The sequence below is a fragment of the Xenorhabdus sp. SGI246 genome (genome assembly GCF_040838225.1).
Classification (GTDB): Bacteria; Pseudomonadota; Gammaproteobacteria; order Enterobacterales; family Enterobacteriaceae; genus Xenorhabdus; species Xenorhabdus indica.
On the sequence record NZ_JBFPEZ010000084.1, the window covers coordinates 1 to 41540 of the forward strand.

Consider the following 41540-nt stretch of genomic DNA (forward strand, 5'->3'; position numbering starts at 1 on the left):
CAAACGGGATGCGTTCATATAAATACCTCATGACATCAAAAATATTTGAAATATAGTTTTCTCATTTAATCACCATTCCTTACTCACTTTATTTCATAAAATAATTATAAATTTAACGATAGTTTAATTTATACACATTTATTGGTGTATGGATTGATGTTTTTTATAATTCACAATAAATTTCATTTAGATATACAATCACCTATAAAATAAAGAATTTATTAAAATTCAATTATAATAATCACTAATAATGAGGACAAATCATGTCAGAACAAATAATTCAAATCGCACTGCAAAGTACAACTGGAAAATATTTAAGTAGAATAACTCGCGGTAATACAAACCCAATAGAAGCGACAAAAGATGCTATAGATCTTCCTTCAAGATTCACTATCAAGTCATCAGGTTCTAACCAAGTTGTACTTATAGCCGATAATGAAATGTATCTTAGCAGAATGAATCGTGGAGAATTAAACCCCATTGAAGCAGCTAAAGTAAAAATAGATGAAGCTTCAATATTTACCGTGGGTTATGTCTCTGAAAACAAAATAACGTTGCGGGCTGACAACGGATATTATTTGAGTCGTATTTGTCGCGATGGAATTAGTACTATAGAAGCCGCAAAAGAACAGATTGATGATGAATGTTATTTTTGGATAACAACCATTATGAGTTATCAATAAAAAATCGCTGATATAATAGACAAAGGAATTTCAAATTATGAAAAAAGAAACAGCTCCAGATTTCACTGGAGTGACATACAGAGAGGAGAGCATAGGTATCCCTCTTCATGTGGTACATTTACCTCATAACACGATTAAATCTTTCTCAGGCATTGTATCGGCACCAGCTACTGCAAACAGTCTTAATGTATTTTTAGTAAATCAGTTTCCCGCTTGGGTGAAATTAGCCGCACCCTATTCTACAGCACTTATTGCATATCTTGCAGCTGAACTTGCCATAATTATAGCTATGGATGCACGTAGCAAATGCGGGGTTGATTTATACTCTCCAGTACTTCCTATAGTGAGTGCAGTGCCACTTTGGGGCCCTGTTCCCGCTTGTTGATGAGGAATAACATATTTAGTTTATCAATCCACACTATTACAATACAAAGGTGCTAAAATATTCAGCACCTTTTATCAGTGCTGATTTCTGGCGATCCCTCAGCGCACTAAGCAAGGTTTGAAAATTAAGTTCCAGCCTCATCTCTGAAACCACCAGCACGCTTTCAATAACCTCCTTGGGGCCTGTAACCGTTTTGCCACTTCATTGTAGGACGGGAGTCAGAAATCACTACGAATCATTCATGTGAATGATCTTGCCGCATACATTGATAAGCAAAGAGAGCAGATCGCCAAAAAATATAAGTGACTGATTTATAATACTAAAAAGTCGGTTACTGCAAAATTGCAAGTAGCTATAAACGAGTGGGATACGAAAAAGTGTTTACCAGGCAATCAAATTGTTTTTTATTTGTCTAATCAGTCAAAAAGCCTGAAAAAATCGTGACAAGTTTGTTGACGCCTGCACTGCTTTTCCCTATAGTAGCGCCCCGTTGCAGCGACGAATACAGAAAGCATCCCTGTAACAACAAAATATGGTGAGGTGTCCGAGTGGTTGAAGGAGCACGCCTGGAAAGTGTGTATACGTGAAAACGTATCGAGGGTTCGAATCCCTCCCTCACCGCCATATTTTGAAAAATTAAAAACACGGTGAGGTGTCCGAGTGGCTGAAGGAGCACGCCTGGAAAGTGTGTATACGCGAAAGTGTATCGAGGGTTCGAATCCCTCCCTCACCGCCACTTCTTTAAGAAAGCCCCATTATCCTCACCAAACCAACTTATCTGTTTTCTTTCAAACCAATCTGTTGTCTTTGATTGTTCATCGCGACAATAGATCACTTCTCACGAATAATTTCCTAATAAACAATTTATTAAAAATATGAGTGACCATTCTATTTTTTCATCATCTATTACCTTCGACATTCGGCCAACCTCTTTTATCATTACCTTTATTTCCTAACGTTAAGGAGCTATATATGTCCACTGTCGTGTTACCTCGTATTATGGAAATAGGTGGTGGGACTCTCATCAATCTTCCGAAAATTCTGCAAAGTATCCGCAGCAAAAAACCGCTGATTGTGACAGACAAGATGATGATTCAGTTAGGTTATCTCGATAAACTACAATCTATCCTACAAAAAACGGGTATTGAAAGTGATGTCTATGCTGACACAATACCTGAACCTACTGCTGCTTCTATTCAGGCCGGGATTGAAAAGGTAAAAAGTGGTTTGTTTGACGTTGTTATTGCACTGGGCGGAGGCAGCCCGATTGACAGTGCAAAGGCTATCGCCGTGATTGGAAAATTTGGCGGAACAATCAACGAATATCGTTTTCCCCGCCAATTCAATGAACAAGGGTTACCTGTGATTGCCATTCCGACAACGGCAGGAACAGGTTCAGAATGTACTCGCTTCACAATTATTACTGATGAAAAAACTGATGAAAAATTGCTTTGCATAGGTACGGGATTCATGCCTGTCGCCGCTATTATCGACTATGAGTTGACTATCAGCGTTCCAGCAAGAACGACGGCAGATACCGGCATTGATGCAATGACTCATGCCATTGAAGCCTATGTTAGCCGGAAAGCTAATCCCTATTCAGATAGCCAGGCTATTGCTGCTATGAAACTCATCGGCCCCAACCTGCGCAAGGTATATCATGACGGCAATAATAAAGCTGCCCGTGAAGCAATGATACTGGGTTCCACTCTGGCAGGCATTGCATTTTCTAACTCCTCTGTTGCACTTGTACACGGTATGAGCCGCCCTATCGGAGCTTTCTTCCATGTTCCACATGGCTTATCCAATGCCATGTTACTTCCTGCCGTTACCCGTTTTTCCTTAGACGCAGCCAAAGAGCGTTATGCCGAATGCGCACGCGCACTAACTTTTGCAAAACCAGCAGACAATGACGATGTAGCTGGTGAAAAACTTCTGGCAACCTTAGCCGATTTAAATAAAGAGTTTTCTGTGCCAACACCAAAGCAATTTGGTATTGATAAAACGCGTTTCTTTGAGGTTATGGAAATAATGGCAAAACAAGCTGAAGCCTCTGGTTCACCAGGTAATAATCCGCGTATTCCAACCATTGCGGAAATGGTAGCTATTTATAAGCAATTGTGGAATTAATAGCCTGTTTATTGCGGAAAAATTAATACCCTGCTAATCCAGGGTATTGCTCAGAACCTGCACACATAACTTTCTTATATAGTCAACATAATCTTGCCGATATGTTCGCCACATATTCTCCGGCGATCAGATCGACAATCACATCCGCCCCTCGCCCATTGGTCACAGAATGCGTCTGTGCAACAAAATCTTCAGTTCGTAATTGATAGCAACATCCGCGCCTAATGAGAGACTGGCCTGACGTTTCTCTTCAGGACCCACAGTGCCCGCCGCGACCACTTTGATCAAAATATCCCTGTTTCCCAATTGTGGAATGGGTTTATTCACCAGAGTCAAAACTTCTGGTTCACCAAGATGCCTGTTTTCGATTACAGCCCTATTTTCAGGCAATAAAGCTATTGTCATATCATTTTCGCTCTTCACAAGCCGACTTCATTAGTTAAGAGATGGGTACATCCTTTTCAAACACTTTTTTGCTTATCTTTATAATAAGGAATAAATAGATTCAGCGTTCCTCCCCAAAAAATACCATCTGACAAACCACTGGCAAAGCCAAACAGCAAATTAAAGCTCAAAGAATGTATTAAAGGAGGATGGATAGCTATCGTAGCGGAAAGAATGAATTTGATGCAGAAAATGATAAGGATAAAAATCAAAGTTAAAGGTGTACCTTGACGAATAATCAAATCACTTTCAGGTTTTTGTCTTAATCGTGGCTGAGAGCGCCATAATTTCCAGCCTATCGCAATACCTGCCAGTATACCCACAATAAGCGCCAGCAATGCAAAAACCTGAAAAACCGTTTCATGCAATACGCTGTAAACTGCCCAGATAAAAAACAATATAGGCAATAAAAACAAACGACTGGGATGCATTTCTCTATCGTCTAACGCCTTAATTCCGCGGAAAACCAAAAAGACCAATAAAGCCCAAACCCATGCAGGGGTATTTTTTATAACCATCAATATCGACATGTCTTTTACCTTTCTCTATTCTCTTCAATTTCCAAGTTATAACTTTGCTGACTGTATCTTGAAATTTATTGATATAAAAAATTAAGAGCCTAATACTATAATAGGCTCTTATTATAATTATTCCTAAATGGATCCTCTATTTTTGCGTATTTTTAACCGTTATACTTAAACTATCTATACTCCCTAATCCAAAGGACATACCCGGATAATATGACCATCAGGATCTTCAACAAGAAACGTTCGGCCAAACACTTCGGTATGAGGTTCTTGTAAGACTTTAATTGCAGGTTCCTGTTTCCATTTTTCAAACAATTTATCGATATCTTCACTGTTTGGTAACATAATACCGATTTCAGAAAATCGTGGAATTGTAAGATCTGGTTTTGTTTCTCCTGACCAAATAGCAAACAGCGCTTCTCCATCAGCAGGGAATGCCACATAGCGTGAGCTTACAAATATTGGTTCAATATTAAAGATCATTTTATAAAACGCGGTTGAACGCTCAATATCACTAACATAAACAAGCTGAAGATTAGGTTTAACAGATATAGCCACCATATTACCCCCGACATTCATTTCATTAAATACATTTTTTATCAATATTCAGATGAAACACCGACATCTTTTTTTAATTTTTCCCTGGTGCATATTTCTTATTTATTCAACAACTGCTTTCAATCTTAATACTGTTTCAACTATATAAAATATCTCCGACAACTGTATGTATTACTTAAAACAGTTGTAAGATATCAACACCAAGTGACAGTTTTTGTCAGTAGTCTTTCTGATTAGCCAGTTATTTTTTCAAATTCACGCCACTCCTTCAGTAAAGATTGCCTTGAACGGGGGTAACACTGCCTTTCCACTTTCAGGCTCATTATCCTGTCTGACCTGAAATGACGAAACGCCTCTCGTAATTCACACCAACCAATCACGATACTGATATTTTCAAAATACCCCAACGCGAATGGCCAAATCGTTCTTTCAGACTCATTACCTTTTAGATCTAAATAAACGAAGGTAATTTTATGTCTGGTGCGTATCGCCTGTCTTACAGACTGAATATCGATTACGGGTTGAATCGCTGTTGCCACCGGCCCAATTAATAAGGAATTGCTCTCCAAAAGTTGCTTCAATTCTGTTGGGATAACAGCTGCAATTTTACTGACAACGCTGTTTGCCGATTCTCTTAATTGTGGATCTGCACGCTTGGCCACCCAATTGGCACCTAATGCCAGTGCTTCTATTTCATTTTGAGTAAACATGAGTGGTGGCAAAACAAAACCCGGTCTTAAAACATACCCTATTCCCGGCTCACCTTCGATAATCGCGCCCTGATCCTGTAAAGTCGCAATATCCCGATAAAGTGTTCTTAAACTAATGTTCATTTTTTGTGCCAATACTTTTCCTTGCACAGGAAAATGATAACTGCGTAACATTTCCATTAGAGATAACAAACGCTGTGCTCTGGACAATTCTCCATTCCTATTTAATTTGTTAAAAATAATCCAATAAATCATAAGCCAATTACTGAAATTGACTCAACTGAAACTCTGGAAACATAATAACCCTGCTTAAATAAACAGGGCTATTTATGTTTAAATATACCTCGTGTATCTATCTGGCCTGATCATACTATCACTGATGGACGACGCCCTTTCCAAGGCATTGCTTGCTCCAGTTGCGCAGAAACCTGAAGCACTGTGGCTTCATCACCATAGCGGCCGACGAGTTGTATACCGATCGGAATACCATCATCACTCCAACCAAGTGGCAATGAAATAGCGGGTTGACCAGTAATATTGAAAGGATACGCGAACATCGAATCTGTCAATTTGGCATTGTAACGATCGATATCAGGTTCTGACATATCATAATACCCCATAGGACGCGGTAATTGTGCCAATGTCGGTGTAATAAAAATATCGTAAGATACCAAGTCAGATGTGAGTTCCCGCCCAAGTAAGCGGATCTTTTCTATATCGTTGGAATGGGCCATACCACTTATCGAACGCCCACGTTCTAAAATCGCCCAGGTCACAGGTTCAACATCATTGGGTGTTACCGGGCGTCCGACAATATTAGATAAATCATCAAAAATTGCCGCTGTCTGCACACAAGTCATGTTGGTGTAAGTTCTCCAGGCGACCTCGGTGTCAAACTCCATATTGTGTTCTTCCACAATGTGTCCGAGTCTTTCCAACTCATGAACGGTGGCCAATACTGCCTTTTTAACCTGTGCATCAATTTGAGTGTTATTGGGTGATGTGACAGTAAACCCGATACGCAACTTTTTCGGCTCGCGTACCATCAGCTCTAGCCACGGTAAATCTGGTATTGGTGGTGTATAAGGATCGCCCGGAAGTCCACCTGCCAACACATCCAGATAAGCGGCTGTATCTCTTACAGTGCGTGAACAACAGAGGAAATAAACACCGCCGTACCAATAATCGCCAAAAGGTGCCAAGGGCACACGTCCGCGGGATGGTTTCAGCCCCACAATGCCGCAACAGGAAGCAGGGATCCGGATAGAGCCTGCTCCGTCACTGGCTTCTCCGAGAGGAACAAGGCGGGCAGCAACGGCCGCTGCCGTACCACCACTCGATCCTCCGGCGGTAATACCTTCTTTCCAGGGGTTTTTTGTGACACCATAAAGTTTTGGTTCAGTACTGATTGACCAACCATTCTCTGGCGAATTCGATTTCCCTACCAATATCAAACCCGCACGTTTAATACGCCGTGCCATTTCTGAGTCAACAGGGGCAATGATATCTTTCATGTAGCGAGAACTGTTGGTCAGTGATGTACCCTTCCATTGAGTAAACAGTTCCTTAAGTAAAAATGGTACACCGGCAAAGAGGGCATTATGATCGACAGAAGTTGCAGCTTCTTTACCAAGATCATACAGCTTGTGGACTACAGCATTAAGCTCAGGATTAAATCGTTCAATGCATGTCACAGCCGCTTCCACAAGCTCCACAGGTGTTACTTCTCCCTGCTTGACCAGCCTGGCTAAATCAAGCGCATCCGACTCCGTGTAGGTGTTAATAAGACTTTCAGTTACAGTCATTACGCTCTCCTATCGAATAGAGGCAAGTCTACTTGTAATATTTATCGCTTTATCTGTTTCATATTATATTGGTCTATATTCTTTATTTCCCACTTTGTAACTTTATGAATTATATCTTGTAATTTATAGTTATATTCAACAAAATTTATATATGAATTATAAATAAAGACCTTTTCAGTCGATTCAGGCTAAAACTATCTTGTTTATTATCAATGGCGGGCTTAGCAGGTATAAGATGACTTATTTTTATCATTATATTTTCCCGCACATAAATATTTGACATTACACCTTATATTAATAAGACTAACGGTTTTACCTCTAAAGGATTTAGGGAATAATGACTATATATGATTTAAAACCCCGTTTTCAGAACCTGTTGCGCCCTATCGTCATTCAACTTTATCAGCGAGGATGCACAGCCAATCAGGTCACATTAGCTGCACTGTTTTTGTCAATTTTTGTCGGTTTATTATTAAGTTTATTCCCCTCTTCTCATCTCTATTGGCTCCTGCCTATTTTTCTTTTTATTCGTATGGCACTGAATGCCATTGATGGCATGTTGGCGCGGGAACACAACCAAAAATCTCATTTGGGAGCTATTTATAATGAATTGGGAGATGTGATTTCTGATGTGGCTCTTTATCTCCCTTTTTGTTTTTTACCTTATGTCAGCAATATCAGTTTACTGCTTATTCTGTTTCTTACCATTCTGACTGAATTTATTGGCATATTGGCACAAACAATCGGCGCATCACGGCGTTATGACGGCCCGATGGGGAAAAGTGACCGAGCTTTTGTCTTTGGGGTTTATGGATTGGTTATTGCAATTTTTCCTTCAGCTTTAAATTGGAGTAGTTATTTGTTTCCTATTGTAGCCATTTTACTTTTGATAACGTGCTATAACCGGGTTGTCAGAGCACTAAATGAAATCGAGCTCAATAAATGAATAGATATAAAAATGCTGAACACATTATTTTCACTGTGAAATTATCAAAAAACACCATGCATTTGATTTTTATTGATTAAACGCTAACCTATAAGGTAACTTTTTGACATATAACACCTTTATTGGACAATAAAAGCAGTATCCTTGTACTATTTACTTATTTTAGTCCGTTATGTGGGAAGCTTATTTTTAGGTCTTATATTAAAATGAATACTCGTAAAATTAATGGGATACGGCTATTTAGTGCGTTTATTGACTCCTGTTGGAAGGAATCTTACTCCTTTTCCCGTTTTATCAAAGATGCTATTGCCGGGATCACTGTTGGTGTTATTGCCATTCCTCTGGCAATGGCTTTGGCAATAGGGAGTGGAGTTGCGCCTCAATATGGGCTGTATACAGCCGCCATCGCAGGTATGATTATTGCCATTACAGGCGGTTCACGTTATAGCGTTTCCGGGCCAACGGCTGCTTTTGTGGTCATTCTTTATCCGGTATCACAGCAATTTGGTTTGAGTGGCTTGCTGATAGCAACACTTATGTCTGGTATTATCCTGATTGTGATGGGGTTAGCACGTTTGGGTCGGCTTATTGAATACATCCCACTGTCCGTTACACTTGGGTTTACTTCTGGTATTGCTATCACCATCGCCACAATGCAGATACAAAATTTCTTTGGCCTGCAACTCACACATGTCCCCGAAAATTATATTGATAAAATTATTGCTCTCTCTCAGTCTCTCCCCTCATTTCAGTTGAGTGATACGCTTATTGGCCTGACCACTCTTCTGATACTGATTTTCTGGCCTAAATTGGGACTTAAGTTACCAGGCCACCTGCCTGCTTTGGTTGCCGGCACAGCTATAATGGGAGTGATGCACCTATTGGGGCATAATGTCGCTACTATTGGTTCCGCGTTTAGTTACACATTAGAGGATGGAGTACAAGGTCAGGGCATTCCGCCAATCCTTCCTCAATTTGTGTTGCCATGGAATTTACCTGGTTCAAGTTCTTCCGATATTAGCTGGAATACCGTCTCTGCATTACTACCCGCCGCCTTTTCAATGGCCATGCTAGGTGCTATTGAATCATTATTATGTGCAGTCATTCTTGATGGCATGACAGGGAAAAAACATCACTCCAACAGCGAGCTACTTGGACAAGGATTAGGTAATATTGTTGCACCTTTTTTTGGAGGCATTACTGCAACTGCGGCTATTGCCCGCTCAGCCGCCAATGTGCGTGCAGGAGCAACCTCCCCTATTGCCACAGTCATTCACTCCTTGCTGGTATTATTAGCGCTGTTATTTTTGGCCCCAATGCTCTCATACTTACCTTTAGCGGCAATGTCTGCGATTTTACTGATAGTAGCCTGGAATATGAGCGAAGCTCATAAGGTTGTGGATTTAGTTCGTCATGCCCCCAGAGATGACATCATTGTGATGCTACTGTGCCTATCATTAACTGTGTTATTTGATATGGTGATAGCTATTACTATCGGTATTGTTCTGGCATCACTTTTGTTTATGCGCAAAATTGCCAACATGACCCGGATTAGTACCTCAGCAATGACGGATACTGAACAAGGGCTATTAGCTGTCCGAATTAACGGCCCTCTTTTCTTCGCTGCTGCTGAGCGTATTTTTACTGAATTGAAAGAAAAAAGTGAGGAATATCAGATCATTATTATGCAGTGGGATGCAGTTCCTGTTCTGGATGCCGGCGGGCTACATGCTTTTCAGGGTTTTGTGCGCGAAATGGCGAAAGGACAGAAGCATGTTGTCGTTTGTGATATTCCTTTCCAACCATTGAAAACACTGGCAAGAGCAAAAATCGTACCCATTGAGGGACAACTTAGTTTTTATGCTACCTTACCCAAGGCGTTAAAAGAGATGAAGTTTGATTATTCCCCTGAAATTTGTATTTCAGCAGAAAAAGCCAGCCATTGTTAAGATTTTCTTGGCTTATCCAAATAGGCACCAAACTGATCCCGTGGAATCATTTTTTACGGGGTCATCCATGATAGATTTACTGGTATTCGTTACTTTAGCGGCTTAAGTTATCTAGAGTAACAACAATCTTGACAATTACCGTTTATGACCTATCTTTAATAAGATACTTTCCTTCCGCGTTTCATTCATAATTAATTCTTTTCATTAAGAATTAATGTGTATGCAATATACATACGAACACTTAGAGATCAAAATATTACAGATACGGCTGCGGAAAATCGGATGTAAAGTTTCGATTTTTCATTATTAAGGGGAGCATCATGATAATAGAAAAAACATTTTATAACAATACAAAAGTACCTATTTTAGTAATTCTTGGGGCAGAGTATGAAGAGGATAAAATTAACCCTTCAGTCTACAAGAGCACAATCAACCCTCGAGAAACAAAAACTTTAGCTGTTAATGGAGACTATATATCGCGACTTGAATTTATTATACAGAATGACCGAATTGACTTTGGTATGAGTTTAAAAGCTATGGAGAAAGATCCGGAAATAACCAATTTTTTAAAATATGAAAAATTCGTTCTTAATTATAATGAAATAAATGAAGTTATTCCACCTGAATATTTTCAGGTTTCTATAATTCCAATGATTTAATCACAATATAATATCATTGAACATAACTAACAGGAGGTTATGAAATGGATAGTGCTATTTCTTATTATCATGATAAATACATAGCTAACTACACTGAATTCGATTTTTATGTATCTATATACACTTACTTCAATAAAAAGAAGGAATTCGCATCAAAATATATAAAATCTAATTCGTGGGAGCTATTTAAGATTCCAAGAATTCCAATATTAACTGGCATAGTATTTCAAAGTGTTACAACTGCATTACAACTGCGATATTTTGCACAATCTGACGTATCAAGAGAAATTATGTCTCATTTTCAAAAACCAAGCATTCACCTTCATCAAGGAAGAGACGTTAAATTTTATTTTTATTTAACAAGTACAATACAAGAGTAATTAATTAATATTTTTTACATTTTTTTAATCATCAAACATTAACTAGTGCCAATCTATCTAAGATAAAAACTAGCATATTGATATCATAACCAAGAACAAAATTTCTCATCCATATTTTAGTGGTGTGATGAATCATTCATCGCTCCATTAAAATAAAAAGTCACCGGATATACAAAAGCGGTTACAATAATAATTATCTGTAACCGCATATTACTTAATATTTCAATCGATCAAATTATTATTTACTGGTATCCAATGCCGGGAAACCTTTGACTACATCATCAATCGCTTTCATCTGCAACAAGAATGGTTCCAGTTTTGCCAGTGGTAATGCAGATGGGCCATCACATTTTGCATTTTCTGGGTCTGGATGCGCTTCAAGGAATAAACCAGCAATGCCCACTGCCATTCCCGCACGAGCCAATTCAGCAACCTGCCCGCGGCGACCACCGGAAGCTGCACCAAAAGGATCTCGACACTGCAATGAATGTGTTACATCAAAAATCACAGGTGAACCCTTGGTTGCTTGTTTCATCACACCAAAACCCAACATATCAACAACCAGATTGTCATAACCGAAGTTACTACCACGGTCACACAGGATCACCTGTTCATTGCCACCTTCTTTGAATTTTTCTACGATATTACCCATTTGCCCCGGACTCACAAATTGTGGTTTTTTAATATTAATCACAGCTCCCGTTTTCGCCATCGCTTCAACCAGATCAGTTTGACGGGCGAGGAAAGCCGGAAGCTGGATAACATCAACCACTTCAGCCACAGGTTGAGCTTGTGCAGGTTCATGCACATCAGTGATGATTTTTACGCCGAAAGTCTGTTTCAGTTCCTGAAAGATTTTCATTCCCTCTTCCAGACCAGGGCCACGATAAGAGTGGATAGAAGAACGGTTAGCCTTATCAAAAGATGCTTTGAAAACATAAGGAATGCCCAGTTTTTGTGTTACTGTGACATAGTGCTCACAAATCTGCATGGCCAAATCCCGTGACTCAAGAACGTTCATGCCACCAAACAATACAAATGGCAGATCATTTGCGACCTTAATATCACCAATATTAACCACTTTCTGTTGCATGCTTATACCTTCTGTTGTTAAGCGCAAATAAATTTGCTGTATTAATAAAACATAAAATCAGGCGCAGACATTTCGTCATCGCACGATAATGCTATTTATTTAAATACGGTTAATGCAGTACTATTGGCGGTTGCTCTATAGAGTTAATCTGCATTTTTATCATCTCTGAGATTGGATCTTCAGGGCAATGCTCTACAAAATAACTCAAATCGGAAACAGCGATATGATTACAATCGAGCTGAGCATAAATAAGCCCACGATCACGGATTTCATACGGATCATCAGGGTCGAACATCAATACGACTTCACTGGCTTTGAGTGCCAGTTCCATCTTTTTCTCTTCCATTAAAGAAACTTTGATCGTGTCTGTCATCTTGCGCACGATGCTGCTGTTATCCGCTTCCTGCAAGTCTTTCTTTTCCAACCGAACAGTTGGGCCAATGTTACCTTTCAACCAGACATCAAGGGTATGCTCATTGAGAGTCTCCCCATTCATGGGATTAATGAACCACGTAGGTTGATCAGGCAAATCGATGCGTAATATCAACTGTGTTGGAAATATCACTGGCTGTACAGGCATTGCCAATGCCTGAGCTATATGTGCAAACAGCGTACCTAACGCAACCGGAGCACCTTGACGTGAATGAAGTACACTATCCAACCATAAAGTATCCGATAGACAGTACACCCCATTTGCCTCACCAAACTTCCATTCCCGATAAAAAAGTGTCAGCAATGATTGCAATTTTGTCTTGGTATCATTGACTAAGGAAAGTACCTGCCGTGCTTCTTCAACCAACACAGTTAACTGTTCTGCCACTGAGGTTTGTGGAAAATCAGGACGAATAGCCTTTGTAACCAAAATAATACCATCAATCAGAGGAGCATTATTGAATTCATAATTAGCTATGGGGTTCATTTTTATTCCATCGACCTACCGTGATACGTTCATTACCACCATAATCTTGAAAAGTCGCTATCTGATGATAACCCTTCTCTAAAAACAGGCTCCTCACAACAGCTCCCTGTCTCCAACCATGTTCCAATAACAGCCATCCATTCGGTAATAAAAAATGGCGGGCTTGTTCCACAATTGCCTTTAAATCTGCCAGACCATTATGGGCCGCAATCAATGCAGTAGCTGGTTCAAACCTGACATCACCCTCTTGCAGATGAGGGTCATTCTCGTCTATATACGGAGGATTACTGACAATCATATCAAATTGTCTGTCACCCACTGCAGAAAACCACTCACTTTGTAAAAAATTCACATTGTGAATTACGAGTTGTGAGACAATTTCCCCTGTATTAATTTTTTCCACATTATATTTCGCCAATGCGACTGCCTCAGGGTTGATATCAACCCCTGTCACATGGCAATCACGTCTCTCACTTGCCAGTGCCAGAGCAATTGCGCCTGTTCCTGTGCCAAGATCCAGAATTTTCGCGGCTGTTTCCGGCAGTAACTCCAGCGCTTTTTCAACCAGGCACTCGGTATCAGGACGCGGGATCAACGTTGCCGGTGATACGGTAAGCGGCAATGACCAGAACTCTTTTTCACCCACAATATAAGCAATCGGCTCACCTCGCATACGGCGAGCCAATAAATTATCAAGCCTATGAGACTCTTCCTCTGAAATGGAAGTTTCACTGAAAGCAATCAGATAAGTGCGGGAACGTCCTGTCACGTATCCCAACAGGATTTCCGCATCACGTTTAGGGCTGTCAGAACCAGGCAAGTTATCAGACAACTGAGCCGTTGCGTATTGTAGCCAATGTTGATAATTCATTAATCCAGCTCTGGCTGTTATTCCTGTTCTGATAGGGCAGATAATTGATCAGCCTGATATTCGGTAATGATTGGCTGGATCAACATATCCAGTTTACCTTCCATGACTTCATCAAGACGGTATAACGTCAAGTTGATGCGATGATCAGTAACTCGTCCCTGCGGGAAATTATAGGTGCGGTTGCGATCTGAACGGTCACCTGAACCAAGAAGATTACGACGTTCTGAAGCCTCTGCTTCTTGACGTTTCTGCGCCTCAGCGGCACGAATGCGAGCAGCCAGTACAGACAAAGCCTTAGCCTTGTTTTTGTGCTGCGAGCGCTCATCCTGACATTCCACCACAATCCCAGTCGGGATATGGGTAATTCGAATAGCTGAATCAGTAGTATTTACGTGCTGCCCTCCAGCGCCGGAAGAGCGGTAAGTATCAATTTTTAAATCACTGGGGCTGATTTCCGGCAATTCGGCTTCCGGAATTTCCGGCAGAACCGCTACAGTACAGGCAGAAGTATGAATACGGCCCTGAGACTCCGTTTCCGGTACTCGCTGAACACGGTGACCACCGGATTCAAATTTCAAATGACCATAGACCTGGTCTCCTGAAACTTTCGCTATGATCTCTTTGTAACCACCATGCTCACCTTCGTTGGCGCTCATAATTTCTACTTTCCAACGACGGGCTTCAGCATAGCGACTATACATACGGAACAGATCTCCTGCAAAGATTGCAGCTTCATCACCCCCCGTTCCTGCACGGACTTCAAGAAAACAGTTTCGTTCATCATCCGGATCTTTGGGTAACAGCAATAACTGTAGCTGCTGCTCCAGCTCTTCATTACGAACTTTTGCGTCCTTGAGTTCTTCCTGCGCCATTTCCCGCATTTCGGGATCATCAAGCATCATCTCAGCAGTCTGTATATCATCCTGAATCGTTTTCCAGGTTTTAAAACAGCTTGTGACATCAGTAAGTTGTGCATATTCCTTTGATAATGCGCGAAAACGCTCTTGATCAGCGATCACATCGGCGTCACCGAGATGAGCTAAAACTTCTTCATGGCGTTCTTGCAATGCTTCCAGTTTAGAGACAATAGAAGGCTTCATTCGTAATATCAGACCTTATTTAAAATAGGGTTAGTTGTGATCCAGCCCAAGGCTGTCCCGCAAGAGATTCAGGCGCTCAAAATCACCATCGCTGGCAGCCTGTTGGAGTGATTTAGTCGGTATATGGATCAGACGATTTGTCAATTGGTGAGTCAACTGGTTGATGACCTGCTCTGCATCAGCACCTTGCCGTATGGATATCAATGCCTTTGCAGTCATTTCAGCCCTGATTTTTTCTGCCTGTTCCCGATATTCGCGAATTGTATTGACTGCTCCCTGGGAACGCAACCAATCCATAAAATGAGTGCTCTCTTGTTGCACAATTCCTTCAGCAATCACAGCAGCAGCTTTGCGCTGAGCAAGATTTTGCTGAATGATAGCCTGTAAGTCATCAACACTGTACAGGTAAACGTCACTCAATTTCTCAACATCCGGTTCAATATCACGGGGAACAGCAATATCAACCAGTAGCATAGGTTGATTACGGCGTAATTTTAATGCCCGTTCAACCATACCTTTGCCGATAATCGGCAAAGGGCTGGCAGTAGAACTGATCACGATATCAGCTTCTGCCAGACGGGTATCAATTTCTGGCAGAGAAATAATTTCAGCATTAACCTCATTAGCCAGCGCGTGCGCCCGTTCCTTCGTGCGGTTGGCAATTATTATACGATTTACCTGATGTTCCTTAAGATGGCGTGCCACAAGCTCAATCGTTTCTCCTGCTCCCACAAGCAGAATATTTAATTGAGAGAGGGATTCGAAAATCTGTCGTGCAAGTGTACAAGCTGCGAAGGCGACAGAAACTGCATTGGCTCCAATCTCTGTTTCGGTTCTCACTCGTTTGGCAACAGAAAACGATTTTTGGAACAGACGTTCCAACTCTCCTGACAAGGACTGGTAGTTTTGTGACTCGGCAAAAGCTTTTTTCACCTGCCCTAAAATCTGTGGCTCCCCAAGCACCAATGAATCCAGACCGCTAGCAACTCTCATTAAATGGCTGACTGCTTCACTGTCAAGATGCCAGTAAAGGCTTGTGCTAATCTCTTCAGGATTAAGTTGATGGTATTCACATAACCAATCAATCAATTGCTCTTTTAGATTATCTTGCTGCTCAACACTGAGATAGAGTTCCGTGCGATTACAGGTTGACAACACAACACCACCCCGCACCAACGGTTGCTGGAGCAGGTTATCAAGCGCAAGCCCTATCGTATCTGGAGAAAAGGCTACCCGCTCACGTAAGGAAACAGGCGCTGTTTTATGATTAATACCGAGTGCTAATAAAGTCATCTTAACTGCGTTGAGTTATCATGGGCATGAGTCCATGACAATATTAATAATCATTCTCATAAACCTATACCCTTCATAAGGACTCTCATTGGTCGAGCATTCTACTTGATGCGACAATCCAATAAAAGTCAATAGAACAGTTCCGCTGTAATTATTCGAGAAATTTTGGCAAAACTTCGCTAAATTATTCCCTTGATTGTAGACTTTGATGGCCCATTATTCGCCACCAGACTATTTTGTCTGTCTGCCAAAGGTTACTGTATGAAAATAGCATTATTTTTTCGTTTACTTCCCCTCTCCGCTGTTTTACTGACGGCCTGTACCGTTACGCAAGCACCGGTCGGAACAGGATCAGCAAATTCTCCGCAATGGCATGATCGCAAACAACAACTGCAAAATTTAAAGCATTATCAGACACGAGGTTCTTTTGCTTACCTGGCAAATGAAAAAAAAGTGTATGCGCGTTTTTTCTGGCAACAATATACCGTTAATAATTACAAACTGCTGCTGCTTAATCCATTAGGAACAACTGAGTTAGAATTATTTGTCCAGCCAAATATGATCCAGCTTACTGATCATGAAGGAAAGAAATATATCAGCGATAATCCTGAAGACTTAATTTATCAACTCACCCATATGAACATCCCTTTGGATAATCTGAAAAATTGGATTATCGGCCTGCCTGGAAACGCCAAAAATTTCCAGCTAGATAAAAACTATCTGCTCAAATCCGTAAGCGATGGCGCAGGTGATGAAGTCTGGCAAGTCAATTATCAGGGATATGACACTTCAATCACTCCCGCATTACCAAACCGGCTGGAGCTCATTCAGGGCAATAACCGTATCAAATTAAAAATGGATAACTGGACGACCCAATAATGACTTTGACCTGGCCTTCCCCGGCAAAATTAAATTTATTCTTATATATCACCGGACGACGCCCTGATGGTTACCACGAACTGCAAACGCTGTTTCAGTTTCTGGACTACGGTGATGAAATGACTATTACTCCCCGTCAGGATAACCAAATTCGCCTGTTGACTCCTGTTAAAGACGTAGCACATGATGATAACCTAATTGTACGTGCTGCCCGTTTATTACAGGATCATTTATTACAAAGCTATTTATTACAAGACAATAATCCCTCCTCAGTTATCACCCCATATCTGGGAGCCGATATTCATATTAACAAACGTCTGCCTATGGGCGGGGGGCTAGGTGGAGGTTCTTCCAATGCAGCAACCGTGCTTATCGCCCTGAATTACCACTGGCAAGCCAATTTATCTGATGATGAGCTGGCACAACTTGGGATCAAATTGGGGGCTGACGTTCCGGTATTCGTCAAAGGCCATGCTGCTTTTGCAGAAGGTATTGGGGAAAAACTTCAACCAGCCTCTCCAAAAGAAAAATGGTTTCTGGTTGCCCATCCCGGAATTGAGATCTCAACCCCGACAATCTTCACAGATCCTGAATTAAAAAGAAATTCTCCGATCCGCACTTTACCCGCATTATTACAGGCACCATTCAAAAATGATTGTGAACCAATCGCAAGAAAACGTTTTCGTGAGGTTGAACAGCTTCTTTCATGGCTGTTAGAATACACCCCGTCACGCCTGACCGGAACTGGTGCATGTGTTTTCGGCGAGTTCGAATCAGAAGCATCAGCCCGTAAGGTGTTTAATCAAGCCCCAGAGTGGATGCAGGGCTTTGTTGCGCGTGGCGTTAACATTTCACCGTTGCATACATTCCGCTCTGGGATAAACATGTTATTGAACCGATGAATAATTATACCCAATAGATTTCGAGTTGCATCTCGGCGGAAAGAGAACGAATTCCCAGGAACATAGATAACTATGTGACCAGGGTGAGTGAACGCAGCCAACAAAGAGGCAACTTGAAAGATGAAGGTAATGTTCAATTGGTCAACAATATCTCTCTGGACGCAAGCCTGAGGTTTTTCTCGTGCCCGATATGAAGCTTTTTGCTGGTAATGCCACCCCTGAACTAGCACAACGTGTTGCCAACCGTCTGTACACAAGCCTGGGAGACGCTGCTGTCGGTCGTTTTAGCGACGGTGAAGTCAGTGTTCAAATCAATGAAAATGTACGCGGTGGCGATGTATTCATCATCCAGTCCACTTGTGCACCAACCAATGATAACCTAATGGAATTGGTCGTTATGGTCGACGCACTGCGTCGCGCTTCTGCCGGACGTATTACTGCTGTAATTCCTTACTTCGGTTATGCCCGTCAGGATCGCCGTGTTCGTTCAGCGCGTGTGCCTATCACTGCCAAAGTCGTTGCGGACTTTTTGTCCAGCGTTGGTGTAGACCGTGTTCTCACGGTTGACCTGCACGCCGAGCAGATCCAAGGCTTCTTTGATGTTCCGGTTGATAATGTATTTGGTAGCCCAATTCTTTTGGAAGATATGCTCCAGAAAGATTTGGAAAACCCGATTGTTGTCTCCCCAGATATTGGTGGTGTCGTCCGCGCCCGTGCTATTGCTAAGCTGTTGAACGATACTGATATGGCTATTATTGATAAACGCCGTCCACGTGCGAACGTTTCTCAAGTTATGCACATCATTGGTGATGTTGCTGGCCGTGACTGTATTCTGGTTGATGATATGATCGACACAGGTGGCACGCTATGTAAGGCCGCTGAGGCATTGAAAGAGCGCGGAGCGAAGCGGGTATTTGCTTATGCAACCCACCCTATTTTCTCTGGTAATGCTGTAGAAAACATCAAGAACTCAATGATAGATGAATTCATTGTCTGTGACACAATTCCTCTGTCTGCTGAGGTCAAGGCGTTGAACAAAGTTCGTACTCTGACACTGTCTGGCATGCTCGCTGAAGCAATCCGCCGTATCAGCAATGAAGAGTCAATCTCTGCAATGTTTGAACACTAAAGTATGTGCAGTGCAGATGTTGAGCACAAACTTATACAAGTGATTAAATAAGTCATCGCTGAAAAAACCCGTTGATACAGATGTATCAACGGGTTTTTCTGTTTTACCTAATCCATGAATTTAATAATTTCAATAGTTTTAATTAAAAGTCGAAATATTTATATCGTTAAAATAATTAATTATATCAATTAGTTAATTAATTTAACAAACTCCATATTAAATAAAACAACAACTTGCATATAAGTACAGAAAAAAACCGACCTCATGATAGCTTAATAAATCATCTGGTATGTCCAGTAATTAACATGAGTAACAATACTGGTATGGTGTCATGGATACTGCTAATCTGTCGGCCGTTTTCTGCTATGCCTTGTGAGGTATTGATGGTGAAGAATTAATACCCATCTCCGAAGTACCTTCAAGGAAAAGCATGAATGACAAAAAGTAGATAAGTTACACAACAATTATTTTGTTAAATAATTTTCATCAGAAAAATCAAAATTCTCTAATGAAATCAATTTTGGGTTAAATAATGCCAACATTGATTGTCACTTTAGTTCAGTTAATAAAAGGTATAAATACTAAACACCAAACATTTTTTAGAACACATTATATACAAATAAATCAAAGCAATATGGAATATTGTTAACAGGGAATCAGTACTTAATCCAAAGAGTTGTTATCAATAGGTTAACAGCCTGACTAAGAGTATATCAATTTAAAATATTCAACCCATCAGCACCTCAAAATCTGACGAAGAGGCGTCAATCAGGCTTTGCTATTAGACGTCAATACGCTGGTAAATGATAAATAAGAAAAACTACTTTAAGGAGAATGCTAATGAAAAAGGCATTTTTATTCACACCTGCACTGTTAGCGCTTTCAATCAGCACCGTTTCTAATGCTTATGCTTATGATAAAATTTACGTTTTTGGTGATAGCTTAAGTGACACCGGAAATAGTAAGACGGATAAACTAGATATAGAACGCTTTACAACAAATGGAAAAAGTGAGCAACTTTATGCTGAATATATTTCTTGGAAACTTACTGGCAGCAAATTAATACCTTCAAATGAAGGTGGAACTAATTATGCCAAAGGTGGGGCGACTTCTATTTGGGAATTAAATCCTAAAACCCCTGATAATACAACGAACAAACAAGTCAGCAGCTATCTGAAAAGTAATAAGCGAGCAGATTCTAATGGCATCTATATCCATTGGGTTGGTGGTAATGATCTTGCTGCGGCTTTGATAGCCAGCCAGAAGAATCCTTCTATTGCACACGATATTATGCAAAAAAGTGCAAGCGCAACCGCAGGACAAATTACACAGTTGGTAGACGCTGGAGCCGGATTGGTTATTGCACCCACCGTGCCTGATGTAGGTACGACGCCTAAATTGTTAGAAATAGTTTTAGAAACTGGACTAACAACAAAGCTAACACCAGTGTTAACAGAAAATATGAGAAAGGAAGGAAAATCACCGGATGAAATCAAAGCCACTATAGAAGCTACTATCAAAAGTATTTTGCATGGAGTTCATACAAAAGTTAATGAAGCCACTATCCCCAGTGATGACGGCCGCAATCTAACGCTCCAAAAAGTATTTCATGACCTAAGTCAAATGGCTAAAGCATATGGGCTAGATCCTGAAAGTGTTGAAAAAGAACTTACAGAAAAATATAAAGAAGCCAGTGCTGGTGCTACTAAGTTTACTAATGATTATAACAATCAGGTAGAAAATATAATCAACCAAATTAATGGCAATATTTTGCGTGCTGATGTCAATGGTCTGTTACGTGAAGTCATAGCTAATCCAATGATCTATGGTTTCAGCAATAACCTTGGCTATGCTTGTGGTGTAGGCAAAAGTGCTAATGAATGCGAGTCTGGACAAGCAGACTTTGATAGCAGTAAGGAGTTTATATTCTCTGATAATTTCCACCCATCACCACTTGCACACAAAATTCTGGGACAATATATTGAATCCATTTATATCGCCCCATCACAAGTAATGACCCTGAATCAAGTCAACCGTGCCCCGGTTAAAGGCGCTCGTGCTTCCCTTGATGGTCACCTGCAACAACTGCGCAGCGGGGGCAATGAAGCGGGGAAATTAGGCGTATTCGGAGGCTATAGCGGCAGCCGCAATAACACGTTCACCTTAGGTGGCGATTATCAACTGACAGAAGGCTTGTTACTGGGCGCACTGTATTCTAACGACAAAACTGAACACTCCCCTACCTCCAATTTCACCTATAATGGGAATGCCCATGTAGCAACCGCTTATGGATTGTGGAACGTGTTTAACAACGCATGGTTGAGTGGTGATCTCCATTATGCCCGTATTAATTACGATAGCCTTACCCGTAGTATCCAACTTGGTGAAGCTACCCATAGAGAATCAGGCTCAACCACAGGTAAACAATGGGGTGCCCGTTTTGCCGCAGGTTGGGATATCCCTGTCGCTGACGTCGTCACCACCAGCCCAATCATCCAGTTCGCCTGGGATAAAGGTAATGTTAAAGGCTACCGTGAATCCGGCAATAATAGGACTTCCATGCACTTTAGTGACCAGAATTACACGTCTAAGGTCGGTACATTAGGTTGGCGTGCAGATACCCAATTGGGCCGTTTCAACCCTTATGCCTCTGTTCAGTTTAATCACCAGTTCGGCGATACCCATTTCAAACTGCGCAGCGCCATTAATTCCACCAATACATTGTTTGTTATGGATAGTGGTAAACAAAGCAAAAACTGGCGTCAATATACAGTAGGGGCGAATGTTAATCTGTTTGGTAACGTACGTGGTTTCGCTTCCGTAACCCGTAATGAGGGCAGCTCGCAAGATCCTAACTACAACTTCAATCTGGGTATCAATGCCAGCTTCTAATGTTGTGCACGTAGTAAAGTGATGTATCTGATAAAACCATCGCAATAACATGCGTAACGCGGCAAAAGCGCAAGGAAAATGAAACCTCCTTGCGCTTTTGCATTCCTGTCATGCTTTTTTCTCATCGTTCAACCTACATATACATATGCCTGCATGGTGTTGACTTTTCGTATATATAGCCAGAAGTAATATCACATAGAAATTATCAAAGGGATCAGCCCTCAGCCAAAGAATAAGTAAGACGGACAGGAATAAGTAAGACGGACAGATTTGAGAAAAAATAAATACCTCCTTAATTCGAGCGAGGTTTTTTATTCGAGGTTTTGTGCTGACTGAAAAGTAATGGCTACATTGACCGGGGAGTTCGAATGAAAAAGGTACTTTTTGGAATATCAACAACAACAATATTTTTGGTTAATTTCATTACAAACGCCTATGCTTATGACAATGTCTATGTTTTTGGTGATAGCCTGAGTGACGGAGGAAATTATAATCGTTTTACAACGGACGGCGCCAATAGTGAATTGTACGATGAGTATATTTCTCATCAAGTTACAGGTAAGAAATTAATCCCTTCTAATAAAAAAGGAACTAATTACGCTCTGGGAGGTTCAACAGCTCTACCGATGACACGGCAAGATCCTGGATTAGATATTCTTCAGCCAAATACTAAAGAACAACTTGATGATTACCTCAAGCAACATAACGGAAAAGCCGATCCAAATGGTATCTATATTCACTGGGTAGGCGGTAATGATCTTGCTGAAGCTTTAATCGCTGGTCAGGTTGACTTTTCTAAATCACGTAACATTGTCAATACCAGTGCCAATGCTACCATAGAGCAAATCAATCAACTCGTTAAAGCTGGTGCCGGACTCATCATTGTACCTACTGCTCCCGATGTGGGAATAACACCTAAGTTGCTAGAAATATTGATTAAAAATAGCTTAGAAAAAATAGGTTCTTCTAAAGAGAAGATTCAAGAAGTTCTGGATAAAGTCCATAAGAAAATTGACCAGTATGATATTCCCAGTGATAAAGCCCGTAAACTCGCCCTTAAAAAAATATTTGAAGAATTAGCTAAAAAAGCCCAGGAGGAATTTGGAATACCCGCTGAAATAACTGAAAAAAAACTGACCGAGGCCTACGAAAAAACCAATAAAAATGCCTCAGAGCTTACCGATACTTATAATAAGCTCATAGATGATAAAATCAGCCAGAATAATGGCAATATCCTGCGTGCAGATGTCAATGCTCTGATGCGTGAAGTGATAGCAAATCCCTATATTTATGGTATTCAAAATACATTAGGTTATGCCTGCCCTCAGGGAAAATTAGCCAGTTCTTGTTCTTCTAAAGATAAAGAATTTAATAAAGACAGAGAATTTTTATTCTCCGATAGTTTCCATCCAACACCATTAGGGCATCAGATTATTGGTCAATACATTACTTCTATTTATATAGCTCCATCACTTGTGATGTCATTGACCCAAGTTAACCGACTCGCGGTTAAAGGTGTTCGGGCTTCTCTTGATGGCCACCTGCAACAACTTCGTAACGGAGGTAATCCACAGGGAAAAATCAGTGTTTTTGGTGGTTACACAAACAGTGGTAACCATGTCCTTACATTGGGTAGCGACTACCAACTAACAGATGGTCTGTTATTGGGCGCAGTATACTCTAATTACCAAGATGAACGTACTCTTGCCTCCAGTTTCACCTATGAGGGGCGTGGTCATGTTGTGACTACTTATGGCTTATGGAATCTCTATAACAATGCGTGGTTAAGTGGCGAGATCCACTATGCCCGTATTAATTACGATAGCCTGACCCGTAGTATCCAACTTGGCAAAGCAACCCGTAGAGAAGTTGGATCAACAACGGGTAAACAGTGGGGTACTCGTCTTACAGCGGGGTGGGATATTCCTGTCACTAAGGTCATCACCACCAGCCCTATTATCCAGTACACTTGGGATAAAGGTAATATAAAAGGTTACCGTGAATACGATCACAACAGCACCTCTATGCACTTTTCTGATCAAAAATACACTTCCAAAGTAGGCTCTCTCGGCTGGCGTGTAGATACTCAGTTAGGTCGTTTCAACCCTTATGCCTCTGTTCAGTTTAATCACCAGTTCGGTGATACCCATTACAAACTGCGCAGCGCCATTAATTCCACCAAAACATCGTTTGTTATGGATAGCGGCAAACAGAGTAAGGACTGGCGTCAATATACAGTGGGTATCAATGCTGAATTTTTAAAAAATTTACATGGAATTGTTTCCGTAACACGTAACGAAGGAAGTGCCCAGGAACCGGATTACAATTTCAGCCTGGGTATCAATGCAAGTTTTTAACGTTAATTATATGTATCCTCTTGCCTTTCAAGTTGCAGCCAATCAGACTGCAACTTGAAAACTATTGGGTGTATGATAAAAATCTACAGTGCAGAGAGCTGATTCGATTTACCATATAGATGATCAATCGAATCAGTTAAAAAGTGAGGTATTCGTTTCATATTATGTGTTTGTTATATCGTGTGTTATGTCAAAATCAACAGCATCTAAAAAAATAACGTAATAAAAATTATGAATGTTTATGTTGTTTTTTACGGCGATAACGTTCATCATAATTCTTCAACCACCAATACTTATCGGTAACCTGCTCTCGCCCTCCGAGACTGGCTCCCCCCAGCCAAATCAATGCACCAACAAATAACCCCATTAGTGCGATTCCTGCTAAAAATTCAGATTCACTAAAACTGAATATGTGGCTGAGCAAGACATAGGCTAAACTGATAAGCATTGCCATCATGCCTAATCCCATAAAAATATTACCCATAATAAAGGCTTTTTTACGTCTCATAACCAACCTCCAATACTTTTTGTGAACGTAGTTTGTGAACGCAATTTGTCAACAAACAAATTCAAAAGCACGAAAGCAGATACCTCCTTTTAGACATTATAGCCATAACATATGAAAGGTTATTGCGCTAGCGATCACAAGCTGTACGATTTTTAACTTATTCTTCCCTTATTATCTAATATCATAATGAGTTTTGTACTCAAGCCTTCAGGCAGGTACACTAAGCCTCTTTTTTTAATACCTTAATGCCAATAAGCGAAATCAAACACTGTGAGTAACATAAAATTAATCGTTGGTCTGGCAAACCCCGGTGCTGAATATGCACAGACCCGACATAATGCAGGAGCATGGTTTGTCGATTTATTAGCACAACGCCATAACCAGCCCTTAAAAGAAGAGAGTAAATTTTTTGGTTATACCGCTCGTATCTATATGAATGAGCAAGATGTCCGTCTGCTTGTGCCAACGACATTCATGAACCTCAGTGGCAAGTCTGTTCTTGCTCTAGCCGGGTTCTACCGCATCCAGCCAGATGAAATTCTGGTGGCTCACGATGAGCTTGATCTTCCCCCTGGTGTCGCAAAAATGAAACTAGGTGGCAGCAATGGTGGGCATAACGGCCTGAAAGATATTCAGAACAAATTTGGCAATAATCCTAATTTTCATCGTCTGCGTATTGGCATCGGTCATCCGGGTGATAAAAACAAAGTTGTGGGATTTGTTCTCGGCAAGCCCCCTGCCAATGAACAGAAACTGATTGATGATGCTATTGCTGAAGCTCTCATCTGTACTGACATCCTTATGAATGAAGGTATGAATAAAGCCATTAACCGCCTGCACGCTTTTAAAGCCAGCGCTTAACAGGTCCGCCCGGAGTAGAGCGTGGCGCATCAGAGTATTGCGTGTATAATAACACCAATTTTTTATAACTCACCGACAGACTATTTTCTGTCGGTTTATAAGTGATCAAAGGTGATAAATCTATGGGATTCAAATGCGGTATCGTTGGCCTGCCTAACGTTGGGAAATCTACATTATTTAATGCGCTGACCAAAGCAGGTATCGAAGCAGCAAACTTCCCTTTCTGCACTATCGAGCCAAACACGGGTGTTGTACCAATGCCAGATCCACGTCTCGACCAGCTAGCTGAAATTGTAAAACCACAGCGCATCCTCCCAACCACAATGGAATTCGTCGATATTGCGGGTCTGGTAAAAGGTGCTTCAAAAGGCGAAGGTCTGGGTAACCAGTTCCTGACTAATATTCGCGAGACGGAAGCAATTGGTCATGTTGTACGCTGTTTCGACAACGATAATATCGTTCACGTTTCTGGTCAGGTTGATCCGGCTGCCGATATTGAAGTTATCAACACCGAGCTGGCATTGTCAGATCTGGATACCTGTGAACGTGCTATCCAGCGTGTTCAGAAGAAAGCTAAAGGTGGTGATAAAGATGCTAAAGCTGAATTAGAAGTGCTCGAAAAGTGTCTTCCTCATCTTGAGCAAGCGGGTATGTTGCGTTCTTTAAACCTGAGCGTGGAAGAAAAAGCGGTAATTCGCTATCTGAGTTTCCTGACGTTGAAACCAACTATGTACATTGCCAACGTCAATGAAGATGGTTTTGAAAACAACCCGCATCTTGATACCGTTCGCACTATTGCAGAACAGGAAGGTTCTGTAGTTGTTCCGGTTTGCGCAGCTATTGAAGCGGATATCGCAGAACTGGAAGATGCAGACCGTGAAGAATTCATGGCAGAGCTTGGGTTGGAAGAACCTGGTTTAAACCGTGTTATTCGTGCCGGATATCAGTTGCTGAACCTGCAAACCTATTTCACCGCAGGGGTAAAAGAAGTGCGAGCCTGGACAATCCCGGTCGGGGCAACGGCACCACAGGCTGCGGGTAAAATCCATACTGACTTTGAAAAAGGCTTTATCCGTGCCCAAACGATTTCATTTGAAGATTTTATCACTTACAAAGGTGAACAAGGCGCAAAAGAAGCAGGCAAAATGCGTGCTGAAGGGAAAGATTATATTGTTAAAGATGGCGATGTAATGAATTTCTTGTTCAACGTCTGATCTACGAACAAATTTACTTATCTTGCCGATACTAATCGATGAGATTTATGCTAAAAATCCGCGTTATCACGCGGATTTTTCTTTTATAAGCCCGCCTATTCTTAATATTCCAAGACGGAATTTTGAAACCCCATATTAAGAAATTTTATTAATGGTTGAAGTGGCATTCAGGTTAACTATATTACAGTAGTATTGCATCAAGCAGGCCAAATCTACCGACATCACATTGATAAATTAATATTTTCAGCCATTCCTCAAACCATAATCACGAAACAAAGCATGAAGATTAATTATATATGACTGCTATGAATAAGTTATTTAGGCAAGAGGCCTTAGATAACCAAAAATCCAAATGGACGGGAAAAGCACTATTGATAGCAAAAATACCGGCATGGATTATTTGTATTGCTTCATTAACTTTTTTAACTGTTTTATTTATATTTATTACTTTTGGAAGTTATACAAGAAGAATTAGTGTTTATGGTGAAGTTATCACTAACCCTCATCCAATAAATATTTTATCTTCCCAACAAGGATTTATTTCAAAAACTTTCGTCAAAGTAGGTGACATAGTAAAAAAAGGCCAGAAAATTTATCAGGTAGATTTCAGTCAAATTACGGAGTCTGGCAAAATCAGTACTAATACAAAAAACTCCCTCAAAAACCAATTAATACAAGTCAATAATATTATTCAAAACCTGCAATATAATAAACGTATCACTTTAGAAAGCCTCGAAGAGCAAAAAAAACAGTATGAATTATCTCATGAGAAGGACAGAATTGTCGTTGAAAATGCACGCCAGGGTATTGAATTTGCAAAAGAAAACATGAAAAATTACAAGAGTTATCAGAAACGAGGTCTTATCACGAAAGATCAATTTAATAATTATGGCTACTCTTATTACCAGCAGCAAAACACATACCAAAATCTCTACAGTCAATATATCAGCGATTCATTAAAGATCACAAGCCTGAATAGTGATATCATGCTCAAGCAAGCGGATTTCGATAAACAAATTTCACAATACAAAATTCAACGAGATGATCTACAGCGGCAACTAACCGAAATGGCTGCCAGTGGCTCCCTATTCATCACTTCCCCTATTGATGGACGTATTGAATCACTTGGATTTACCGTCGGGCAAATGGTTATTGCAAATGACAACTTAGCACAGGTGATCCCAAATGGTGTAAAACCAATTTATTATTTAATCCTATGGGTTCCTAATAACAGTCTACCTTACATTGCAAAAGGTGATGCAATTAATATACGTTATGATGCTTTCCCATTTGAAAAATTCGGCCAGTTTTCAGGACATATCAATAACATTTCATATATCCCGGCATCCTCTCAAGAAATGTCTCATTATAAAAGTTCACCAATAAACAAGATTGGGGAAAAAGCCGAATCTTATTATAAGGTGTTAATCAGTCTGGATAAGAATAAGTTTAGTTACAACGGAAAAAATTTATATTTATCTAATGGCATGAAAGCCCAGTCCACTTTCTTCCTTGAAAAAAGACCTCTTTATCAATGGATGTTCTCACCATTCTATGATATGAAAAAAACATTAACAGGCCCTAGCAATGAATAAAGCATCTTTTGACGTCATTACCGAAAAATTGAATTTAGGATTCAGAAGAAGAATCCCCAAAATTTTACAAACTGAAGCAGCCGAATGTGGCTTAGCAAGTTTAGCAATGGTATTTCATTATCATGGGTTACAAATCGATCTATCCAGTTTACGCAGTCAGTTTGGAATTTCTACACGAGGGGCGACACTCCCTGTATTGATTAATATCGCTACTGCGCTCAAATTTAAAACCAGAGCTGTATCGTTAGATCTTGATGAGCTTCATGCATTAAAAACTCCCTGTATTTTACATTGGGATATGAATCATTTTGTTGTTTTAGTCAGTGTAAAAAAAAATAAAATTACTATCCATGATCCAGCATTTGGGCAACGGGTAATGAATGCTCAGGAGTTTTCCAGGCACTTTACAGGTATTGCATTGGAATTATGGCCGGGTAATGATTTTATTCCTGTAAAAAAGCAAAATAGGTTACGTATTATCTCCTTGTTAAATAATATTCAAGGAATTAAATCTGCACTGGGAAAAATTTTCTTCTTATCTGTTGCCATAGAGGCTATTAATATACTGCTTCCAGTGGGGACACAATTGGTCATGGATCATGTTATCGTTGCTCAAGATCATAGCCTTTTAACTATTATTTGCTGTGGTTTGCTCTTCTTTATTTTATTTAAAGTCTGTGTATCAACGCTACGTAGCTGGATATCCATTACTATGGAAGCATTTGTTGATGTGCAATGGAAATCAGGTGTATTCGACCATTTAATGAAATTACCTTTAGCTTACTTTGAAAAACGTAAGCTAGGTGATATTCAGTCACGCTTCGGTTCACTAAATATTATTCGCACAACCTTTACCCAAAATATTGTTAATGGAATTATTGACACCATTATGCTGATCAGCGTCTTTGTTATGATGCTACTTTATGGTAATTGGCTGGTTTGGATTATATCGGGGTTCACCATCATTTATATAATAGTCAGATTTCTGACATATCAATATTACAGACAGCTTTCTGAAGAACAGATAGTTAAAGAGGCCAGAGCAAACTCCCATTTTATGGAAACGTTATACAGTGTTAATACCTTAAAGGCGTTGGGATTATGTGAAACTCGGGCAAAATCCTGGTTAAACCTGAATATTGATACCCTTAATTCAAATACTAAACTTAATAAGATAAGTTCAATTTTTAATATCATTAATGTTTTTATTACTACTTGTGAACAAATTATCATTCTGTGGTTAGGTGCATCCTTAGTGATAGATAACCAAATGACTCTTGGGATGTTTGTTGCTTTTAACGCATACCGGGGGCAATTTGCCGACAGAGCAAGTAATCTGATCGACATGGCAATTAAATTGCGCATGTTAAATTTACATAATGAAAGAATTGCTGATATCGTCCTCTCTGAACCAGAAAGAGAAGCTCCTGCGCGGGAAATCGGCGTTTCAGGACAACCTGTTGATTTAACAGTCCATGATTTACATTATCAATATGATAGCTTATCAAAGCCGGTGATATCCGGCTTTAATCTTAATGTCAAAGCGGGAGAAAGTGTGGCTATTGTTGGTCCATCTGGGGCGGGAAAAACAACACTCATGAAATTAATGAGTGGGTTATTAGAACCAGATAAAGGCACTATTTTAATGAACGGGCTTGATATTAATGTCATTGGTCTAAATAACTACCGGAAGTGTATTGCCTGTGTATTACAAGATGATAAATTACTTTCCGGCTCTATCGCTGAAAACATATCCGGTTTTGATCCTTCACCCGATATCTATCTTATACAAGAATGTGCTAAACGTTGCAGTATCCATGATGATATTTTATTGATGCCAATGGGGTATGAAACACTTATTGGTGAATTAGGTAATGGATTATCTGGTGGACAAATACAAAGGTTATTGATAGCCAGAGCACTATATCGTCGTCCAAGTATTCTATTTATGGATGAAGCAACCAGCCATCTGGATTTAACTAATGAAGCGTATATCAACGAATCAATCTCTGCATTGAATATTACCAGAATTATTATTGCTCATAGACCATCAACAATTAAATCTGCCGATCGTGTTATCTCTATATCATAAATTTAATCCATTTTTCAATTGATTTTCTTCTATACTTTAAAAATATATAGTAAATATTTAAAAAAATCATTAGCCATTCTAATAGAGTGGCTAATGATTTATAAATATATAAAATTGATTCTCAGAATTTATCTGAATTAGTTACCACATACGGGTTCAAGATATGGGGGAAAGTATGGAATGATTGGAATGATTGGCCATTCAAAATCAGGGGATGGCATATCACCAATTACGCTATGCGCATATTCGATGGCTTCTTTCAATAAATCACCCTTTTTCATAACAGAGCCAGCACCTGAGACTTGCCCTAATTCAATGGTTGTTAATTCTTTCATATATTACCTCATTATCGATTACGATTGATATTAACTTCTTAGTACATTAATTAAAAAATCATATAAACTTCATATTATTCTATTTTATGAGTATGTACTTTGAAATTTATAATTCATTTATTATTCGAAACAATCAATTATATCACAACCTAAATGTTCTAGAGTACCTGCCTCACCTTTAATAAATCCGCCTAAATCTTTCGAGAGATAGCCTTCTTTGACAAGGAAATCAACGCCATTATTAATTGCTTGATCAGCGGCGTGCAAGCCAGCTTTTGCTGCTTTATGCCAATTAAAAGCACCACCTGCAACCTGCTCTAATTCAATGGTTGTTAACTCTTTCATATATCACCTCATTACTTATTAGTATCATCATTTAACTAAATTAGAACCATAATACATAAATAGATAATGGTTTGAATTATGGCTCTAGAAAAATTAAAATAATTATAAAGTAAGACAAAGAAATTCAAAAAATGATCCTAAAGTCACTGCATAAAATCTTTCTGTGATTCAGATCAAATTTATATTTTTCTGGAGCCAGCTTTCTCCGCTGTTCTGATATCACCATAAATTATTTGTTCTTAACTTTTATTAAACAACCAACCATTTATCACATACTATTTTTGGAATAGTGACTATTTCCCCCGTCAGAAACTATTTCTATCATCAATAGATAAAAGAAACTAATAGGAAATTAAAAATACTTATTTATTTGCTTACTTTAAATTTATCAATCATGGCATACTATGATTCGGTAATTAATATAAAACACATGAGTCTGAATATAACCTTATTATTATTTTTCTACAGAAAAATTATCAATAATCTTTAACAATATCTATACAAAACAAATGAATCTCATTCTTAGTTTGATCTGTTCTATACAGAAAAAGAGAGATACAAAGGAGACAAGAATCTAGTACCCCAGAGGGATACACATACCGTTCAGCCGCACCCAACTACTTGCACCTAACAATGATATGATTATGCTATTCACACTACATTAATTAACGATTCTGGAGAGGCAAACAGACTATGCAGAGTTCTCTTGACAGGCTGAATCACAATGAAACAGAAAAGACGATTCCTCACGATAATTATTCGGATACACAAGAATGGCAAGAATTATTCGACCAATTTACCACCAATATCGGTGAAAAAGCCTTGTCTGAACTGGAAGAGAAGATTGCAGATGATCCTGTAGGTTATTGTTGCCGTGAGCTAAACAAACCCGTGCATGAATTAGCAGAACTGGAGAGGAAGTTCTCTTCGGTATTCATACCAGAAACTCCCGTCGATACTGAAAAATATATCCAAAATTTAAATGAAGATATTCTTAACCAAGTGATGCCTGTGTCATCCCCTACTTTTGTTGGTCATATGACATCAGCCCTTCCCAGACATTTACCTGCCCTTGGCAAGATATTAACTGCCCTGAATCAAAATTTAGTTAAACTGGAGACATCGCATGTTCTGACCGTGCTGGAACGCCAGGTATTGGGTATGATGCACAAATTGGTATATGGTTGTGATGAAAGTTTTTATAAACAATGGCTGCACAATGGTGATTATGCTCTGGCAGCCTTCTGTTCTGGCGGAACACTGGCTAATCTGACAGCCATGTGGGCATGCCGGAACCAGCTCATGCCAGCCGATGAAAATTTTACCGGTCTCAAACGTGAAGGACTGGCCAGAGGTTTACTCCACTACGGTTACAATGGAGTGGCGATTTTGGTATCAGAACTAGGCCACTATTCACTGAAAAAAACCGTGGATGTTCTCGGCCTTGGACAAGATGCACTAATCAGTATTGATGCCGACAAAAACGGACGGATCTGTATTGACTCCCTCGACTCACACCTGAAAAATCTGCGTCAGCGCAATATCAAGCCCATGGCAATTATCGGAATAGCGGGAACAACCGAAACCGGTTCAATCGATCCGCTGGACGTACTGGCAGATATCGCAGAGCGCGAGCAATGTCATTTCCATGTCGATGCTGCCTGGGGAGGCGCGAGCTTATTGTCAGAACGCTATCGGCATTTATTCAAGGGCATTGAGCGTGCTGATACTGTGGCAATTGATGCTCATAAACAAATGTACGTCCCTATGGGAACAGGCATGGTACTGTTCCGCCAGCCTTCTCTGACTGATTCTATTGCCCAACACGCTAATTATATTGTACGTAAGGGTTCAAAAGATCTAGGCCGCCACACGCTGGAAGGGTCACGCAGTGCGATGTCACTTATGTTGCACAGTAACCTGCACCTGCTTGGCCGGCAGGGTTTTGCCCAATTAATAGATAGCAGTATCGAGAAGGCACAGCAATTCGCAGGCATTATCCGCCAACAGGAAGACTTCGAGTTAGTCAGCGACCCACAACTTTGTCTGCTTACTTACCGGTATATACCACCAATGGTATTGACAGCACTACGCAACGCCTCTGAATCTGTGCGGGAAAAACTACACGATACACTGAATGCACTGAACCAAAATATCCAGTCTATGCAGTGGACTACCGGAAAGTTTTTTGTTTCACGTACCAGTCTCAGGCCAGTACAATGGGATCGACAACCAACAACCGTTTTACGTGTTGTGCTAGCAAACCCATTGACGACTTTAGAAATACTTGAGTGCATGTTGGAAGATCAACGCAAACTGGCACAACAAAGTCCGTTATGGCAAACCTTACAGAGCTTAATCAATTGAGATAGCTTAATATCCGTTTCATCTTTCAAGTTGCAATTTGAACTCTATTGGGCATATACCCAATAGAGATTCTGGGATAGATATGTATAAAAAACAGTTAGGAACAGTCATTCCAAAATTAAATATATCCACCACGTAAATAATATTTAAAACCAAATCTTTTAATTCAAATAAATATTTATAATGCCAGAGCACTTTTTCACTCTTTGCTGTACAAGCAGTGAGAAAGTACAACTAACAAAGCAGAGCAAATCTCCGAATTCACAGATAACTCTATGCTTATAAATACATGTTTATAACTACAGTGACCGTGCTGAGTGTCCGTAACCAACAAAGAGGCAACTTAAAAGATGGAAGGAACATACACTATGTTAATGAAATGATATAGAATTGCATAAAAGTATATCTACGTTACTATCTGATTACTTAGAGAAATTATTTATGCTCCTTTATTCCACTATTACAAATAAACTCTATCAATTAATGAAAAAAAATAATATGCATCAATTAATGTCATATCTATTACACCCCATTACACCTTAATTGTGACTTTTATCACGATTTAAATTCATTCACATTTATGTTTATAAATCTTCCTTGAAATTTCACCAGAAAAAAATAACCATGTTGATTCTCATTGACCAGTATATATTTTTTATATTACTCATAATCTCCTATAATGGTTTATTTTTATGACACTAATAGCTTATCTCTATCGTCAATCCTGGATATTGCTGTTTTTATCAACAATATTTGCATTAATCAGCGGGTTTGCCGGTGCATCAGTAGTAGGCATGATTAGCCAGGGAATTACAGGTGCAGCTAATCTCTCAACATTTATCTGGAACTTTTTTGGTATCTGTATTCTTTTTTTTATTACTAAAACTTTATCAGAAATATTGTTATCACATTTAACTCAGGCAACGATTTATTCCCTGCGACTGAGTCTGAGTAATAAAATATTACGGGCGCCTTTTAAGAAGCTGAATAATATCGGGAAACATGGCCTGTTAGCTGTTCTGACTAAAGATGTCGATGTGTTTATACACTCTTTTATGTTAGCGCCAACCGTCTTTGGCAATATCACACTTATTATCGCTTGTTTCGGCTACTTAGCCTGGATTTCCTGGCAACTCTTTATTATTCTGACCATTGTCTGTCTGCTCACAATGTATATCTTCTATTTTTTGGAAAAGCGCCCTATACGTCTGATGGAAGAAATGCGTGAGCAGGTAGATAAGATCTACCTCAGCTTCCAACAGCTAATTGATGGTAGTAAGGAGTTAAAACTCAATAGCCAGAAAGGCAATGCTTTTATTGACAGAGTCATTTCTCCCGGCGCAAAAAAATTCAAAGAGATCTGCATTAAAGCAAATAATAACTATGCCTGGGTACTGAATGCCGGTTCGGTGGTCTTTTATATTGTCATTGGCTTGATGATTTTTGTTGTACCTATCTGGTTACCTCAAGAGCCTTCTAATTTGATGACAGTCACTCTGATCGTTCTATTTTTATCCGGCCCAATCAGCGAAGTGATCGGCGCCATTCCTGAATTAAGACAAGCCGAAATTTCACTACAAAAAATGAAACGACTGGATAGCCAGTTGGAAGAATCTCTGTATATACAACAAGCTAATACACCAAACCCATTTGCAAATGGACAACCACTATCACTTGAATTGAAAGATGTTATTCATCACTATACGACCGACAAAGAAGATCGGGAGTTTAAGCTAGGGCCGATGAGTCTGACTATTTCCCAAGGCGAAATCATTTTTATTGTCGGTGGAAACGGAAGCGGAAAGACAACACTTGCCATGCTATTAGTCGGTTTGTTCGAGCAAGAATCCGGCTCTATCTGGCTTAATGGTGTAAAAATGGATCAGAAAAATAATGAACACTATCGCCAATATTTTTCAGCCGTTTTCTCTAATTACCATTTATTCGATCAACTGTTAAATACCGGTGCAAATGTTACCGAAAAAGCAACTCATTATATTGAAGCTTTAAACATGAGCCATAAAGTTAAAATCGTTGACGGACAATTCTCAACAACTGAACTTTCAGCCGGTCAGAGAAAACGCTTAGCCTTAGTGTCTGCTTATCTGGAAGATCGTCCTATTTATCTATTTGATGAATGGGCTGCGGATCAAGACCCTGTATTTAAAAGAATATTCTATACAGAATTACTGCCAGAACTAAAAGCTCGTGGTAAAACTGTTATTGTTATTAGCCATGATGATGCATATTTTGATATTGCAGAACGTGTAATTAAGTTGGAAGATGGACACATTAAAGAGATAAACACCAATAGCCATTATTCTGGCTTAAAATGATCTAGATCAAAGAAAACCTACTTATTATAAATATATCCTCGCCCATTTTAAGAGCCTCGTTAAACAGGCTCTTTTTTTTATAGAATATATATTATCATTTAGATTATTATGTAATATAAAATATTCATGATAATAACACTTATTACCTATAATAAAATTAGATATAAAAGAAAGTGAATATCACTATGTAAAGTTTTTCCATTTAATATACAATCTAACACCTTAAATACCATAATAAAGACAAAGTACAGTTTATATACAAAATGAAATTAGCTTATAACTTTCCTGTGAAATACCATTCATATCACTGTAATGGTTTTTTTTATTGCGTTGTACCTCCACCGCATTAATTTTCTGCTGGAAAATAAATTTATTGAACTTTATTTTACCAATATTTTGGTCTTAAATTCTGTTCTTATTTTTTTGTTTTATCAGTTCTCAAATTTTTATTTTTTCATATACCCATAAAAGGGGAGCTATAAAATGAATTATCCTGAAACATTGAATTCATTTGCTTTATCAGAAGCACAAAGCAGCCGTTGGTTTCAATATCAAATTAACCCGACCCAAAGGGGACAGAGTAATAATGCATTTTGTGCCAGAGTTAAAGGTTTAACTGCTGAGAAATTAGAAGACTCGCTCAATCATCTGATAAAACGCCACCCTATGTTACGGGCCAGTTTTGGTCAATATGACGGTAAGTTAGGATACCAAATAGCAGAAAATGCTGTGATTACAATCACGAAATATGATGCCAGGGATCTGAGTGAAGAAAAGCTGCAACAAGTTGTCCGTAATGATTGTTGGTACGTTTTCGATCTGGAAAATCCACCGCGTGTTTATGCCAGTTGGTATCAATGTCATGATCAGGAAAACATCATGGTATTAACTTTTGACCACATGGTTGTCGATGGCTGGTCTTATTGGATATTACTGGAAGAACTGGGTAATCTCTTATCTGAACAAGAATTGCCTCCGGCACCAAAACACAGTTACCAAGACTATGTTATCTGGCAGCAACAATGGCTGAACAGTGACAATGCAAAAAAACAACAACAATTCTGGTGCGATAACCTGAGCAGTCATTTAACAGAATTACAATTACCGACCAGCAATAGATCAAACATTAATAAATCCCCTTCTGCAATAAATAGGATCACGATTCCCCGTAAGCTCCCCGAATCGCTGGCTACAAAACTGCATACGTTAGCAACGAAATACGGTAATAGTCTGTTTGCTATTTTTCTGGCAGCCTATCAAATTCTGTTACATCGCTATACTGGTCAGGATGATATCCTTATCGGCTCTATAATGCCGGGCCGCAGCCGGGCTGCCTGGGGTAAATTAGTCGGTGAATTTGTCAACCCGGTTGCCTTACGCGCTCAGATCAATAGCGGGATAACTGTACAGGAACATATCTTACAGGCGGCTAAGACCATTCGTCAGGCTATTGAGAACCAAAAATATCCTTTCCCCAAAATCCTGGAACAAATCAAGTTACAACGTAACACTGATACCCATCTTGTTTTTCAGACGACGATTACTTTCCAACAACCCAGATATGTCAATAACCTGCCATCATTATGGATGGATCAAAGTGGCAGTAATACGGTGCATTGGGGGGGAGCAGAACTGCGATCTTTCACATATCCTTATTATGGCGATATGCCTGTTCCTTTGATGGTTAATATAATAAAAGTCGATCAACAGATTAATTGCGGTTTTCATTACGATACTAAATTGTTCGATGCTGAGTTAATCACTCAACTTATGGACAATTATTTCACCTTACTGACAGCAATGGTCAATGATGATCAACAGACTATCGACAGCTTACCGTTGATGGATGAATCAGAACGCCAACATATTCTCTATAATTTTAATGCAACTGATGTCTCCTACCCGCAAAATGTTCTGCTTCACCAACTATTCGAACAACAAGTCAACTATGCGCCGACAGCAATTGCTCTGGTTTGTGATAACCAACAATTAACTTACGAGGAATTGAATCGTCAGGCCAATAAACTCGCACATGCTTTCGTTGCAGCCGGTATTCAGGCAGAGAATCGTATCGGTCTCTGCATGGAACGTAGCCCGGATATGGTTATCGCGTTGCTAGGAATATTAAAAGCGGGTGCAGCTTATGTTCCTCTCGATCCAGAATATCCGGCAGATCGTCTTAGGCATATTCTGACCGACAGTGAACCGGCACTTGTCCTGAGCCATCATGGGTTACAACGCCACTTACCAGACACTAATGTTCCTTTGTGGATATGGGAAAACGAAGAATTTCAGGCAACTCTGGCTGAACAGCGGGGAGATAACCTATCTATCATCGACTTGGGGCTGACATCACGTAATTTGGCCTATGTCCTGTATACCTCAGGATCAACAGGTTTACCTAAAGGAGTAATGAATGAGCATCGTGGTGTCGTCAACCGCTTGCTCTGGGCAAAAGATGAATATCAATTGAACCCTAACGATCTCGTATTGCAGAAAACTCCATTCAGTTTCGATGTTTCAGTATGGGAATTTTTCCTGCCTTTGCTTTCTGGTGCTCAATTAGTTATGGCACGTCCCGGAGGTCACAAAGATCCCCTTTATTTGCTGGAAGAGATTGAATCCAGAGGTATCACAACCATCCATTTTGTTCCCTCTATGCTGCAAAGTTTCATTCATCTCACTCCGGCAGGACGTTGCCCTTCTTTACGTCAGATTTTGTGTAGTGGAGAAGCCTTACCGTATTCCCTGCAACAACAGTGCCTAACTCACTTTCCTCATAGTGAACTGCATAATTTATATGGCCCGACTGAAGCCGCAATTGACGTAACATCCTGGCGTTGTGGATCAGAAAAATATGTCGATTTAGTGCCAATTGGTCATCCTATCGCTAATACACAAATCTATATTCTGGATAAACTTGGCCGGATTGTTCCTATCGGAGTGACCGGGGAGATCCATATTGGTGGTATTGGTGTTGCCCGCGGTTACTTAAATCGTCCTGAACTAACGGCAGAACGTTTTGTTCATGATCCATTCAGCAATCGCCCGGATGCACGGATGTATAAAACGGGAGATTTGGGGCGTTGGCTACCTGATGGCAGCATTGATTATCTGGGCCGTAATGATTTTCAGGTCAAAATAAGAGGAAATCGCATTGAGTTGGAAGAAATCGAAACTCATCTGGCCCAATGTACTGGTGTTCAGCAAGTTGTGGTTGTTGCACGTGCATATGACTCAGCAGATACAAGGCTAGCCGCCTACATCATCCCGCAATCAGGTACGACACTGAATATTCCCGAACTGCGGGAACAATTAGGCAATAGCCTGCCTGATTACATGATCCCTGGCGCATTTGTCATGTTGGATACTTTCCCACTGACACTAAGTGGCAAATTGGATCGCCGTGCTCTCCCCCTTCCCGATCATTCGTCTGTGATCACAAAAGAATATGCAGCACCACAAGGTGAAATTGAAGAACAACTGGCGGATATCTGGCAAACGGTATTGAAAATAGATCGTATCGGACGTTATGACAATTTCTTTGAGCTCGGTGGTCACTCGCTCTTGGTTTTACAACTTCAATCAAGAATTAATGAAATCTTTGATGTTGATATCTCTATCCAGCAATTGTTTGCACATCCTTCTATCTGTCAGCTTGAAGAGTGCATTATCAATGCTCAATTACTGCAATTTGACGCAGATTCTCTACAAGATATTTATAAATCAATGGAATAAATCTGGCTCTCAAATGGTACTTAAACATGAATAATAATGAATTAACCTCTTTACCATTAGCTGAACGGAAAAGACTACTTGAGTTAGCCAAAGCCGCCAAGCTATCTCGTCAACATACACAAAAAGCAGAAATTCGCCCCCAAGCCCGTAACGGCGATGTGCCATTATCCTGGACACAACAACGTCTGTGGTTTCTGACCCAGTTAGATCCCGCAGCCCAGACAGCGTATCACATGTCAATAGGGCTACATCTACAAGGTCAGCTTAACCTGAATGCGCTACAAGCGGCTTTGGATCGGATTGTTGCCCGCCATGAGAGCCTGCGGACAACTTTTGTGGCCATTGAAGGCACTGCCCGGCAAGTTATCGGGGATGTCAACAGTGGTTTTGCTTTGACGACTGAAGATATCAGCCATTTACCAGCACCAGAACAACAAACCACAGTTGAAGAGCGCGCCCACCTTGAAGCTGTCAAGCCTTTCGATTTTACTTGTGGGCCATTACTCAGAGGGCATTTGCTCCGTTTAGCAACAGACGAACATATTCTGCTGTTGACTCAGCATCACATTATTTCAGATGGTTGGTCAGTCAAAATATTAATACGTGAACTCTCTGCTCTTTATCAGGCTTTCAGTCAAGGGCAACCCGATCCATTACCTGAATTGAAGCTCCAATATGCTGACTATGTTCTCTGGCAACAACAGTGGCTACAGGGCAATATATTAGAAACTCAACTAAATTACTGGCGCAATCGTTTACAAGGTGCACCCGAATTGCTCGAATTGCCCACCGACAAACCTCGTCCGATACAACAGAGTTACAGAGGTAACCGCGTCGATCTGGTATTTTCACCAGAATTAAGGGCGGGATTAAAAAACCTCAGCCAACGTCATGGCACAACTTTATTTATGACATTGATGGCAGGTTGGGCAGTGCTGCTTTCCCGCATCAGTGGACAATCCGATCTGGTGATAGGAACACCGATTGCCAACCGTCCACAGCATGAGCTGGAACCCTTGATCGGTTTCTTTGCCAATACACTGGCGTTACGCATTCAATTAGATGACAACCCAAATGTCAGCGAATTGCTGGCCCAAGTGAAAAATTGTGCATTAAGCGCTTATGAGCATCAGAATTTACCATTTGAACAATTGGTCGAAGCCTTGCGACCAACCCGCAGTTTAAGCCATAGCCCTATCTTCCAGGTCATGCTGACTCTCGATAATAAATCAGAACAAAGGAATTTTGAGTTAGCAGGACTAAAATTGAGTGAACTTCCTCTGGTCAGAGAAAGCGCTTATTTTGATTTGACACTGTCACTGAATGACACCGAAAACGGGTTAACCGGTGAACTGGAATACGCCAGTGATCTGTTTGACCCGGCCACAGTTGAACGGATGGCGGGGTCTCTGCAAACCCTGCTGGCGGCAATGGTGGCTGATGACCGCCAGACGGTAGCCGATCTGCCGCTCTTAACGCCGCCTGAGCGCACTCAGCTACTGACCGAATTTAATGCCCCCACAGTCAGTTATCCGTCC

Annotated in this window: 32 protein-coding genes, 2 tRNA genes and 2 pseudogenes; 23 read left to right on the plus strand and 13 right to left on the minus strand. The window is 40.2% G+C overall.

All coding sequences use genetic code 11. The features are described from left to right. The first annotated feature begins 263 nt into the window (after window positions 1–263). From ABLA85_RS16425 to ABLA85_RS16450, 6 genes and pseudogenes are all read left to right on the plus strand, one after another. On the plus strand, window positions 264–683 hold the full coding sequence (locus tag ABLA85_RS16425) for a hypothetical protein (RefSeq protein WP_367965442.1): 420 nt from the start codon (window positions 264–266) through the stop codon (window positions 681–683). A 37-nt stretch (window positions 684–720) separates the two neighbouring features. Next, window positions 721–1068: a hypothetical protein gene (locus ABLA85_RS16430; protein WP_367965443.1), complete on the plus strand. Its 348-nt coding sequence runs from the start codon at window positions 721–723 to the stop codon at window positions 1066–1068. A gap of 219 nt (window positions 1069–1287) precedes the next feature. After that, window positions 1288–1374 (plus strand): annotated as a pseudogene (locus ABLA85_RS16435) (pyocin activator PrtN family protein); the annotation flags it as partial. A gap of 228 nt (window positions 1375–1602) precedes the next feature. After that, window positions 1603–1692, plus strand: a tRNA-Ser gene (locus ABLA85_RS16440). 22 nt (window positions 1693–1714) lie between these two features. Next, window positions 1715–1804, plus strand: a tRNA-Ser gene (locus tag ABLA85_RS16445). Window positions 1805–2040: 236 nt separating this feature from the next. Further along, window positions 2041–3198, plus strand: coding sequence for an iron-containing alcohol dehydrogenase (locus tag ABLA85_RS16450; protein WP_367965444.1), 1158 nt, complete (start codon window positions 2041–2043; stop codon window positions 3196–3198). Between the two features lie 106 nt (window positions 3199–3304). On the opposite strand, the pseudogene ABLA85_RS16455 reads toward ABLA85_RS16450, so the two are convergent. The 5 genes and pseudogenes from ABLA85_RS16455 to ABLA85_RS16475 all read right to left on the minus strand — a co-directional run. Further along, window positions 3305–3462 (minus strand): annotated as a pseudogene (locus tag ABLA85_RS16455) (zinc-binding dehydrogenase); the annotation flags it as partial. A 197-nt stretch (window positions 3463–3659) separates the two neighbouring features. Further along, window positions 3660–4172: a DUF6622 family protein gene (locus ABLA85_RS16460; RefSeq protein WP_367965445.1), complete on the minus strand. Its 513-nt coding sequence runs from the start codon at window positions 4170–4172 to the stop codon at window positions 3660–3662. Between the two features lie 183 nt (window positions 4173–4355). Then, window positions 4356–4730 carry a VOC family protein gene (locus ABLA85_RS16465; RefSeq protein ID WP_367965446.1) on the minus strand — a complete coding sequence of 125 codons (375 nt, stop codon included), beginning with the start codon at window positions 4728–4730 and terminating at the stop codon, window positions 4356–4358. Between the two features lie 230 nt (window positions 4731–4960). Next, window positions 4961–5647 carry a helix-turn-helix transcriptional regulator gene (locus ABLA85_RS16470; protein ID WP_367965447.1) on the minus strand — a complete coding sequence of 229 codons (687 nt, stop codon included), beginning with the start codon at window positions 5645–5647 and terminating at the stop codon, window positions 4961–4963. 155 nt (window positions 5648–5802) lie between these two features. Next, complete coding sequence (locus ABLA85_RS16475; RefSeq protein WP_367965448.1) at window positions 5803–7242, minus strand: amidase; 1440 nt, start codon at window positions 7240–7242, stop codon at window positions 5803–5805. 337 nt (window positions 7243–7579) lie between these two features. On the opposite strand from ABLA85_RS16475, the gene ABLA85_RS16480 reads away from it, so the two are divergent. The 4 genes from ABLA85_RS16480 to ABLA85_RS16495 all read left to right on the plus strand — a co-directional run bounded on the left by ABLA85_RS16480 (window position 7580) and on the right by ABLA85_RS16495 (window position 11176). Next, complete coding sequence (locus ABLA85_RS16480; RefSeq protein WP_367965449.1) at window positions 7580–8188, plus strand: CDP-alcohol phosphatidyltransferase family protein; 609 nt, start codon at window positions 7580–7582, stop codon at window positions 8186–8188. Window positions 8189–8394: 206 nt separating this feature from the next. Further along, complete coding sequence (dauA, locus tag ABLA85_RS16485) at window positions 8395–10137, plus strand: C4-dicarboxylic acid transporter DauA (protein ID WP_367965450.1); 1743 nt, start codon at window positions 8395–8397, stop codon at window positions 10135–10137. Between the two features lie 320 nt (window positions 10138–10457). Then, window positions 10458–10796: a hypothetical protein gene (locus tag ABLA85_RS16490; RefSeq protein ID WP_367965451.1), complete on the plus strand. Its 339-nt coding sequence runs from the start codon at window positions 10458–10460 to the stop codon at window positions 10794–10796. A 44-nt stretch (window positions 10797–10840) separates the two neighbouring features. Continuing rightward, window positions 10841–11176, plus strand: a complete 336-nt coding sequence (locus ABLA85_RS16495) for a hypothetical protein (protein WP_367965452.1) — start codon at window positions 10841–10843, stop codon at window positions 11174–11176. Window positions 11177–11414: 238 nt separating this feature from the next. On the opposite strand, the gene kdsA is transcribed toward ABLA85_RS16495, so the two are convergent. The 5 genes from kdsA to hemA form a co-directional block, all read right to left on the minus strand. After that, complete coding sequence (gene kdsA, locus ABLA85_RS16500; RefSeq protein WP_367965453.1) at window positions 11415–12269, minus strand: 3-deoxy-8-phosphooctulonate synthase; 855 nt, start codon at window positions 12267–12269, stop codon at window positions 11415–11417. A gap of 109 nt (window positions 12270–12378) precedes the next feature. After that, window positions 12379–13188, minus strand: coding sequence for an invasion regulator SirB1 (gene sirB1 / locus ABLA85_RS16505; protein WP_367965454.1), 810 nt, complete (start codon window positions 13186–13188; stop codon window positions 12379–12381). Beyond that, on the minus strand, window positions 13172–14059 hold the full coding sequence (gene prmC / locus ABLA85_RS16510) for a peptide chain release factor N(5)-glutamine methyltransferase (protein WP_367965455.1): 888 nt from the start codon (window positions 14057–14059) through the stop codon (window positions 13172–13174). Before prmC ends, sirB1 begins: the two co-directional genes overlap by 17 nt. 17 nt (window positions 14060–14076) lie before the next feature. Beyond that, the gene (gene prfA / locus ABLA85_RS16515) at window positions 14077–15159 is read right to left on the minus strand and encodes a peptide chain release factor 1 (RefSeq protein WP_340619832.1); all 1083 of its coding nucleotides are present in this window, start codon (window positions 15157–15159) and stop codon (window positions 14077–14079) included. Between the two features lie 30 nt (window positions 15160–15189). Next, window positions 15190–16452, minus strand: a complete 1263-nt coding sequence (gene hemA / locus ABLA85_RS16520; RefSeq protein ID WP_367965456.1) for a glutamyl-tRNA reductase — start codon at window positions 16450–16452, stop codon at window positions 15190–15192. A gap of 261 nt (window positions 16453–16713) precedes the next feature. Between hemA and lolB the strand changes: the two genes are divergently transcribed. From lolB to ABLA85_RS16545, 5 genes are all read left to right on the plus strand, one after another. Further along, window positions 16714–17331 carry a lipoprotein insertase outer membrane protein LolB gene (gene lolB, locus ABLA85_RS16525; RefSeq protein ID WP_367965457.1) on the plus strand — a complete coding sequence of 206 codons (618 nt, stop codon included), beginning with the start codon at window positions 16714–16716 and terminating at the stop codon, window positions 17329–17331. Next, window positions 17331–18233 carry a 4-(cytidine 5'-diphospho)-2-C-methyl-D-erythritol kinase gene (gene ispE / locus ABLA85_RS16530; RefSeq protein WP_367965458.1) on the plus strand — a complete coding sequence of 301 codons (903 nt, stop codon included), beginning with the start codon at window positions 17331–17333 and terminating at the stop codon, window positions 18231–18233. The genes lolB and ispE overlap by 1 nt, the downstream gene beginning before the upstream one ends. A 181-nt stretch (window positions 18234–18414) precedes the next feature. Continuing rightward, window positions 18415–19362 carry a ribose-phosphate diphosphokinase gene (gene prs, locus ABLA85_RS16535; RefSeq protein WP_047682238.1) on the plus strand — a complete coding sequence of 316 codons (948 nt, stop codon included), beginning with the start codon at window positions 18415–18417 and terminating at the stop codon, window positions 19360–19362. 840 nt (window positions 19363–20202) lie between these two features. Continuing rightward, complete coding sequence (locus tag ABLA85_RS16540) at window positions 20203–22254, plus strand: autotransporter outer membrane beta-barrel domain-containing protein (protein ID WP_367965459.1); 2052 nt, start codon at window positions 20203–20205, stop codon at window positions 22252–22254. A 368-nt stretch (window positions 22255–22622) separates the two neighbouring features. Then, window positions 22623–24611, plus strand: a complete 1989-nt coding sequence (locus tag ABLA85_RS16545) for an autotransporter domain-containing protein (RefSeq protein WP_367965460.1) — start codon at window positions 22623–22625, stop codon at window positions 24609–24611. 229 nt (window positions 24612–24840) lie between these two features. Here ABLA85_RS16545 and ychH read toward each other — a convergent pair whose 3' ends face one another. Continuing rightward, window positions 24841–25119: a stress-induced protein YchH gene (gene ychH / locus ABLA85_RS16550; protein WP_367965461.1), complete on the minus strand. Its 279-nt coding sequence runs from the start codon at window positions 25117–25119 to the stop codon at window positions 24841–24843. A gap of 270 nt (window positions 25120–25389) precedes the next feature. Between ychH and pth the strand changes: the two genes are divergently transcribed. The 4 genes from pth to ABLA85_RS16570 all read left to right on the plus strand — a co-directional run bounded on the left by pth (window position 25390) and on the right by ABLA85_RS16570 (window position 30881). Continuing rightward, complete coding sequence (gene pth, locus ABLA85_RS16555) at window positions 25390–25980, plus strand: aminoacyl-tRNA hydrolase (protein ID WP_367965462.1); 591 nt, start codon at window positions 25390–25392, stop codon at window positions 25978–25980. A 122-nt stretch (window positions 25981–26102) separates the two neighbouring features. Continuing rightward, a complete protein-coding gene (gene ychF, locus ABLA85_RS16560) occupies window positions 26103–27194 on the plus strand; it encodes a redox-regulated ATPase YchF (protein WP_367965463.1) in 1092 nt (363 codons plus the stop codon). A gap of 296 nt (window positions 27195–27490) precedes the next feature. Next, the gene (locus ABLA85_RS16565; protein ID WP_367965464.1) at window positions 27491–28789 is read left to right on the plus strand and encodes an HlyD family secretion protein; all 1299 of its coding nucleotides are present in this window, start codon (window positions 27491–27493) and stop codon (window positions 28787–28789) included. After that, window positions 28782–30881 carry a peptidase domain-containing ABC transporter gene (locus ABLA85_RS16570; protein WP_367965465.1) on the plus strand — a complete coding sequence of 700 codons (2100 nt, stop codon included), beginning with the start codon at window positions 28782–28784 and terminating at the stop codon, window positions 30879–30881. The genes ABLA85_RS16565 and ABLA85_RS16570 overlap by 8 nt, the downstream gene beginning before the upstream one ends. A gap of 137 nt (window positions 30882–31018) precedes the next feature. Here ABLA85_RS16570 and ABLA85_RS16575 read toward each other — a convergent pair whose 3' ends face one another. Then, the gene (locus tag ABLA85_RS16575; protein WP_367965466.1) at window positions 31019–31216 is read right to left on the minus strand and encodes a hypothetical protein; all 198 of its coding nucleotides are present in this window, start codon (window positions 31214–31216) and stop codon (window positions 31019–31021) included. A gap of 120 nt (window positions 31217–31336) precedes the next feature. Further along, window positions 31337–31561 carry a hypothetical protein gene (locus ABLA85_RS16580; protein ID WP_367965467.1) on the minus strand — a complete coding sequence of 75 codons (225 nt, stop codon included), beginning with the start codon at window positions 31559–31561 and terminating at the stop codon, window positions 31337–31339. Window positions 31562–32254: 693 nt separating this feature from the next. Here ABLA85_RS16580 and panP point away from each other — a divergent pair. The 4 genes from panP to ABLA85_RS16600 form a co-directional block, all read left to right on the plus strand. After that, a complete protein-coding gene (gene panP / locus ABLA85_RS16585; RefSeq protein WP_367965468.1) occupies window positions 32255–33928 on the plus strand; it encodes a pyridoxal-dependent aspartate 1-decarboxylase PanP in 1674 nt (557 codons plus the stop codon). A 692-nt stretch (window positions 33929–34620) separates the two neighbouring features. Then, window positions 34621–36264, plus strand: coding sequence for a cyclic peptide export ABC transporter (locus ABLA85_RS16590; RefSeq protein WP_367965469.1), 1644 nt, complete (start codon window positions 34621–34623; stop codon window positions 36262–36264). Window positions 36265–36747: 483 nt separating this feature from the next. Beyond that, window positions 36748–40002, plus strand: coding sequence for an amino acid adenylation domain-containing protein (locus ABLA85_RS16595; protein WP_367965470.1), 3255 nt, complete (start codon window positions 36748–36750; stop codon window positions 40000–40002). A gap of 26 nt (window positions 40003–40028) precedes the next feature. After that, window positions 40029–41540, plus strand: a 1512-nt coding sequence (locus ABLA85_RS16600) for a condensation domain-containing protein (protein ID WP_367965471.1), incomplete at its 3' end; no start/stop codon positions are given.

What these genes read in the sequence shown, in the direction of transcription:
- ispE (WP_367965458.1), top strand. Translation starts at nt 17,331, where the DNA reads ATGACTTTGACCTGGCCTTCCCCGGCAAAATTAAATTTATTCTTATAT.
- panP (WP_367965468.1), top strand. Translation starts at nt 32,255, where the DNA reads ATGCAGAGTTCTCTTGACAGGCTGAATCACAATGAAACAGAAAAGACG.
- prfA (WP_340619832.1), bottom strand. Translation starts at nt 15,159, where the DNA reads ATGAAGCCTTCTATTGTCTCTAAACTGGAAGCATTGCAAGAACGCCAT.
- ABLA85_RS16425 (WP_367965442.1), top strand. Translation starts at nt 264, where the DNA reads ATGTCAGAACAAATAATTCAAATCGCACTGCAAAGTACAACTGGAAAA.
- ABLA85_RS16540 (WP_367965459.1), top strand. Translation starts at nt 20,203, where the DNA reads ATGAAAAAGGCATTTTTATTCACACCTGCACTGTTAGCGCTTTCAATC.
- dauA (WP_367965450.1), top strand. Translation starts at nt 8,395, where the DNA reads ATGAATACTCGTAAAATTAATGGGATACGGCTATTTAGTGCGTTTATT.
- ABLA85_RS16480 (WP_367965449.1), top strand. Translation starts at nt 7,580, where the DNA reads ATGACTATATATGATTTAAAACCCCGTTTTCAGAACCTGTTGCGCCCT.
- ABLA85_RS16595 (WP_367965470.1), top strand. Translation starts at nt 36,748, where the DNA reads ATGAATTATCCTGAAACATTGAATTCATTTGCTTTATCAGAAGCACAA.
- ABLA85_RS16490 (WP_367965451.1), top strand. Translation starts at nt 10,458, where the DNA reads ATGATAATAGAAAAAACATTTTATAACAATACAAAAGTACCTATTTTA.
- prmC (WP_367965455.1), bottom strand. Translation starts at nt 14,059, where the DNA reads ATGAATTATCAACATTGGCTACAATACGCAACGGCTCAGTTGTCTGAT.
- ychF (WP_367965463.1), top strand. Translation starts at nt 26,103, where the DNA reads ATGGGATTCAAATGCGGTATCGTTGGCCTGCCTAACGTTGGGAAATCT.
- ABLA85_RS16465 (WP_367965446.1), bottom strand. Translation starts at nt 4,730, where the DNA reads ATGGTGGCTATATCTGTTAAACCTAATCTTCAGCTTGTTTATGTTAGT.
- ABLA85_RS16430 (WP_367965443.1), top strand. Translation starts at nt 721, where the DNA reads ATGAAAAAAGAAACAGCTCCAGATTTCACTGGAGTGACATACAGAGAG.
- ABLA85_RS16450 (WP_367965444.1), top strand. Translation starts at nt 2,041, where the DNA reads ATGTCCACTGTCGTGTTACCTCGTATTATGGAAATAGGTGGTGGGACT.
- ABLA85_RS16575 (WP_367965466.1), bottom strand. Translation starts at nt 31,216, where the DNA reads ATGAAAGAATTAACAACCATTGAATTAGGGCAAGTCTCAGGTGCTGGC.
- ABLA85_RS16545 (WP_367965460.1), top strand. Translation starts at nt 22,623, where the DNA reads ATGAAAAAGGTACTTTTTGGAATATCAACAACAACAATATTTTTGGTT.
- ABLA85_RS16580 (WP_367965467.1), bottom strand. Translation starts at nt 31,561, where the DNA reads ATGAAAGAGTTAACAACCATTGAATTAGAGCAGGTTGCAGGTGGTGCT.
- ychH (WP_367965461.1), bottom strand. Translation starts at nt 25,119, where the DNA reads ATGAGACGTAAAAAAGCCTTTATTATGGGTAATATTTTTATGGGATTA.
- sirB1 (WP_367965454.1), bottom strand. Translation starts at nt 13,188, where the DNA reads ATGAACCCCATAGCTAATTATGAATTCAATAATGCTCCTCTGATTGAT.
- ABLA85_RS16475 (WP_367965448.1), bottom strand. Translation starts at nt 7,242, where the DNA reads ATGACTGTAACTGAAAGTCTTATTAACACCTACACGGAGTCGGATGCG.
- lolB (WP_367965457.1), top strand. Translation starts at nt 16,714, where the DNA reads ATGAAAATAGCATTATTTTTTCGTTTACTTCCCCTCTCCGCTGTTTTA.
- ABLA85_RS16495 (WP_367965452.1), top strand. Translation starts at nt 10,841, where the DNA reads ATGGATAGTGCTATTTCTTATTATCATGATAAATACATAGCTAACTAC.
- kdsA (WP_367965453.1), bottom strand. Translation starts at nt 12,269, where the DNA reads ATGCAACAGAAAGTGGTTAATATTGGTGATATTAAGGTCGCAAATGAT.
- ABLA85_RS16590 (WP_367965469.1), top strand. Translation starts at nt 34,621, where the DNA reads ATGACACTAATAGCTTATCTCTATCGTCAATCCTGGATATTGCTGTTT.
- hemA (WP_367965456.1), bottom strand. Translation starts at nt 16,452, where the DNA reads ATGACTTTATTAGCACTCGGTATTAATCATAAAACAGCGCCTGTTTCC.
- ABLA85_RS16570 (WP_367965465.1), top strand. Translation starts at nt 28,782, where the DNA reads ATGAATAAAGCATCTTTTGACGTCATTACCGAAAAATTGAATTTAGGA.
- ABLA85_RS16565 (WP_367965464.1), top strand. Translation starts at nt 27,491, where the DNA reads ATGACTGCTATGAATAAGTTATTTAGGCAAGAGGCCTTAGATAACCAA.
- ABLA85_RS16460 (WP_367965445.1), bottom strand. Translation starts at nt 4,172, where the DNA reads ATGTCGATATTGATGGTTATAAAAAATACCCCTGCATGGGTTTGGGCT.